This window comes from Pseudomonas sp. PDM24 (assembly GCF_019218905.1).
Lineage (GTDB): Bacteria > Pseudomonadota > Gammaproteobacteria > Pseudomonadales > Pseudomonadaceae > Aquipseudomonas.
The window spans coordinates 398,592-456,262 of sequence record NZ_JAHUWR010000006.1; the positions used below are offsets into that span (position 1 = coordinate 398,592).

At 59.7% G+C, this 57,671-nt stretch carries 53 protein-coding genes (2 of these 53 cut by a window edge); 16 read left to right on the top strand and 37 right to left on the bottom strand.

The window, feature by feature from the left end:
• On the bottom strand, positions 1-357 hold the beginning of the coding sequence (locus KW837_RS21400; RefSeq protein ID WP_218398473.1) for an efflux RND transporter periplasmic adaptor subunit. The gene continues 744 nt to the left of window position 1, outside the view; 357 of the gene's 1,101 nt are visible here — the first part of the coding sequence; its start codon is at positions 355-357; its stop codon lies beyond the left edge, outside the window.
• A gap of 93 nt (positions 358-450) precedes the next feature.
• Between KW837_RS21400 and KW837_RS21405 the strand changes: the two genes are divergently transcribed.
• On the top strand, positions 451-1,095 hold the full coding sequence (locus KW837_RS21405) for a TetR/AcrR family transcriptional regulator (RefSeq protein WP_123498127.1): 645 nt from the start codon (positions 451-453) through the stop codon (positions 1,093-1,095).
• Between the two features lie 118 nt (positions 1,096-1,213).
• On the opposite strand, the gene KW837_RS21410 is transcribed toward KW837_RS21405, so the two are convergent.
• Positions 1,214-1,996 (bottom strand): class I SAM-dependent methyltransferase, encoded by a 783-nt coding sequence (locus tag KW837_RS21410; protein WP_256348898.1) that lies wholly within the window; start codon positions 1,994-1,996, stop codon positions 1,214-1,216.
• Positions 1,997-2,089: 93 nt separating this feature from the next.
• Between KW837_RS21410 and KW837_RS21415 the strand changes: the two genes are divergently transcribed.
• Positions 2,090-2,710, top strand: coding sequence for an energy transducer TonB (locus KW837_RS21415; RefSeq protein ID WP_218398476.1), 621 nt, complete (start codon positions 2,090-2,092; stop codon positions 2,708-2,710).
• 3 nt (positions 2,711-2,713) lie between these two features.
• On the opposite strand, the gene KW837_RS21420 is transcribed toward KW837_RS21415, so the two are convergent.
• The 7 genes from KW837_RS21420 to ppc form a co-directional block, all read right to left on the bottom strand.
• The gene (locus KW837_RS21420; RefSeq protein ID WP_218398479.1) at positions 2,714-3,409 is read right to left on the bottom strand and encodes an extensin family protein; all 696 of its coding nucleotides are present in this window, start codon (positions 3,407-3,409) and stop codon (positions 2,714-2,716) included.
• A 2-nt stretch (positions 3,410-3,411) separates the two neighbouring features.
• A complete protein-coding gene (locus KW837_RS21425; RefSeq protein ID WP_218398481.1) occupies positions 3,412-4,233 on the bottom strand; it encodes an oxaloacetate decarboxylase in 822 nt (273 codons plus the stop codon).
• A 125-nt stretch (positions 4,234-4,358) separates the two neighbouring features.
• Positions 4,359-5,219 (bottom strand): DUF72 domain-containing protein, encoded by an 861-nt coding sequence (locus KW837_RS21430; protein WP_218398584.1) that lies wholly within the window; start codon positions 5,217-5,219, stop codon positions 4,359-4,361.
• Positions 5,216-5,521, bottom strand: a complete 306-nt coding sequence (locus KW837_RS21435; protein WP_007940187.1) for a hypothetical protein — start codon at positions 5,519-5,521, stop codon at positions 5,216-5,218. The genes KW837_RS21430 and KW837_RS21435 overlap by 4 nt, the downstream gene beginning before the upstream one ends.
• Before the next feature lie 253 nt (positions 5,522-5,774).
• A complete protein-coding gene (gene tsaB, locus KW837_RS21440) occupies positions 5,775-6,449 on the bottom strand; it encodes a tRNA (adenosine(37)-N6)-threonylcarbamoyltransferase complex dimerization subunit type 1 TsaB (protein WP_218398483.1) in 675 nt (224 codons plus the stop codon).
• 93 nt (positions 6,450-6,542) lie between these two features.
• Positions 6,543-7,190: an adenylate kinase gene (gene adk, locus KW837_RS21445; protein ID WP_027924949.1), complete on the bottom strand. Its 648-nt coding sequence runs from the start codon at positions 7,188-7,190 to the stop codon at positions 6,543-6,545.
• 290 nt (positions 7,191-7,480) lie between these two features.
• Entirely contained in the window at positions 7,481-10,111 is a 2,631-nt protein-coding gene (gene ppc / locus KW837_RS21450; protein ID WP_218398486.1) for a phosphoenolpyruvate carboxylase, read from the bottom strand.
• Between the two features lie 318 nt (positions 10,112-10,429).
• Here ppc and KW837_RS21455 point away from each other — a divergent pair, with 318 nt between their 5' ends.
• From KW837_RS21455 to KW837_RS21465, 3 genes are all read left to right on the top strand, one after another.
• Positions 10,430-10,774 (top strand): pilin assembly protein, encoded by a 345-nt coding sequence (locus tag KW837_RS21455; protein WP_218398489.1) that lies wholly within the window; start codon positions 10,430-10,432, stop codon positions 10,772-10,774.
• A 372-nt stretch (positions 10,775-11,146) separates the two neighbouring features.
• A complete protein-coding gene (locus KW837_RS21460; protein ID WP_063342619.1) occupies positions 11,147-11,560 on the top strand; it encodes a DUF4398 domain-containing protein in 414 nt (137 codons plus the stop codon).
• 56 nt (positions 11,561-11,616) lie between these two features.
• Positions 11,617-12,405: an OmpA family protein gene (locus KW837_RS21465; RefSeq protein WP_218398492.1), complete on the top strand. Its 789-nt coding sequence runs from the start codon at positions 11,617-11,619 to the stop codon at positions 12,403-12,405.
• Between the two features lie 182 nt (positions 12,406-12,587).
• On the opposite strand, the gene KW837_RS21470 is transcribed toward KW837_RS21465, so the two are convergent.
• The 14 genes from KW837_RS21470 to KW837_RS21535 form a co-directional block, all read right to left on the bottom strand.
• A complete protein-coding gene (locus KW837_RS21470; protein WP_192344191.1) occupies positions 12,588-12,917 on the bottom strand; it encodes a hypothetical protein in 330 nt (109 codons plus the stop codon).
• Positions 12,914-13,828, bottom strand: a complete 915-nt coding sequence (locus KW837_RS21475) for an alpha/beta hydrolase (RefSeq protein WP_218398494.1) — start codon at positions 13,826-13,828, stop codon at positions 12,914-12,916. The genes KW837_RS21470 and KW837_RS21475 overlap by 4 nt, the downstream gene beginning before the upstream one ends.
• A gap of 141 nt (positions 13,829-13,969) precedes the next feature.
• Positions 13,970-15,247: a flavohemoglobin expression-modulating QEGLA motif protein gene (locus tag KW837_RS21480; protein WP_123498105.1), complete on the bottom strand. Its 1,278-nt coding sequence runs from the start codon at positions 15,245-15,247 to the stop codon at positions 13,970-13,972.
• 36 nt (positions 15,248-15,283) lie between these two features.
• Entirely contained in the window at positions 15,284-15,838 is a 555-nt protein-coding gene (locus KW837_RS21485; RefSeq protein ID WP_008070395.1) for a hypothetical protein, read from the bottom strand.
• A gap of 158 nt (positions 15,839-15,996) precedes the next feature.
• A complete protein-coding gene (locus KW837_RS21490; RefSeq protein WP_008070397.1) occupies positions 15,997-16,713 on the bottom strand; it encodes a TetR/AcrR family transcriptional regulator in 717 nt (238 codons plus the stop codon).
• 103 nt (positions 16,714-16,816) lie between these two features.
• The gene (lysS, locus tag KW837_RS21495) at positions 16,817-18,319 is read right to left on the bottom strand and encodes a lysine--tRNA ligase (protein WP_192344188.1); all 1,503 of its coding nucleotides are present in this window, start codon (positions 18,317-18,319) and stop codon (positions 16,817-16,819) included.
• Between the two features lie 102 nt (positions 18,320-18,421).
• Positions 18,422-19,517 (bottom strand): peptide chain release factor 2 gene (gene prfB / locus KW837_RS21500; RefSeq protein WP_095920368.1). Its coding sequence is split into 2 segments (ribosomal slippage): positions 18,422-19,444 and positions 19,446-19,517, totalling 1,095 coding nucleotides; the frame shifts between segments, so codons are not numbered across the junction.
• 305 nt (positions 19,518-19,822) lie between these two features.
• A complete protein-coding gene (locus KW837_RS21505) occupies positions 19,823-20,824 on the bottom strand; it encodes a PleD family two-component system response regulator (protein WP_192344187.1) in 1,002 nt (333 codons plus the stop codon).
• Between the two features lie 48 nt (positions 20,825-20,872).
• Positions 20,873-21,883, bottom strand: a complete 1,011-nt coding sequence (locus KW837_RS21510; protein WP_218398497.1) for a chemotaxis response regulator protein-glutamate methylesterase — start codon at positions 21,881-21,883, stop codon at positions 20,873-20,875.
• Positions 21,880-24,168: a hybrid sensor histidine kinase/response regulator gene (locus KW837_RS21515; RefSeq protein WP_218398499.1), complete on the bottom strand. Its 2,289-nt coding sequence runs from the start codon at positions 24,166-24,168 to the stop codon at positions 21,880-21,882. The genes KW837_RS21510 and KW837_RS21515 overlap by 4 nt, the downstream gene beginning before the upstream one ends.
• Positions 24,165-24,848, bottom strand: coding sequence for a chemotaxis protein CheW (locus KW837_RS21520; protein ID WP_218398501.1), 684 nt, complete (start codon positions 24,846-24,848; stop codon positions 24,165-24,167). Before KW837_RS21520 ends, KW837_RS21515 begins: the two co-directional genes overlap by 4 nt.
• The gene (locus KW837_RS21525) at positions 24,845-26,122 is read right to left on the bottom strand and encodes a protein-glutamate O-methyltransferase CheR (protein WP_218398504.1); all 1,278 of its coding nucleotides are present in this window, start codon (positions 26,120-26,122) and stop codon (positions 24,845-24,847) included. Before KW837_RS21525 ends, KW837_RS21520 begins: the two co-directional genes overlap by 4 nt.
• The gene (locus KW837_RS21530) at positions 26,119-26,655 is read right to left on the bottom strand and encodes a chemotaxis protein CheW (RefSeq protein ID WP_123498087.1); all 537 of its coding nucleotides are present in this window, start codon (positions 26,653-26,655) and stop codon (positions 26,119-26,121) included. Before KW837_RS21530 ends, KW837_RS21525 begins: the two co-directional genes overlap by 4 nt.
• Positions 26,655-28,277 (bottom strand): methyl-accepting chemotaxis protein, encoded by a 1,623-nt coding sequence (locus tag KW837_RS21535; RefSeq protein WP_218398510.1) that lies wholly within the window; start codon positions 28,275-28,277, stop codon positions 26,655-26,657. Before KW837_RS21535 ends, KW837_RS21530 begins: the two co-directional genes overlap by 1 nt.
• Positions 28,278-28,583: 306 nt before the next feature.
• Here KW837_RS21535 and KW837_RS21540 point away from each other — a divergent pair, with 306 nt between their 5' ends.
• On the top strand, positions 28,584-29,003 hold the full coding sequence (locus tag KW837_RS21540; RefSeq protein ID WP_218398512.1) for a hypothetical protein: 420 nt from the start codon (positions 28,584-28,586) through the stop codon (positions 29,001-29,003).
• 82 nt (positions 29,004-29,085) lie between these two features.
• On the opposite strand, the gene KW837_RS21545 is transcribed toward KW837_RS21540, so the two are convergent.
• Positions 29,086-29,802: a tellurite resistance TerB family protein gene (locus tag KW837_RS21545; protein ID WP_218398514.1), complete on the bottom strand. Its 717-nt coding sequence runs from the start codon at positions 29,800-29,802 to the stop codon at positions 29,086-29,088.
• Between the two features lie 344 nt (positions 29,803-30,146).
• Positions 30,147-32,198 carry an Ig-like domain-containing protein gene (locus tag KW837_RS21550; protein ID WP_218398516.1) on the bottom strand — a complete coding sequence of 684 codons (2,052 nt, stop codon included), beginning with the start codon at positions 32,196-32,198 and terminating at the stop codon, positions 30,147-30,149.
• Positions 32,199-32,403: 205 nt separating this feature from the next.
• Here KW837_RS21550 and KW837_RS21555 point away from each other — a divergent pair, with 205 nt between their 5' ends.
• The 7 genes from KW837_RS21555 (at position 32,404) to KW837_RS21585 (ending at position 40,758) form a co-directional block, all read left to right on the top strand.
• Entirely contained in the window at positions 32,404-33,318 is a 915-nt protein-coding gene (locus tag KW837_RS21555; RefSeq protein ID WP_008072897.1) for a LysR family transcriptional regulator, read from the top strand.
• A gap of 129 nt (positions 33,319-33,447) precedes the next feature.
• Positions 33,448-34,905, top strand: a complete 1,458-nt coding sequence (locus tag KW837_RS21560) for a gamma-aminobutyraldehyde dehydrogenase (RefSeq protein ID WP_218398518.1) — start codon at positions 33,448-33,450, stop codon at positions 34,903-34,905.
• 90 nt (positions 34,906-34,995) lie between these two features.
• Positions 34,996-36,147, top strand: a complete 1,152-nt coding sequence (gene ydcS / locus KW837_RS21565; protein ID WP_218398520.1) for a putative ABC transporter substrate-binding protein YdcS — start codon at positions 34,996-34,998, stop codon at positions 36,145-36,147.
• 211 nt (positions 36,148-36,358) lie between these two features.
• A complete protein-coding gene (locus KW837_RS21570) occupies positions 36,359-37,396 on the top strand; it encodes an ABC transporter ATP-binding protein (RefSeq protein WP_218398522.1) in 1,038 nt (345 codons plus the stop codon).
• 1 nt (position 37,397) lies between these two features.
• Positions 37,398-38,345: an ABC transporter permease gene (locus KW837_RS21575; protein ID WP_218398524.1), complete on the top strand. Its 948-nt coding sequence runs from the start codon at positions 37,398-37,400 to the stop codon at positions 38,343-38,345.
• Positions 38,335-39,159 (top strand): ABC transporter permease, encoded by an 825-nt coding sequence (locus tag KW837_RS21580; RefSeq protein ID WP_123498071.1) that lies wholly within the window; start codon positions 38,335-38,337, stop codon positions 39,157-39,159. Before KW837_RS21575 ends, KW837_RS21580 begins: the two co-directional genes overlap by 11 nt.
• 174 nt (positions 39,160-39,333) lie before the next feature.
• Positions 39,334-40,758: a gamma-aminobutyraldehyde dehydrogenase gene (locus KW837_RS21585; protein ID WP_218398526.1), complete on the top strand. Its 1,425-nt coding sequence runs from the start codon at positions 39,334-39,336 to the stop codon at positions 40,756-40,758.
• A 108-nt stretch (positions 40,759-40,866) separates the two neighbouring features.
• Here KW837_RS21585 and KW837_RS21590 read toward each other — a convergent pair whose 3' ends face one another.
• A complete protein-coding gene (locus tag KW837_RS21590; protein ID WP_123498061.1) occupies positions 40,867-41,052 on the bottom strand; it encodes a hypothetical protein in 186 nt (61 codons plus the stop codon).
• Positions 41,053-41,464: 412 nt separating this feature from the next.
• On the opposite strand from KW837_RS21590, the gene KW837_RS21595 reads away from it, so the two are divergent.
• On the top strand, positions 41,465-43,090 hold the full coding sequence (locus tag KW837_RS21595; RefSeq protein WP_218398528.1) for a glucan biosynthesis protein D: 1,626 nt from the start codon (positions 41,465-41,467) through the stop codon (positions 43,088-43,090).
• 193 nt (positions 43,091-43,283) lie between these two features.
• On the opposite strand, the gene KW837_RS21600 is transcribed toward KW837_RS21595, so the two are convergent.
• The 3 genes from KW837_RS21600 to KW837_RS21610 form a co-directional block, all read right to left on the bottom strand.
• The gene (locus KW837_RS21600) at positions 43,284-44,390 is read right to left on the bottom strand and encodes an NADH:flavin oxidoreductase/NADH oxidase (protein ID WP_192344170.1); all 1,107 of its coding nucleotides are present in this window, start codon (positions 44,388-44,390) and stop codon (positions 43,284-43,286) included.
• Positions 44,391-44,658: 268 nt separating this feature from the next.
• Positions 44,659-46,368, bottom strand: coding sequence for a single-stranded-DNA-specific exonuclease RecJ (gene recJ, locus KW837_RS21605; RefSeq protein ID WP_218398530.1), 1,710 nt, complete (start codon positions 46,366-46,368; stop codon positions 44,659-44,661).
• Between the two features lie 66 nt (positions 46,369-46,434).
• Positions 46,435-46,977, bottom strand: a complete 543-nt coding sequence (locus KW837_RS21610) for a YaeQ family protein (RefSeq protein ID WP_007897614.1) — start codon at positions 46,975-46,977, stop codon at positions 46,435-46,437.
• A gap of 146 nt (positions 46,978-47,123) precedes the next feature.
• Here KW837_RS21610 and KW837_RS21615 point away from each other — a divergent pair, with 146 nt between their 5' ends.
• Together KW837_RS21615 and KW837_RS21620 are read left to right on the top strand one after the other, a co-directional pair.
• Positions 47,124-48,323, top strand: a complete 1,200-nt coding sequence (locus KW837_RS21615) for a CaiB/BaiF CoA-transferase family protein (RefSeq protein WP_192344168.1) — start codon at positions 47,124-47,126, stop codon at positions 48,321-48,323.
• Positions 48,304-49,230 (top strand): TIGR02285 family protein, encoded by a 927-nt coding sequence (locus tag KW837_RS21620; RefSeq protein WP_218398532.1) that lies wholly within the window; start codon positions 48,304-48,306, stop codon positions 49,228-49,230. The genes KW837_RS21615 and KW837_RS21620 overlap by 20 nt, the downstream gene beginning before the upstream one ends.
• Before the next feature lie 170 nt (positions 49,231-49,400).
• Here the strand turns inward: KW837_RS21620 and KW837_RS21625 are convergent, their stop codons facing one another.
• The 8 genes from KW837_RS21625 to secF all read right to left on the bottom strand — a co-directional run.
• Entirely contained in the window at positions 49,401-49,688 is a 288-nt protein-coding gene (locus KW837_RS21625; protein WP_218398534.1) for a DUF3509 domain-containing protein, read from the bottom strand.
• A 309-nt stretch (positions 49,689-49,997) separates the two neighbouring features.
• A complete protein-coding gene (locus KW837_RS21630; protein WP_218398536.1) occupies positions 49,998-51,353 on the bottom strand; it encodes a transporter substrate-binding domain-containing protein in 1,356 nt (451 codons plus the stop codon).
• Positions 51,354-51,486: 133 nt separating this feature from the next.
• Positions 51,487-52,896, bottom strand: coding sequence for a threonine synthase (gene thrC, locus KW837_RS21635; RefSeq protein ID WP_038979090.1), 1,410 nt, complete (start codon positions 52,894-52,896; stop codon positions 51,487-51,489).
• 66 nt (positions 52,897-52,962) lie between these two features.
• The gene (locus KW837_RS21640) at positions 52,963-54,267 is read right to left on the bottom strand and encodes a homoserine dehydrogenase (protein ID WP_134101880.1); all 1,305 of its coding nucleotides are present in this window, start codon (positions 54,265-54,267) and stop codon (positions 52,963-52,965) included.
• Between the two features lie 132 nt (positions 54,268-54,399).
• Positions 54,400-55,131 (bottom strand): bifunctional protein-disulfide isomerase/oxidoreductase DsbC, encoded by a 732-nt coding sequence (dsbC, locus tag KW837_RS21645; RefSeq protein WP_218398537.1) that lies wholly within the window; start codon positions 55,129-55,131, stop codon positions 54,400-54,402.
• A 266-nt stretch (positions 55,132-55,397) separates the two neighbouring features.
• A complete protein-coding gene (xerD, locus tag KW837_RS21650) occupies positions 55,398-56,294 on the bottom strand; it encodes a site-specific tyrosine recombinase XerD (RefSeq protein ID WP_123498045.1) in 897 nt (298 codons plus the stop codon).
• Positions 56,295-56,427: 133 nt separating this feature from the next.
• Complete coding sequence (locus KW837_RS21655; RefSeq protein ID WP_123498043.1) at positions 56,428-56,979, bottom strand: glycine zipper 2TM domain-containing protein; 552 nt, start codon at positions 56,977-56,979, stop codon at positions 56,428-56,430.
• A 121-nt stretch (positions 56,980-57,100) separates the two neighbouring features.
• Positions 57,101-57,671: the 3' portion of a protein translocase subunit SecF gene (gene secF / locus KW837_RS21660; RefSeq protein WP_192344166.1), read on the bottom strand. It continues 344 nt past the right edge of the window; only the last 571 of its 915 coding nucleotides appear in the window; the start codon falls outside the window, past its right edge; the stop codon is at positions 57,101-57,103.

Below are 57,671 nucleotides of genomic sequence, written 5' to 3' on the forward strand. Positions count from 1 at the left end.
ACGCTCGGCGCGCACCAGGTTCAGATTGGCTTCGGCGGCAGCGACCTGGGCGCGGGTGGCTTCCAGTTGCAGGCGCACGTCCTGAGGATCGAGTTCCGCCAGAGGCTGGTCGGCCTTGACCCGCTGGCCTTCCTCGACCAGTCGTCGGCTGACTTTGCCACCAATGCGGAAGGCCAGATCAGGCTCATAGCGCGCACGGACTTCACCGGGATAACTCTCCATGGCCTGAGCCGAGGGCTCTGGCTGAACGACCATGGCCGGGCGGACGGTGACTTGAGGCGCCTCTTCATGGCCGCACGCAGACAATAAAAAAGCCAGGCTGACCGGCAATGCGAGGGGCAAGGCATAGCGGAACATGGGAAAGGACCTTTCGCTAATGGTGCTTTGAATAATTATACTGACCAGTATGTTATTAATAGCAAACTCACCAGTCCAGTATTAAAGCGAAGAATGTCTGACAATCTTTCCATACCCAGCGGTCCGGGCCGTCCCAAGGATCTGGCCAAGCGCCAGGCCATCCTCGATGCGGCAAAAATCCTGTTTCTGAGCAAGGGATACGCCAACACCAGCATGGATGCCGTGGCGGCCGAAGCCGGCGTGTCGAAGCTGACGGTCTACAGTCATTTCAACGACAAGGAGACGCTGTTTTCCGCCGCCGTCATCGCCAAGTGCGAAGAGCAATTGCCGCCCCTTTTCTTTGAATTGCCGGAGGGCATCGCGGTGGAAACCGTGCTGCTGAACATCGCACACGGCTTTCATCAGCTGATCAACAGTGATGAATCGGTGAACCTGCATCGGCTGATGATGACGCTGGGTAGCCAAGACCCGAAACTCTCGCTGATTTTCTTCCAGGCCGGGCCAGAACGCGTACTTCACGGAATGGAGGGGTTGCTGAACAAGGTCAATCAGAGCGGCGCATTGAGTATCGACAAACCGCGCAATGCCGCCGAGCATTTCTTTTGCCTGCTCAAGGGGGCGGGAAATTTCCGGTTGCTGTATGGCTGCGGCGAGCCGGTGACCGGGGATGCGGCCGAAGCCCATGTGCGGGAAGTGGTGGGGTTGTTTATGCGGGCTTATCGGCCGGAGTCGGTCTGATAGTTTATTCAGTGACCGGACTGACGCCTTCGCGGGCAAGCCTCGCTCCTACAGATTATTGCGCAACAACTCAAATCCTGTAGGAGCGAGGCTTGCCCGCGAATGGGGCGACGCGGTCTTAAGTCTTGAGCGCTTTCTTCGGATAAATGTCGTATCGGCTGGACTTGCCATCCAGCGCATGACTCGGCTTCGGCCCATCGATGCACGGCGCCTTGCGCGGGCGTTTGACTACCACCCGGTGACTGGCCAGGGCCAATGCCGCTTCAAGCAATGCCGGTGCATCCGGGTCATCGCCGACCAGCGGCCGGAACAGGCGCATTTCCTTCTTCACCAACGCGGTTTTCTCGCGATGGGGAAACATCGGGTCGAGGTAGATCACCTGCGGCGGCTCGCCTTCCCAGTTGCGCATCACTTCGATCGAATTGCCCTTGAGCAAACGCATCCGCGCCACGATCGGCGCCACGTCGAAATCTTCCGCGCCGCGGGCCAGGCCATCTTCAAGCAACGCGCCGATCAGCGGCTGGCGCTCGATCAGGCTCATCTCGCAGCCCAGGCTCGCCAGCACGAACGCATCCTTGCCCAGCCCGGCCGTGGCGTCCAGCACGCGCGGACGCACGCCTTGGGCGACGCCGACCGCTTTGGCAATCATCTGACCGCTGCCACCGCCGTACAACCGACGATGGGCCGCGCCACCTTCAACGAAATCCACCCGCACCGGTCCCGGTGCATCCGGCCCCAGTTGTTGCAGCTGCAACCCCTGCTCGCCCACCTGCAAGGCAAACTCGCCGTCATCCACCTGCAACGGCAACCCCAGGCGCTCGGCCCATTGCTCGGCCTGTGGCTGAAAGGTCGTGCCCAAGGCCTCGACATGGATGCGGCAGGCCGCAGGTTGCTCAATCATGGGAAAACACGCTCAAAAAATTAATGATCGGCAAAAACGGCCGATAACCAAACTATCGAGCATTTTGCCAGAGCTGAGCGTCGACCGAGAGAAATGTCAGACATTCAACGCACATCGATAGGTTACATCTCGCCCCACGGCGATTTTGGCCTGCGAAATTCCCAAGCACTGAGCGGCGTCAGTCACCTGTGGCAGGATTTTTTTGCCCAGGCCCTGGCCGATCAGTCGGGCGATGTCGTGCCGGAGTCTCTCAACTTTCCACCGGTCGATCTCGATAGCCCGGTCGAACCGACCGTTGGCAGTGAGCTGCTGGCGCACATCGTTTCCCAGCGCGAATGTGATGTGATCGAAACACCCGTCCGCCCGCCAGAGCCACTGTTCCTGCCGATTGCCGAGTTCGAAATGGACCTGGCCGACAAACCTTCCCCGCCGTTCCCGCCGGAAGAAATCGTCGCGCAACAGAAACAACAGGACTTCGACAGCGGCTGGGTACGCCCGATCGTGCTCACCGCCGGTCAACCGCTGCCAGAGCCTGGCATCGCACCGCAACCGCGTCCGCTACGCTTGCCGATCGCCGAGTTCGAACTTGAGCTGCTGGACAAACCGTTCCCGCCTTTCTCGCCCGAAGAGCTGGTGGAACAACAGAAACAATTGGATTTCGATAACGGTTGGGCACGCCCGATCGTTTTGCAGAATCTGCGCATCGCCGCATAACCCTCAGCGGCACCGCCACCACGGCCCGACATCCATATGAAAGTGGTTGCGATGGGCGGCGTTGTAGTCCGGGCTCAACACCACACTGAACATATCGCAGGCGCCGTCGCGGACCTGACGCAGAAATCGCGCGTCCTGGTTATCTTTCGGCCAATCCCTGAGCACGCTGATCGATCTGCCGTCCGCCAGCCGGAATCCGCTGATATCCAGCGCATCGGCCGTGGCATGCTGGCTGCGTCTGCCGTTTTCGCGGTTGTAGACGTTGCGACAGGCGAAGCTGCCGAGATGGTCGACCCGTTTCACCGCCTGGCCGTAGACCGCCTGAGCCGCCGGTTGCAGGGCGTGGCGCTCGAACAAGGCGAACGCTACCGCCAGGCTGCAACTGGCGAGGAAACTGCTGCTCTGCGCCGCCTCGCCACCTTGCACACGCAAGGTGTTGGTCAACGGGCAAGTCGCGTCCGGGCTGTCGGCCTGACGAGCCACCCGCAAACCTGAGCTGCTCAGGACCTGGTCGCATAACTGCGGGTCATTGCGCAGGCGCATCAGTTTGTAGCGGGTCAGCAGGTTCGGTTCGGCCGTTACGTCCAGCGGCGCCAAAGGGTTCCATTGCGCAGGAATGGAAACCCAGCCGCGCCCGACGCTCAACCCGGCAGCGCCGATGATCAACAGCACCAGCAACAGCCCCCACCGAAACCGCATCGTCAGCCTTTGAACAATTTATTGGCCTTCTGGAACGGCATCGACCGAGAGGTAAAACCGAAGGTCCCGTGTTGCTGGATTTCCTCGGCGGCGCGGAAGAACTCGCCATAGGCGGCCAGGGCCAGGGCCGAACCGACGCTGATGCGCTTGACGCCCATTTCACTCAACTGCTCGACCGTCAGCTTGAGCCCGCCGGACATCAACACATTGACCGGTTTCGGCGCCACGGCGCGAACCACCGCCAAGACTTCTTCAGCGTTGCGCAAGCCCGGTGCGTAAAGCACGTCGGCCCCCGCCTCGGCGAATGCCTGCAAGCGGCGAATGGTGTCGTCGAGGTCAGGATTGCCGTGCAGAAAGTTCTCGGCACGCGCCGTCAGCATGAAGGGGAAAGGCAAACTGCGAGCCGCCGCGACAGCCGCTTCGATACGCGCCACGGCATGCTCGAAGCAGTAGATCGGACCGTCCTCACGCCCCGTGGCATCTTCGATCGAACCGCCGACCGCTCCGGCCTTTGCCGCACGCACAATACTTTGGGCGCAGTCAGCGGGGGCGTCGGCAAAACCGTTTTCGAGATCCACCGCTACCGGTAGATCAGTGGCTGCGACAATCGCTTCAACGTTCGCCAGGGTTTCATCGAGCGTCAGCCCACCATCGGGACGCCCCCGGGAAAAGGCGTAACCGGCACTGGTGGTCGCCAGCGCCTCGAAGCCAAGGCTGGCGAGCATTTTCGCCGAGCCGGCGTCCCAAGGGTTGGGAATGACAAAAGCGCCCTCGCGTTCGTGCAGTGCTTTGAACGCCTGGGCTCGAAGGGTTTGCGCATCCATTGGCAGGCTCCTGAAAAAGGGGAAAGATAAACCGCTTTTCGTAGGAGCCAGGCTTGCCGGCGAAGGCGCACTCAAGGACGCCTTCGCCGGCAAGCCTGGCTCCTACAGCTGGGAAAGAAGCCGCTTCAGAGCAAGCCAAGTTGCTCGGCGGCGGGCTCTCTGTATAGCTCAGGCAGCGGCGCCAAGCCAGGCAAACGCAGCATCAGTTGTGCGTGAAAACGTTGGGCAAGTTTTGCCGCCAGCAGGTTATCGGCGGTGTGCAGGAAGATATAGGGCGTGCGGCCCTCTTCGATCCAGAGAGCGATTTTCTCGACCCACGGCACCAGGAATGGATCGTTGGCTTCAAGCACAGGATGGCCGATGAAACGCACCTGTGGGAACTGAGTAAACGCCGCAGGACGAGGCGGCACCCTGGGCTTTTTCGATTGGGCGTGGAGCACCGAAGGATCGGTCGAGGTGCAGCTGAACAGCGCTCGCGGATCAAGGCAGATACGCTCGACACCACGATCCAGCAACAGGCGATTGAGCATCCGCTCGGCATCGCCCTTGACGAAGAACTCATCGTGTCGCACTTCGACCGCCAAGGGCCGATCCACCGCGTCAATAAAACCGGCCAACTCGGACAAACGTTGCGGGGTGAAGCTTTTGGACAATTGCAGCCAGAGGGGAGAAACCCGTTCACCCAGGGGGCTGAGCAATTGCACGAAGGTTTCGGTGGCGGTCAATTGCTCGCGCAGGTCACCGCTATGGCTGATGTCGCCGGGGAACTTGGCGGTGAAGCGAAAGTGTTCGGGCATGGTTTCGGCCCAGCGCTGCACAGTGGCGGCAGACGGGCTCGCGTAGAAGGTCGTATTGCCTTCCACGGCGTTGAACACTTGAGCATAAAGATTGAGAAACTCGGCGGGCCTGGCGTCTTGTGGATACAAGTAATCGCGCCAGGCGTTTTCACTCCAGGACGGGCAGCCGAGGTAGTAAGGCAGCATCAGATGTACAGGTCGAGACCCAGTACATCCGCATCCCAATCGACAAAAGTGGCGGTGCTCAGGTAACTGGCCAGTGCCATCGCCACACTTTTGCTCATGGCGCGGTGATAAATCATGTCTTGTTGGCGGGCGGGCAGATTGCTCAGGCGTTGTGCGGAAGCTTTGGCGGCGCGGGCGGCCAATTGCTCTTCGGTAGGGAATTCCAGCTCGCCGTCGATATCGACGGAGTCATCCTCGGACACATGGCCTTTGCGAGGCTTGCGCTTGATGGGGTAGGACTGAGAGGAAACGCCGTCTATACGCATAAGTGCATGCTCGGTATCGATGATGGCAGCTTAGTGGCACATAGCCCACTTCGCAAACTGCCGAGTGATAACTAGAACACAGAAAAGTGAAAAGGTTTAAAAGCGGCGGGTAGAAAGTGACGATTGGCTATAACCGGGGAGATTGCCTTCGCGGGCAAGCCTCGCTCCTACAGGATATCGCCGATATTTCGACTGGCTACAAAACCTGTAGGAGCGAGGCTTGCCCGCGAAGGGATCAACCCGACAACAAGGATTAACGCGCTTTGGGCGTCGCGACTTTATCGCGCAGATACACCGGCTGCGCCTGATCGGCCACGATCGCTTCACCGCGTTCCCAGGCAAAGCGCGCCAGGGTCAGCAGGTCTTCGGCGTGGGGCAGCATGCCCGCGTCCTGCCCGCTCAGGTTGACGGCAATGCGCTCGGCATACCCCCAACCAGTGCCTGCGCCGAACCACTCGCCGCTGGCATCGGCCGGCAATACAGCGGCTTCCGGTGGCAGTACTGCTTCGTTGCCCACCAACCGCATCTCCCCCGCCGTTTCGCGGTAGCAACCCCAATACACCTCATCCATGCGCGCATCGATGGCCGCTGCGACCTGGCTGACGCCATGTTCGCGATAAGCCCGCTGGGCGAGTACGGCGAGATTGGAGACCGGCAACACCGGGCGATCCAGCGCAAACGCCAGCCCCTGTACCACACCGATGGCGATCCGCACACCAGTGAACGCGCCCGGACCACGACCGAACGCAATGGCATCGACCGCTTGCAGCGTGATCCCGGCATCGGCCAGCAGTTGCTGGATCATCGGCAGCAGCTTTTGCGCATGCAGGCGCGGGATCACCTCGTAATGACTCGTGACGTTGCCGTCATGCAGCAAGGCAACGGAGCAAGCTTCAGTCGCGGTGTCCAGGGCCAGCAAGGTGCTCATCGATGTTTCCGTAAGAGAAGTCAAAAAAAGTGCGCCAGTATAAACAACTACGGCCCGCAAGCGGGCCGTAGAAGATGAAGCCGATCAGACTTTTCAGCTCAGTGCTTCAAGCACCTTGCCGGTGATCGCTTCAACCGAGCCGACGCCTTCGACGTGGCTGTACTTCGGTTTGCCTTGAGCGGCGGACAGCTCCTGGTAAAACTTCACCAGAGGCTCGGTCTGGGCGTGGTAGACCGACAGGCGATGACGCACGGTTTCTTCAGTGTCGTCTTTGCGCTGCACCAGCTCGTCGCCGGTGATGTCGTCTTTACCGGCAATTTTTGGCGGGTTGTAGACGATGTGGTACACGCGGCCGCTGGCCTCGTGAACACGACGGCCAGCGATACGCTGAACGATGTCTTCGTCTTTAACGTCGATTTCCAACACGTGGTCCAGCTCAACGCCGGCCTTCACCAGGGCTTCAGCCTGAGGAATGGTGCGCGGGAAACCGTCGAACAGGAAACCGTTGGCGCAATCGGCCTGGCTGATGCGTTCCTTAACCAGATTGATGATCAGGTCATCGGAAACCAGACCACCGCTATCCATGACGCTCTTGGCGATCAGGCCCAGCTCGGTACCGGCTTTTACCGCAGCACGCAGCATGTCGCCGGTGGAAATTTGCGGAATGCCGAATTTCTCGGTGATGAACTTAGCCTGAGTACCTTTACCGGCCCCGGGAGCTCCCAGCAGAATGACGCGCATTAGATGTGCTCCTCAATTTTTTATATAGATAACGTCAGATTCGCCTCTTGGGGCCAATCTCAAAAATAGGATCGCGACCGCCCAAACGGCCAAAGGCTGATCAAGATACACAGCGGGCCCTGCCCACACAAGCCGCCGAAAGTCGGAGAAACCCACCCCTTACGAGACCCTGCGAAGGGGTAACCCAAGTCGCAACCCCATCATTAACTGTCGCGTGGCAGACCTTTTCGAGCGCTCGCCAACAGGCACTCGACGCTCGCGCCGGGTGCCTGTTCCCCACGACGAAAACCTTAGCCGGTATTTCGCAAACCCGCGGCAATCCCCGCCACAGACACCAGTAACGCCTGTTCTACCGGGCTGCCTTGGGCCACATCCTGTTGCCGCGAACGTGCCAACAGTTCGGCTTGCAATAGATGCAGTGGGTCGAGGTAAGTGTTGCGCAGGCGGATGAATTCAAGGGTGGCTGGGCTATGTGCCAGTAGCTGCGACTGACCGGTCAACCCCAGGACCACTGCACAGGCCTGCGACAATAGGTCGCGTAAATGCGCCCCCAAAGGGAGCAGATCCGGCTCGACCAGACGCTCATCGTAAGACTGGGCGATGTCGGCGTCGGCCTTGGCCAGCACCATTTCCAGCATATCGATGCGGGTACGGAAGAATGGCCACTGCTCGCGCATCTGCCCCAACAGCTCACCCTCGCCACGCTCCAGCGCCTTTGTCAGCGCTGCTTCCCAGCCCAACCAGGCCGGTAACATCAAGCGCGTCTGGGTCCAACCGAAGATCCACGGAATGGCGCGCAGGCTTTCGATGCCGCCAGCGCGGCGCTTGGCCGGACGGCTGCCCAACGGCAAACGCCCCAACTCCTGCTCCGGGGTGGACTGGCGGAAATACTCGACGAACTGCGGATTTTCCCGCACCACGGCGCGGTATGCCTTGACGCCATCGGCGGCCAATTCGTCCATCAAATGGCGCCAGGCAGGCTCAGGGGGTGGCGGTGGCAACAAAGTCGCCTCCAGCACTGCCGCCAGGTACAGATTGAGGTTTTGCTCGGCGATGTCCGGCAGGCCGAATTTGAAACGAATCATTTCCCCCTGCTCGGTGGTGCGGAAACGCCCCGCCACCGACCCCGGCGGCTGCGACAGAATCGCCGCGTGCGCCGGGCCACCACCACGGCCCACGGTGCCCCCGCGACCGTGGAACAACAGCAGCTCCACTTGCTGTTCGCGACAGATGTCGACCAAACGCTCCTGCGCCCGATACTGCGCCCAGGCCGCTGCGGTGGTGCCAGCGTCCTTGGCCGAGTCGGAATAACCGATCATCACTTCCTGCGGCCCTTGCAGGCGCGAGCGATAGCCCGGCAACAACAAGAGTTTTTCGATCACCGGGCCGGCGTTATCGAGGTCGGCGAGGGTTTCGAACAGCGGCACCACGCGCATCGGCCGCAATACGCCGGATTCTTTGAGCAGCAATTGCACGGCCAGCACGTCGGAAGCGGCACCGGCCATGGAAATCACATACGAGCCGAGGGAAGCCCCCGGTGCCGCGGCGATTTCCCGGCATGTCGCCAGCACTTCGGCGGTGTCGGCAGACGGCTTGAAGTACGCCGGCAGCAATGGCCGACGATTGTTCAGTTCGCGCATCAGGAAGGCGATGCGCTCCTCTTCGCTCCAGTCCTCATAACGGCCCAGGCCGAGGTAATCGGTGATTTCGGTCATGGCCGCCGTGTGGCGCGACGAGTCCTGTCGCACATCAAGGCGCACCAGAAACAGCCCGAACGTCACCGCACGACGCAGGCAATCGAGCAACGGGCCATCGGCGATGACGCCCATGCCGCATTCATGCAGCGAGTGGTAGCACAGCTCCAGCGGGTCCAGCAGGTCGCGGTTGTTTTGCAACACATCGGCCGACGCTGGCGTGTTTGCCGTCAGGGATGCGTGGGCCCAGTTACGGGTCGCGCGCAAGCGTTCACGCAGTTGTTTGAGCACTGCGCGGTAAGGCTCGGCGCTGTCGCCGGCCTTGGCTTTCAACTCGTCACTGGCCTGCTGCATCGACAACTCGGCGGCGAGGTGATCAACATCGCGCAGGTACAAATCGGCGGCCATCCAGCGCGCCAGCAGCAACACTTCGCGGGTTACGGCGGCGGTGACGTTGGGGTTGCCGTCGCGGTCGCCGCCCATCCATGAGGCAAAGCGAATCGGTGCGGCTTCCAGTGGCAGGTGCAGGCCGGTGGCGGCATGCAGGGCCTGATCGGCCTTGCGCAAATAGTTGGGAATCGCCTGCCACAGCGAATGCTCGATCACCGCGAAGCCCCACTTGGCTTCGTCCACCGGTGTCGGGCGGGTACGGCGGATTTCTTCGGTGTGCCAGGCTTCGGCGATCAGGCGCTGCAACTTCGTTTTGATCTGCTCGCGCTCGGCGGTAGTCAGGTCGCGATGGTCTTGTGCGGCCAGTTGCGCGGCGATCGCGTCGTACTTCTGGATCAGCGTGCGACGCGCCACTTCGGTGGGGTGCGCCGTCAATACCAGTTCGATTTCCAGCCGGCCCAATTGCCGGGCCAGGGACTCGGCGTCATGGCCCGCAGTCAGCAGGCGAGCGAGCAATTCCGGCAACACCCGGGCCTCGAACGGCGCAGGCTGCGATTCTTCACGTCGATGAATCAGCTGATATTGCTCGGCGATATTGGCCAGGTTGAGGAACTGATTGAACGCTCGCGCCACCGGCAGCAACTCGTCTTCGCTCAACTGGTTGAGGCTGGCGCTGAGTTCGGCGTCCATCGAACCGCGACGGTCAGCCTTGGCGCCTTTGCGGATCTGCTCGATCTTGTCGAGAAAGTCGTCCCCGTACTGTTCACGAATGGTGTTGCCCAACAGCTCACCCAACAGGTGAACGTCCTCGCGCAAGCGTGCATCAATATCGGTCATCAGCAGTTCTCCAGCGAAAATCCGGGTGGCTATGCTCAATGTCAGTGTAGGAGCCAGGCTTGCCGGCGAAGGCGCTCTCAAGGACGCCTTCGCCGGCAAGCCTGGCTCCTACACTGGCATTGGCGGCTATGCTTTGTTGTTAGAAGCTCTGTTAAAGAGAGTGCCGTCGTAAAGCGCTTCTTACAAGCAGACGACGCCAAGGACTTCAAACACCGGGCATTGCAGCTAATCTCAACCATAAGCCGTACAACGGCGTATCACCGGCCACCGCCGGACACTCACCCGGCCTGCCACGAGCAGGTGCGCAATGAGGTCATCATGAAAATCCGCGAGCTCGCCAAGCATTGGGAAGATAACGCCAAGGGTCGTCTGACCGACTCTGGCTACGCGATTCATCTGGACGTGGAAGCCGCCGCGCGGCTGGCGGCGATTATCGACATGTACCCCAAGCGGCGCCCCGAAGAACTGCTCGGCGAGCTGATCGGCGCCGCCTTGGAAGAGCTCGAAGCGAGCTTTCCATATGTGAAGGGGTCAACGGTGGTGGCCACCGATGAAGAAGGCGATCCGCTGTACGAAGACGTCGGCCCGACCCCGCGTTTTCTCGCCTTGTCCCGGCGTCATTTGCATGATTTGTCGGGCGATAACGACAAGCAGAAACACTGAATTTGACGCCGAATCTGTGGGAGCGGGCTTGCTCGCGAAAGCGGCGTGTCAGCCAACATTTATTTCAACTGATACGGCCTCTTCGCGAGCAAGCCCGCTCCCACACTGGCTTGCTATTCCTTCGATAATTGCATGTTCCCGGGCCATGAAACGGTCGGGAATACCGCCGCATATCGCTAAAATTACCGGTTTAGAGCCTTGTCCTCTCGATCAGGTTTTTTCGGGCGATAGGCCATCTTCTCTGAACTTTTGAAAAACACTTTGGGTCAACCCAATAACCACGCCTGGGACGGCCGATTCAAAATGCTCTGGAAATTGAAGGTTGCGGCTCCTTGCCCAGGATGGATTCAGATGTTTTTCAGGAGTTATCCAATGGAGTTGAAGACCATGAAGACCAGCATCGCATCATCCTCGTTCCCCCATCTGCGCGGTCTCAAACTGGCGGCCCTGGCCATCGGCGGCAGCTTCGTTCTGGCCGGTTGCGCCGGTAACCCGCCGAGCGAGCAATACGCCGTGACCCAATCCGCCGTGAACAGCGCTGTCAGCGCCGGCGGTACCGAATTCGCCGCCGTGGAAATGAAGGCCGCTCAGGACAAGCTCAAACAGGCCGAAATCGCCATGCACGACAAGAAGTATGACGAAGCCAGAATGCTGGCCGAGCAAGCCGAGTGGGACGCCCGCGTCGCCGAGCGCAAGGCCCAGGCGATGAAAGCCGAACAAGCTGTGAAGGACTCCCAGAAAGGTGTTCAGGAACTGCGTCAGGAAAGTCAGCGCACCGTGCAGTAAGCGCCCATCCCGATTTTCAGACCTGAAACACTTATCGATAGAAAGGACGAACTATTATGCGCAAACAATTGATGATCCCCGCCCTCCTGGCCGCAAGTGTTGCACTGGCTGCCTGCTCCACACCGCCCAACGCGAACCTGGAGCAAGCCCGCACCAACTACACCGGCCTGCAAGCCAACCCGCAAGCCAGCAAAGTCGCAGCGCTGGAAACCAAAGACGCCAGCGAATACCTGGACAAGGCCGACAAGGCTTACCTGGATAGGGAAGACCAGGCCAAGGTCGATCAACTGGCTTACCTGACCAATCAGCGCGTTGAAGTGGCCAAGCAGACCATCGCCCTGCGCACCGCTGAAAACAACCTGAAAAATGCCGCAGCACAACGGGCCCAGGCTCGCCTGGATGCCCGCGACCAGCAGATCAAACAGCTGCAGGACAGTCTGAACGCCAAACAGACCGATCGCGGCACGCTGGTGACGTTTGGTGATGTGTTGTTCGCCACCAACAAGGCGGACCTGAAGTCCAACGGTTTGGTGAATATCAACAAACTGGCGCAGTTCCTTCAGGAAAACCCGGACCGCAAAGTGATTGTCGAAGGCTACACCGACAGCACCGGCTCGGAGTCGTACAACCAGTCGCTGTCCGAGCGTCGCGCGACCTCGGTGCAAGTGGCCCTGATCAAGATGGGTGTCGACCCGGCGCGGATCGTGGCCCAGGGTTATGGAAAGGAATACCCGGTTGCGGAGAACTCCAGCGTCTCGGGCCGTGCAATGAACCGTCGGGTGGAAGTGACCATTTCCAACGACAACCAGCCGGTCGTACCGCGTTCGGCGATCAGCGCCAAGTAAGCTGACCACGCTGAAACTTAAAAGCCCCGCCTGAATTGATCAGGCGGGGCTTTTTTCTGAACAAGGTTTACACCTGTTTCAGGGCTGTAGGAGCGAGGCTTGCCCGCGAAGAACGATGATGCGGTCTAACAGATACACCGAGTCATCGTTCTTCGCGGGCAAGCCTCGCTCCTACGGGATGTTTATTGTTCGAGTTTTTGCGGCGTTTCCTCGCCCATGCAGCGCACGGCCTTTTTCTTGTTGTTGATCAGCACGCCGGTCAGGCCTTTCTGTTCGGTGTCGAACAGCACCAGCACGCCATCGATGCACTGGGCCACTTGCGGGGCCGGTTCCAGGGAGACCTTGTAGTCTTCGCCCGGCACGGTCTTGAGCATGGTGAAGTCGCTGAGCAGCAGCGCATCTTCGGGTTTGGCGAAGTGCAGGTAGCCGTACCACCACAGGGCGCCAACGGTGCCGAGGATGCTGCAAATACCGGTGATGATCAGCGGGATAGCGTTACGTTCTTCACTCATTGCGGACTCTCTGGTGGTTCATCTTCAGAATTCGGGGGTGCCGGGTAATTGGGGACTTCACCCAAGCGGCGCAGGCCGTCGAAATGCTGCGGGTCTTCGAGGTAGCGCAGCATGACCTTTCGCCAGACCGGGTCGGCGAAGGTTTGCACATGACCGCCACGGGTCAGTTGCAGCACTCGCGGCGGCGGCGCAGCTTGATACAGTCGGATGCCGTTGGAAAGGGGCACCAGCTGATCATCGATGCTGTGATAGATCAGTTTCGGTACGCCGTTGAGCTGCGTCATGGAATGGATCGCGCTGTCGCCGTCCGGCACCAACCAGGACAACGGCACCTGGAACGGCCAGGTCATCCACGACGTACTCAAGGCGAAACGCCCGACATCACGGTAACTGGCAGGCACGCCATCGAGTACGAAAGCCTTGAGTTGCCGCTGGCGCTCGGGATGTTGGGCCAGGAAATGCACGGCCATCGAACCGCCAAGGCTCTGACCGAGAAGGATCAGCGGTTTACCCTTGACCTCCGGGGCCTGGTCGAGCCATTTGAACGCGGCATCGATGTCCTGATAAATCGCCGGCAACGCCGGTTTACCTTCGGACCAACCGTACCCACGATAGTCCACCAGCAACACCTGATAGCCCTGCTCCGGCAACCACCAGCTCCCACCCAAATGCCACGCCAGGTTGCCGCCGTTGCCGTGCAGATGCAGCACCGTGCCTTTGACCTCGACACCTTTTTTCGCCGGCAGCCACCAGCCATGCAGCTTGAGGCCGTCAGCGGTGACCAGGGTGACGTCGCGGAATTCGAGTTTGGCTTTTTCCGGGGTGAACGGCTGGCCGGGCTCGGGGTAGAACAGCAGAGAGTCGCAACCGCCGAGGGCCAGGAGCAGGCAAAAGATGCCGAGGATTCTCATCCGGTGAAGCCCTCGCACTAACGATTGATAGCAGGTCCGTAGGAGCGAGGCTTGCCCGCGAAGAACGATGACGCGGTAGATCTGATAGAGCGCGTTATCGTTCTTCGCGGGCAAGCCTCGCTCCTACAGGGTGTGTTGTGATCACAGGATATTGGAATAATCCGCTTCGATCCGGTCCAGGCTCAGGTGGTTGAGGAAGTTGGAGAAGCACATCCAGGCCGACAGCGCGTTCATGTCGCGGAATTGGTCGGGCAGGTACTTGGGCGGCACCACCAGGCCTTCGTCCACCAATTGGCGCAAGGTCCGCATGTCTTCCAGCGTGGTCTTGCCGCAAAACAATAGCGGTATCTGCTCCAGCTTGCCTTTACGCACGGCCAACTGAATGTAGTTGTAAACCATGATAAAGCCCTTGAGGTAGGACAAGTCTTTGGTAAACGGCAGACCGGTCGGCACCGAGCCGCGGAAAACCCGACTGGCGTTGCCGTAGCTTTCGGCCATTTCGAAGCCTTGCTCACAGAAGAAATCGTAGATCTGCAAGAAGTCCGCGCCCTCCTCCACCATATGAATGGCACGGGTACGGTTGGTCAGTTTGCGCAGGCGGCTCGGGTAGGAGGCGAAGGTGATGATTTCCATCAGGATCGCCAGGCCTTCCTGGGTCACGGTGGACGACGGCGGGCCTTTGGACAGGAAGGTGCAGATCGGCTGATTCAGGCCGTTGAGCGTGGTGCCCACATGCACCAGCCCTTCGTGGACTTCCAGCGCACGCACGTCGCGGTCGTTGAACATCGCGTCGGCGCGGATCTTGATGTAGTCGGCGCCCGCCGCCGCATCGGCGACGATCCCGTCAGACTCGAACACCCGAATGGTTTCTTCGTTCTCGCCAAACACCCGGTTCAGCCGGTGTTGCAGCAGGTCGACGGCTTCCTTGGCGGTGAGCAGTTTCGGTTCGTCCTTGAGGTCGCCACGGCCGTCGATGTTGTTCAGGTAATCGGAGAGCATAAGGCCCAGATCGGCCAGGGTCGGGTCGCCGGCGTGAAACGCATCGGACGCCGCGCCATACAATTCCTGGGAAATCAGCCCGAAATCTTCGGTGCCGCGCGCTTCAAGCATGCGCACCACCATCCGGTATTCCTTGCACATGCGGCGCATGATCTGGCCGACCGGGTTGAACTGGCCGAGCTGGCGAGTGATGTCGCGCTCGATGTTCTGGAATTCCAGCTTCACTTTGCTGGAATCAAATGCCAGCGGTCGATTGAGGTAGTAGTCGCGGTCCACGGCCGGCATTTCCTTGCCCTTGCCTTTGAAGAACCCCTTGCGAATGCTGTCGTCCCACTTGACCGCATCCAGAACGCGAATCGGCGTCTGCGCCAGCACTATGCGATCGGACAAAATGCGTATCGTCTGCTGGTATTCGTCCACCCGAAACTCCTGTAGTAAAACCGTTACGTGCTGGATTTATTTGGTTTTGGCCAGGCGCTGATAACGCACCGCTTCGACGAAAACATCGGAATTGGCCGGGTCATCGAGGTAGGCGAACACCTGATCCAGGCTGTTGTTGATCAACACCCCGTCGCCGTCGTCGGTCCGGAAGCCTTGGCCACTGAGGGCTTCTTGGCCCATGGCCTGTTTGATCTGCTCGAGGTCGAGGTTGTAGACCACCAGTTCGTGCTTATCGTTGAGCTCGAAACCGGTGATGGTGAAATTCCCGCCGAACTGCGCCGGCACCTTCGCCGACAGGTACCAGCGATTGCCATGGCGCGACACAGTGAAGGGATAGGCTTCACGCTCATGGGGCTTGGCCTTGAAGTAGCTGACCGCCTGATAGCGATTGTCGCCGATGCGTGTCAGCTCCAGGTTCATCGGCTCGCCCCAGGCATTGGTGCTGGTCCACTTGCCGAGCAATCCTTTGGGCGCGGGCTCGCTGGCGGGCAGCGGCTCCTTGAAGGTCACCAGACAGCCACTGAGCAGCAGGATCGACAAGGCGATCACAATGACGCGCCAGGCTTTCATTCAACACTCCCTATGAACGCACCGCCCCGAAAGGTCACCGAACCTGTAGGAGCGAGGCTTGCCCGCGAAGGCGTTGTGTCAGTCAACACATATGTTGAATGTTATACCGCCTTCGCGGGTAAGCCTCGCTCCTACAGGGTCGAGTTGTCCTGCGGGATTTACACCGACGCCAGCACCAAATGCATGTAGCGGTTGAGGATGCCGAGCATTTCCTCTTCGGCCACAGGCTCGGCGTCGTTGAGCAGGCCCTGATATTCCATCCGTCCGATAATCGCCGTCAACACTTTGGCATCCTGTTGTGGCTCACGGGAACCCAATACTTCGAAAAGCTGGCAGGTGCCCTGCAGGAGAATTTGCTGATGGGAGCGCACCAACAAGGCCAGGCGCGGGTTGAGCAAGGCTTCCTGGCGGAAGGCTTGCTCGGCCATCAAGTGCTCGCGGCGATTGATCAATTGCCGATGAACATAGTCAGCCATCAGCCGGGCGATATCGTCCGCCAGCTGTGAGCGGGACTCGGGGGTGCCATCGCCGCTGACAACCATCTCGCGCAGCAGGCCTTCGTTGCTGGCCCATAACCGGGCCATGAACGCCGCGCTGCGTTCCACGTATTGGGCGAAGGTATCGGTGAGCAGGTCATCGATGTCTTTGAAATAGTAGGTCGTGGCCGACAGCGGCACACCCGCTTCAGCGGCCACAGCACGGTGCCGTACGGCCCGCACGCCATCGCGCACAACAATGCGCATCGCTGCGTCGAGAATGTCCTGTCGACGCTGTTCGCTGCCCTGTCGGCTGGCCTTGCGGCCCTGGTACTGAACACTTTCAGCGACCGCAGTGGCGATACCCGCTGCACCTTCTTGAGCCATTGCACGATTCACGACAGGTATTCCTCTCTAAACGTCAAAAGTAACCAATTGATACGTTTGTACCAGACAGGCAATAAAAAGCCGCCTGTTATAGGCGGCTTTTTAATTGAAACACTTACGCTTGTGGCCGCATGTGCGGGAACAGAATCACGTCGCGGATGGACGGTGAGTTGGTCAGCAACATCACCAGACGGTCGATGCCGATCCCCTCACCCGCCGTTGGCGGCATGCCGTACTCCAGCGCGCGAACGAAGTCGGCGTCGTAGTGCATGGCTTCGTCGTCGCCGGCGTCCTTGTCGGCCACCTGTGCCATGAAACGCTCGGCCTGGTCTTCCGCGTCGTTCAACTCGGAGTAGGCGTTGGCGATTTCACGGCCGCCGATAAACAGTTCGAAACGGTCGGTGACGTTCGGGTTCTCGTCGTTACGACGGGCCAGCGGCGACACTTCGAACGGGTACTGGGTGATGAAGTGTGGCTGTTCCAGCTTGTGCTCGACCAGCTCTTCGAAAATCATTACCTGCAGCTTGCCCAGACCTTCGAAGCCCAGCACCTTGGCGCCGGCCTTCTTGGCGATGGCGCGAGCCTTGTCGAGGTCAGTCAGGTCGTCAGCGGTCAGCTCAGGGTTGTACTTGAGGATCGAGTCGAACACCGACAGACGCACGAACGGCTCGCCGAAGTGGAACACCTTGTCGCCGTACGGCACGTCGGTGCTGCCCAGAACCAGCTGAGCCAGTTCGCGGAACAGCTCTTCGGTCAGGTCCATGTTGTCTTCGTAGTCGGCGTAAGCCTGGTAGAACTCCAGCATGGTGAATTCAGGGTTGTGACGCGTCGAAACGCCTTCGTTACGGAAGTTGCGGTTGATCTCGAAGACTTTCTCGAAACCACCGACGACCAAGCGCTTGAGGTACAGCTCAGGCGCGATACGCAGGAACATTTCCATGTCCAGCGCGTTGTGGTGAGTCTCGAACGGCTTGGCCGCCGCGCCGCCTGGAATGGTTTGCAGCATCGGCGTTTCCACTTCCAGGAAGTCACGCTTCATCAGGAAGCTGCGAATGTGCGCAATCACTTGCGAACGAACGCGGAAGGTCTGGCGCACCTCTTCGTTGACGATCAGGTCGACGTAACGCTGGCGGTAGCGCTGTTCGGTGTCGGTCAGGCCGTGATGCTTGTCCGGCAGCGGTCGCAGGGATTTGGTCAGCAGGCGCACGCTGGTCATTTCGACGTACAGGTCGCCCTTGCCGGAACGCGCCAGGGTGCCTTCGGCGGCAATGATGTCACCCATGTCCCAGGTTTTCACCGCGGCCAGGGTGTCTTCGGACAGGGTTTTACGGTTGACGTAAACCTGAATGCGACCGGTCATGTCCTGAATCACCATGAACGAGCCACGGTTGAGCATGATGCGACCCGCCACCTTGACCGGGATTGCAGCCTCTGCCAGCTCTTCCTTGGTCTTGTCCGCGTACTGTTTCTGCAAGTCTTCGCAGTAATTGTCGCGGCGGAAGTCATTGGGGAAGGCATTGCCCTTGGCGCGCTCGGCAGCAAGCTTTTCCTTGCGCAGGGCGATCAGGGAGTTTTCTTCCTGTTGCAGGGCTTGCGGGTCGAGTTGTAGGTCGCTCATGTCTTTAAAAATTCCATCTCAGGTTCGTTGCCCCCGGCATTCGCCGGGGTTCGCGGGCAAGCCTCGCTCCTACAGGGTGGTGACAACCCTGTAGCGCGGGCCTTAGAGCCCTTGTTTCAGGCTGGCCACCAGGTATTCGTCGATGTCGCCGTCGAGCACCTTGTCGCAGTCGCTGCGTTCGATGTTGGTACGCAGATCCTTGATCCGCGAGGCATCGAGCACATACGAACGGATCTGGTGACCCCAGCCGATATCCGACTTGGTGTCTTCCAGGGCCTGGGAAGCGGCGTTGCGCTTCTGCACTTCCTGCTCATACAAACGCGCCCGCAACATTTTCATGGCGGTGTCTTTGTTCGCATGCTGGGAACGTTCGTTCTGGCAGCTGACCACGGTGTTGGTCGGTACGTGGGTAATCCGTACGGCCGAGTCGGTGGTGTTAACGTGCTGACCACCGGCACCGGAGGAGCGGTAGGTGTCGATGCGCAGGTCCGACGGGTTGATGTCGATTTCGATGTTGTCATCGATTTCCGGCGACACGAACACGGCCGAGAACGAGGTGTGACGACGGTTGCCGGAGTCGAACGGGCTCTTGCGCACCAGACGGTGCACGCCGATTTCGGTACGCAGCCAGCCAAAGGCGTATTCGCCCTTGATGTGCACGGTAGCGCCTTTGATACCGGCGACTTCACCGGCCGACAGCTCCATGATGGTGGCGTCGAAACCGCGTTTATCCGCCCAGCGCAGGTACATGCGCAGCAGGATGTTGGCCCAGTCCTGAGCCTCGGTACCGCCGGAGCCGGCCTGGATGTCCAGATAGGCGTTGTTGGCGTCCATCTCACCGCTGAACATGCGACGGAATTCAAGTTTTTCCAGGGATTCGCGCAGGCGCTCGACTTCGGCAGCGACGTCATCGACGGCGGCCTGGTCTTCTTCTTCGGCGGACATCAGCAGCAGGTCTTTGGCATCGGCCAGACCGCTGTGCATTTCGTCGAGGGTTTCGACGATCTGAGCCAGCAGCGACCGCTCGCGGCCCAGCTCCTGAGCGTACGACGGGTTGTTCCAGACACTCGGATCTTCAAGCTCGCGATTGACTTCAGTCAGACGCTCATGCTTTTGATCGTAGTCAAAGATACCCCCGAATAGTTTCGGAGCGCTCGGACAGGTCCTTGATACTGTTAAGGATCGGGTTGATTTCCATGGCGGGCAGCACTCGTTGGCGAACTTTTGAAAGCCGGCGAGTATAACGTAATCAAGCTGTCACGGCAGCCCGCCTGGCGGCTTTAGCGGCGAATGGTTTTGCCTGAAACCACGGGGCACTCCTGTAGCAGCGGTCGAGCACCGCGAGGCCGCGTTCGAGGACGAAGTCCTCGCCAGTCCTGCGCACGCGGTTTGTCTGGAAGACCGCGCTGTATGGTTTTACGACGGCTGCGCCGCCGAACGCTGCCTCGCGGGGCTCGACAGCTGCTACGGTGCTGCGGTGCTACAGAGTGAGGTATTTGTGGGTTATTCGATCCCCACCTGATTACGCCCATTGTTCTTCGCCAGGTACAGCCCCTTGTCTGCCGCCGAGATCAATTGCCGGCAATCGCTGCCCGGCTGCGGAATCATGGTCGACAGGCCGATGCTGATGGTCAGGCTCGAACCTTCGCTCGGGAAAATGTGCGGGATCTTCAACCCGGCCACGGTCTGGCGCAGTTTTTCCGCCACCATTCGCGCACCGCCCGGTGAAGTGTTGGGCAAGACCAGGACGAACTCTTCGCCGCCGTAACGGGCCGGCAAGTCCGAAGGTCTGGAGCTGGCGTCGCGAATCGCCGTGGCGACTTTGCGCAGGGCTTCATCGCCTTCAAGGTGGCCAAAGCTGTCGTTGAAGGACTTGAAGTAGTCGACATCGATCATCAGTAGCGACAATTGAGTCTGGTCTCGCAGCGAACGCCGCCACTCCAGTTCCAGGTATTCGTCGAAATGCCGGCGGTTCGACAGCCCGGTCAGGCCGTCGGAGTTCATCAGGCGTTGCAGCACCAGGTTTGTGTCGAGCAATTGCTGCTGGCTGACCCGCAGCGCGCGGTACGCCGCGTCACGTTGCAGCAGGGTCATGTAGGAGCGCGAGTGATAGCGGATACGCGCTACCAGTTCGATGTTGTCCGGCAGTTTGACCAGGTAATCGTTGGCACCGGCGGCAAACGCCGCGCTCTTGATCAGCGGGTCTTCCTTGGTCGACAGGACAATGATCGGAATGTCCTTGGTCGCCGGGTGATTACGGTACTCGCGCACCAGGCTCAGGCCGTCGAGGCCAGGCATGACCAGATCCTGAAGGATTACGGTCGGCTTGATGCGAATCGCCTGGGCGATGGCCTGGTGCGGGTCGGCACAGAAATGGAAGTCGATGTTTTCTTCGTTCGACAAACCACGCCGCACTGCCTCGCCGATCATCGCCTGATCGTCCACCAACAACACCATGGCGGCGTTTTCATCGGTTTTGAAGTCGTCGAGCTGTAATTCATTCATGTGCGGTCACCTGAGTACTGCCTTGGCCACGATTGCTGCTAATAATAGTCATTTTGAGAAGATCTCCAGCAATCGTGGCGCTATCTTGTCCAGTGGGCAAACTTCCACAGCCGCGTTAATGGCCGCGGCCGCCTTCGGCATGCCATACACCGCACTGCTTTGTTGGTCCTGAGCGATGGTCAGATAGCCCTGTTGGCGCATGAGTTTAAGCCCCTGCGCGCCGTCACGCCCCATACCGGTCAGCAGAACACCCACAGCGTCACCGCTCCAGTAACTGGCCACACTTTCGAAAAACACATCGATCGACGGCCGATAGATCTCGTTGACCGGTTCGGCGGTGTAGGCGAGTGTGCCGTTTTTCAGCAATCGAATGTGATGGTTGGTGCCGGCCAGCAGGACCACGCCGCTTTGCGGCCGTTCGCCTTCCAGGGCCAGGCGCACATCCAGGCCACTGGCGCTGGCAAGCCATTCGGCCATGCCGGCGGCGAATACCTGATCCACATGCTGGACCAACACGATGGCCGCCGAAAAATCTCGTGGCAGGCCCTTGAGCAGCACTTCCAGCGCCGCCGGCCCGCCAGCGGATGAACCGATGGCCACCAAATGCTGGCGCGAAGACGAGTGGCGGTGCTGGCTCGGTGCCGATCGCACCCGATTGCTGTGGTCACCAATCAGCCAGCCAATGTTCATGATCTTGCGCAGCAGCGGTGCGGCGGCTTCCTGAGGATTGCCGCCGCCGATAGCCGGGGTATCGACCACATCCAGCGCACCGTAGCCCATGGCTTCGAATACCCGGTGTACGTTCTGCTCGCGGTCGACGGTGACAATGACTATCGCGCATGGGGTCTCGGCCATGATTCGCCGGGTCGCTTCCACACCGTCCATCAACGGCATGATCAAATCCATCAGGATCAGATCCGGGGTGTATTCAGTGCACCGTTGCACTGCCTCGGCCCCATTGCCGGCGACCCAGACCACCTCGTGCGCCGGTTCGAACGCCAAAGCGCGGCGCAAGGCCTCTACCGCCATGGGCATGTCGTTGACGATAGCGATTTTCATGCCCGCGCGCCTCCAATGAGCTCAACCACTGCATCCAGCAAAGCGTCATCATGAAAACTCGCTTTGGCTAGATAATAGTCGGCTCCGGCGTCCAGTCCACGGCGACGGTCTTCTTCACGGTCCTTGTAGGACACCACCATCACCGGCAGGGATTGCAGGCGGTTGTCGCGGCGCACCAAAGACACCAGCTCGATGCCATCCATGCGCGGCATGTCGATGTCGGTGATCAACAGATCGAAGTCCTCTGAACGCAGGGCGTTCCAGCCATCCATGCCGTCCACCGCCACCGCGACGTCATAGCCGCGATTGAGCAGCAGCTTGCGCTGCAACTCACGAACGGTCAGCGAGTCGTCCACCACCAGAATCCGTTTACGCGCCGCTTCGACGGCCTGATTGGCATGCCGGGCAATGCGCTCCAGACGCCCGGTATTGAGCAGTTTGTCCACCGAACGCAGCATGTCTTCGACGTCGACGATCAGCACCACCGAGCCGTCGTCGAGCAAGGCCCCGGCGGAAATGTCCTGGACCTTGCCCAGGCGCTCATCCAGCGGCAGCACCACCAACGTTCGCTCGCCGATAAAGCGCTCGACTGCCACCCCGTAGATCGCCTCGCGCTCGCGGATGACCACGACTTTGAGGGTTTGCGCGTTGTTCTGGCTCGCCGGGCGATGCAACAGTTGACTGGCGGCAACCAGCCCGACATGCCGGCCTTCGTACCAGAAGTGCTGCCGGCCTTCGACCTGCACGATATCTTCCGGCGCCAGGTCGCACATGCGCTCGATATGCGCCAGCGGGAAGGCATACGCCTCATCACCGACTTCCACCACCAGGCTGCGCACCACCGACAGCGTCAGCGGCACTTCCAGATGAAAGCGACTGCCCTCGCCTGCCGTCTGCTCCAACACCACGGCGCCGCGCAATTGGCGAACCATATGCTGAACCGCATCCAGCCCGACACCGCGCCCGGAAACTTCGGTAACCGCGTCGCGCAGGCTGAAACCCGGCAGAAACAGGAACGTCAGCAGCTCTTCTTCGCTCAACTGGGCGGCGGTTTCGGCTGGGGATAACTGCCGCTCGACGATGTTGCGCCGAAGCTTTTCCAGGTCGACGCCGTTGCCGTCATCGCTGAGTTCCAACACCAGCAGACCGGCCTGATGGGACGCTCGCAAACGGATCACGCCTTCTTCCGGTTTGCCGGCCAATAGTCGTTGTTCCCGGGTTTCGATGCCGTGATCCACCGCATTGCGCAGCAGGTGCGTCAGCGGCGCTTCGAGCTTTTCCAGAACGTCGCGATCGACTTGAGTCTTGTCGCCCTCAATCTCCAGCCGCACCTGTTTTCCAAGGTCGCGGCCGAGATCACGGACCATGCGCACTTGCCCGCTCAGCACGTCGGCGAATGGCCGCATGCGACAGGCCAGCGCCGTGTCGTACAACACCTGCGCACGCTGGCTGGCGTGCCAGGCGAACTCGTCCAGCTCGGCGTTTTTTTCCACCAGCAATTGCTGAGACTCGGCCAACAATCGGCGGGCATCGCCCAAGGCTTCCTGGGCTTCGAGACTCAAGGCATGGTCCTTGAGATGGACGTTGAGGTTTTCCAGCGCCCGCAGGCCGTTGCTCTGCATGCGTTTGAGGCGCTGCATGGTGGCCAGGTGCGGCTTGAGCCGCTGGGTTTCCACCAGGGATTTACTCGACAGGTCGAGCAGGCTGTTCAAGCGCTCGGCCGTGACGCGCAATACGCGTTCGCCACTTTCGGTGGTGCGTTTAGTCGTGGACACTGGCTCGGCGGGCGCTGCCGGGGAGGCTTCGGCGGTGGCCGGCATGGGCGGCTCAACCTTGGGCGTCGGCGGTTGCATCTGAAGCTCTGCCATCGGCGGCGCGATGGGCGCAGTGGCCGCCATGTGATCAAGCAACCGTCCCATCAAGACGACGTAAGCGTCGATATCCGCTGGCGCCGGAGCGTTGCCCGGCGTCGCAATCCGCATCAGCAGATCGGTGCCTTGCAACAGTGCATCAATGTGTTCGGGCCGCAGGTACAGGCGGCCTTCCTGGGCACTGACCAGGTAATCTTCCATCACATGGGCAACGCTGACCCCGGCATCGACACCGACAATCCGCGCCGCGCCCTTGAGCGAATGGGCCGCGCGCATGCACGACTCGAGGTAATCGGCCTGGGTCGGATCGCGCTCAAGCGCCAAAAGACCTGCGCTCAGCACCAGGGTCTGGGCCTCGGCTTCCAGGCTGAACAGTTCCAGCAAAGAGGCGTCACGCATTTGCTCGGGGGTCATGTGAGGCTCCGGGTCACGGCGGATAGCAGCTGTTCTTCATCCAGCCAACGCAGGCTGCGACCTTTGAATTGCAAGACGCCACGGGTGTATCTGGCGCTGACCTGGGTGCCGGACTGGGACGCCGCATCAAGAATGCGCTCGTCGATGGCGTGAATCCCGTCCACCTCATCCACCGGCACCACCACCGGCCCGCCGTGGGCGGCGATGATCAGCATCCGCGGCATCACCCGCGCGCCGGACGCCACACCACTGGTGGCATCGAGCCCCAGCAACTCCACCAGCGACAGGCATGCCACCAAGGCACCGCGCACATTCGCCACGCCGAGCAACGCCCCGGAGCGCTGGTGCGGCAAGGAGTGAATCGCTTGCAGCGGCGCCACTTCGACCAGGCTGCGAGTGGCCAGGCCCAACCATTCTTCGCCGAGGCGAAACATCAGCAGCGAGCGGGTTTTCACATCGCTTCCGGCCACCGTGGTGACTTGCTCGCGGTCGTCCTGCTGCAAGGCATAGCGATCGAGCAAGCGCGTGGCGGCAGCCGAATACACCGCGCAGTTGCGACAATGAATGTGCTCGCTCAGCAATGGGCAGGACTTGTCGCCGTGGATACCGATGCGGTTCCAGCAGTCGTCGATGGCCTGGGCATTTTCATGGATGACGCTCAAGGTATCGGCGGCGTTCATCGTTTACGCTCACTGTCTGCGGCGCGCTCGCTGCGGGCGGCGCGGGCCTGTAATCGTCGGGCTCCCGCCGTGTCGCCCTGGGACTGGAGCAAGGCGGCCAGGTGCATCAGCGCGTCGGGGTGTTGCGGCTCGAGGTACAACGCCTTGCGATAAAAGCCCTGGGCCTCGAGAGCGCTGCCGGCGACATCGCTGATCAGCCCCAGCCAATAGAACACCTGCGCCACCGGCTCGTGACTGCGCAAAAAACTGTCGCACGCGGCGCGGGCCTCGGCACTTTTCCCTTCGTTGGCCAGCGCGGCGATGTTCGCCAGCAGCGTAGCGGCGTCTGAAGGGGGAGTGGCCGAAGGGGTGGCGGCGACCTGAGGCATCGGCACCACCGTTGCGAAAGGCCGACTTCGCACCGGCGGCGGTGTCACGCTGCGCACCGGTTGTTGAGCCGGCAGCGGCGTCGGCACGAAGGTCGCGAGCGGCTCTTGCGCACTTTGACGACTGAAGGCAAACGACTGCGGGATGCCGATCGAGCGCATGCCGAAACGCCCCAACAGACTGCCTTCCGCCGGGCCGATAAACAGCACGCCGTCGACATGGGTCAGGCGCTTGAGCACTTCGAACACCTGCTGCTGGGTCGGCTTATCGAAATAGATCAGCAAATTGCGGCAGAACACGAAGTCATAAGGTGGCTCGTTGGCCAGCAAGGCCGGATCCAGCAGATTGCCGACCTGCAAACGCACCTGCTCAATCACGCGCCCACTGAGGCGATAGTTGTCGTTTTCAGCCGTGAAATGCCGCTCGCGGAAGTCGATGTCCTGGCCACGAAACGAATTCTTGCCGTACAGCGCGAGCCTGGCCTTTTCCACCGACAGCGGGCTGACATCCATGCCGTCGACTTTGAACTGGTGTGGCGCCAGCCCGGCATCGAGCAATGCCATGGCGATGGAATACGGTTCTTCGCCGGTGGAACACGGCAGACTGAGAATCCGCAGGGCGCGCATGTTATTGATCGCCGCCAGCCGTTTGGCCGCCAGTTTCGCCAGCGTGGCGAAGGATTCCGGGTAACGGAAAAACCAGGTCTCGGGGACGATCACCGCTTCGATCAGCGCCTGTTGTTCGTCGCGCGAGCCCAGCAGAGTGTGCCAATACTCATCGGCCGTCAGCGCCCGAGCCGCCGTGCAGCGCTGGCGCACCGCGCGTTCGATGATCGCCGGGCCGACCGAGCCCACATCGAGGCCGATACGTTCTTTGAGGAAATCGAAAAACCGTTGATCGCTGCTCATCCCTGCTCCTCAAACTGCGCCAGGTCCAGCGGCGGCGAGGGAAACAACAAGGCGCGGACCTGTTCGTCCAGCAAATCGGCAACCCGCACCCATTGCAGTAAACCCTGGGCATCTTCGCGCACCGGCCCCAGGTACGGCGCCTGGCGATTGTCCAGGCCATAAGGCTGAAAGTCCGCCGGGTTGCAGCGCAACGTGTCGGTGGCCTGTTCCAGAATCAGCCCGAGCAATTGCGCAGGCGTCGCCTCATCCGGCCGATAGTGCACCAGCACCAGCCGCGTACTGTTGCGAGCCTGGGCCGGTTGGCCGAACGTCAGGGCGCTGAGGTCGATCACCGGCACCACCGCGCCGCGACAGGCAAACACCCCCGCCACCCAGTCCGGTGCCTGGGGAATCGGTTTCAACGGCAGCTGCGGCAGCACTTCGGCCACCTCGATGGCCTGCAACGCGTAACGCTCGTTGCCGATGCGGAACACCAGAAACAACGACTGTTTCACCGGCATCACCGCGCCGCGCTTGACCGCGAGCTCGCTCATCAGACTTTGAATCGCGAGACGCCGCCACGTAGCCCCACGGCCACCTGGCTCAATTCATCAATGGCGAAACTGGCCTGACGCAAAGACTCGACAGTCTGGCTGCTGGCATCGCCCAACTGCACCAACGCGTGGTTGATCTGCTCGGCGCCGGTGGCCTGGGCCTGCATGCCTTCGTTGACCATCAACACCCGTGGTGCCAGTGCCTGAACCTGATGGATGATCTGCGACAACTGCTCGCCCACCGACTGCACCTCGGACATGCCACGGCGCACCTCTTCGGAAAACTTGTCCATGCCCATGACCCCGGCCGACACCGCCGACTGAATCTCGCGCACCATCTGCTCGATGTCGTAAGTGGCCACCGCAGTCTGGTCTGCCAGGCGCCGTACTTCGGTAGCGACCACGGAAAACCCGCGACCATATTCACCGGCCTTCTCGGCTTCGATCGCGGCATTCAGGGACAACAGGTTGGTCTGGTCGGCGACTTTGACGATGGTCACCACCACCTGATTGATGTTGCCGGCCTTCTCGTTAAGGATCGCCAGTTTGGCGTTGACCAGATCGGCCGCGCCCATCACCGAGTGCATGGTGTCTTCCATGCGCGCCAGGCCTTGCTGACCGGAACCGGCCAGCACCGACGCCTGATCAGCGGCGGTGGAGACTTCGGTCATGGTGCGTACCAGATCCCGCGAAGTGGCGGCAATTTCCCGCGATGTCGCGCCGATTTCGGTGGTGGTGGCAGCGGTTTCGGTGGCCGTGGCCTGCTGCTGCTTGGATGTCGCGGCGATTTCCGTGACCGAGGTGGTGACCTGGACCGAGGAGCGCTGGGCCTGGGACACCAGCGAGGTGAGCTCGGTCATCATGTCGTTGAAGCCGGTTTCCACCGCACCAAATTCGTCCTTGCGATCAAGATCCAGGCGACTGCTGAGATCGCCGGTGCGCATGACTTCGAGGATATCCACGATGCGATTCATTGGTGCCATGATCGCGCGCATCAGCAGCAGGCCACAGAGGCCGGCGACGATGATCGCCACCAGCAAAGAGACGCCCATACTGATTTTGGCGGAGGTCACCGCTTCGCCGATGGCCAGCGTGGCTTTTTCAGCCAGTGCGTGATTATCTTCGAGAAGGCTGTTCAACTGCTTGCGCCCATTGATCCAGGCTGGCGCGAGCTTCTGCTCCAGGGCCAGGCGCGCTTGCTCGTACTCTTTGCGTTGATAGAGGTCGAGTACGTTGGTCATTTCTTGATTGAAGAGCTGATGACGCGCTTCGAATTCGTCGAAGAGGACCTGGTCTTCCACGGTGAAAATGGTTTTGCGGTAATTGGCCATCTGCTCGCTCAAGCGCTCTTCGAAGCTCTTGTACATGGCCTGGTCGGCGGCGGTCATTTCGCGTCGTCCGGAAAGGCCGACAAGCTGCTGGGTGAGGTTAAAACTGTCGACCCAGGCACCGCGGATCATCGAACTGAAATACACCCCGGGAACCGCATCGAGGCGGACCCTTTCTGCGCTGGCGTCGATCTTCATCAGCCGAGAAAAGGACACCACAACCATCAACAGCATGATCGCGATAATCACCGCAAAGCTCGCCAAAATGCGTTGGCGCAACGTCCAGTTCTTCACAGTCAGTCCTCGGTGCGGTTCGAATTGCGGGGGAGTATAGCCGAGGGTGGTGCTTCGGTTATCAGATGGGCGCGCAAGGCCGGGATTGGATCTGGATGGGGCTTTGCGCGATAGAGGGGGGTGCCAGGGGTAATTCGGAGGAAACGACCTATGGAAGGGTCATTGAGGGATGTGGTGCAGTTCAGAATAAAAATTAACAAACCAATACCAAAACACGCTAACCAACTATCAACTCTGACAGTAGCCCCCCCCTGATTGATTATTACTCTACGACCTGTATAAACACCAACTAGCGAGCACACCATCATGTCAGCACCCGAAGACTACAATAGCCTGAAAGCGAAAGGCGAAAAGGTCATAGGAACAATGTCTGCATTCCTCAACGACACACAAATACTTGATACCAAAACGATAACTTACGTACGAGGCAATGAAGTTTATATGTTCTTTGGCGAAAGCGACGACCAAAGCCGTGTAATTCTCAGCTTTCCAGAAGCACTGGACCCCAGCGAAATACATACTGTACGTTACCCAGAAGATTTGGAGGGTTTAAACAGTTCATGGCAAGCCGCTGACAAAGATTTACCTCTACCCGTAAAAAAAGGCTCAATGCAACTAAAATTCTTCGATTCGGGAAAGCGTTCTTTCGAAGGTACATTTGACATCGATTTAGAAGGCGATCTTGGCAAATTAACCGGAAAGTTTCATATCCCAAAACAAAAGTAACATCACTAAAACAATAAACCCCATCAACACAATCAGTTGATGGGGTTTTCTTCTTTATAGCCTAACGTCGCCCCAAGCCCGATCAAGCGATTATAACTTGCTTCTCCAACTCGGCCTTCAACCCCGGCTCCAGCTTCAACTGCCGCGCCAGTTCATCGAGGTAGGACTTTTCCATGAAGTTCTCTTCGTCCACCAGCATCACACTGGCGATGTACATTTCAGCCGCCATTTCCGGCGTACTTGCAGCACGGGCGACGTCGGTCGGGTCCAGCGGTTTGTTGAGTTCAGCGTGCAGCCACTGCTGCAGTTCCTGATCGTTGTCGAGCTTGGTGAACTCGCCTTCGATCAACGCACGCTCGCGTTCATCCACATGACCATCGGCTTTGGCCGCCGCCACCAGCGCCTTGAGAATAGCCTGGCTGTGTTGCTCGACTTGCGCCGCTGGCACACGGTCGAGGGTTTGTGGTTCGGTCTTCGGCGCGCTGCCTTGCTGGGCCTGCCAATTTCCGTAAGCCTTGTAGGCAATGACCCCCAGCGCGGCGAGGCCACCGTAAGTCAGGGCCTTGCCGCCCACGCTGCGAGCCTTCTTGCTGCCCAGCAACAGGCCCATGGCCCCGGCCGCCAAAGCACCACCGCCGGCGCCCGAAAGCACGCTGCCGAGCCCGCCAGCCCCGCCACTACCGCCGAGCAAGCCGCCCAGCCCACCGGCAGCCGATTTGTTCTGCGTCCCGCCAGCCTTGTTCTGCAACAGATCCTGACCGGATTTGAGTAACTGATCGAGCAATCCACGGGTGTTCATTTGCTGCCTCCACGAATTCGGATTAACCGGATCATTAAGGCCATCAGCCTGAACCGAAAGTGCCTGGTGTTGGCGGTGAGAGTGCTTCAGGATGTTACTCGATACTCGTGGCTGCGAATTTCCAATAAAAAACGGGGTGGATTTATTAACTAAATAAATCCACCCCGAGCATTTCGTCCCAAATGTTTTTATTGGAAGGGGAAATTGACGTCGGCTTTTAAATAGATCTGTCCGCTCATATCAAAAAAAACAAACACCCTATGCAGTGCATCGGGTGTTTGATTGAAATAGATACAAGCCTATTTCTGGACTAGACATTCCTTACTTGCCAATCCAACAACTTGCTAATCTGAGATGTCTGCTCCGGGCTCCGCGTCTCCTAATTCCTCAGTCGTTGGGGCCGGGGTAGTATCAATACGACACGCTACTGCAGAAGGCCCTTGGGTAGCATGGGCAAAAGAGTACTGCCCATTGGACATTACAACTGTCCAGCTGTGATTGATCTGAGTATGAGCTTCGTTCGTCCACGTCGCATTGCCTAACCAGCCTGCAGCCTGAACAATACCTCCCGTCTGTCCTGCGTAAGTGTCATACACCGCTTTGAGCTGTGCGCGATTGTTTGGCAGTCCTCCTCCTTGGGCTATACACTGCTGTTCAGCGTCTCGCTTAATCATCAGATTGCCGATTCGCATAAACATTATCACCCCGGTCACTGTAATTTTATGAGTCGCCGAAGCGCCCTTACTGTCTGTGACCTTCAACGTAGTGGTCCCTCTCCCCGCCACTCGTACCTTCCCCGTAGCATCAATCGTCGCCACGTTATTACTGGCAGAGCTGTATGTATAGGGAGGAACGCCTCCTGTCCCAACTCGAGTGTAGGTAGCATTGCCAGGCGGATTTATTGGCGGAATACCGCGTACAACGCTGTAACTTGGTAGGTCCAATATCACATTAATACCGAATGACAAAGGCACAACCACAGTAAAAGTCCAGGCTGTTGAAACCTGACCGCTGCCATACAGCGCTTTAGCCGTCAGGCTACGCACACCGACTGCGACGGACATGGTTGCGGTCCAAATCCCATCCACTGCGGTGAGTTCGCCTCCTATTGGGGCATCTCCATCATAGAGCTGCACTTTTTGGCCAGCACTGGCACTACCCGTGATCGTGATCGAGGTCTCGGTCGTGGTGCCACCATTGTCGATTTCACCCTTTGAATCTGTCACGCGGGTGATTACTGGCGGCACAGTCACGGCCTCACCGATCACCTGCGCCGTAGCGGACCTGGAGTAGGCGATTACCGTATCGGCTCTAACCTGGTCGTAGATCACCCGAACGTCACTGCCGGCGATCACTTTGGCGTTGGGAATCATCAGTTTATAGGTGAAGGGCAATCGGGAGACCGTGGTCTCGACAGGCGCCTCCTGACCTCCGGGCGGCGTCACCGTGTAGTTCATACGAATGATGTCGCCCGTTTGCCAGGTTGGTGCAGCGGCATACACCTGTATCGTCAGGTCTTTTCCCCCGAGCTTGTCCAGGTCGATGGTACTTGGATCATCGTTGGGATCATCCGGATCTTCGGTGATGTCCGGAGCTGTCAGCCGCCTGCCCGCCAGATCTTCGTCCACGGTTTGGGTTGCAGACCAGATAGCATCGGTGTCCGGGACGTTTCCGAGCTGGTCGGTGACGGTGTAGGAAAAGTTGAGCTCATGGTTGGGTCTTTGCGCGACTTCCAGGTGAGCGCGGGTCACGGTAAAACACACCCTGGTCGCGATCGGTGAGCCCGGATCGGGTGGTTCAGGCGCTTCGTCCCTGCCAACGATGAAATGCGTGGACTCACCGTTACACTTCAGGGTAATCGTGTCGTAGGCTCGGCAGTAGGGATAAGACACACACACTTGGGCACTGACGAAGTCGGGGCCGACGCCGTTCTTGATGGCGTCGGGCAACAATAACTCCAGCTCGGAATGGCCCTCTTCATTCGGAAATCTGTCTTTTAAACCGGGCCGGATTTTGTTGTACAGCATCGTCAGCATCGGTGAGGTGCCGATATTATCGCTGCCGCGCTTGATGATGTAGAAGAGTTCATTGATCCGATCCGCATGCAACCGGCCTTTGGGGATACGCAGGGTCGTGATCGCGTTCTCATCCTCAATGATTTTGCTGTACAGAAACGTGGTCTCCCCGACCAGCCACAGCTCCATGACATCCCCGGGATTCATCGTGCCCGACAACGGCGGATCGATCTCGACGGTGGCGCCCTCACCGTCAGTGACGAGATCGTAAATCACCAGTGACACGCCGATATCGGCCCCTATGACTGGCCGGGTCGCGCCAAGCACTCGGGGTCTATCCAGCACTAGTACGGTGTTATCGGGCGATTCCGGTAGGGTCATGATAAAGGCTCCTGCACGATGGGCTTTGGGTTGGGTTATCCAATACCGATACGCGGGAACTGGCTACTGTCAGAACTAACAGGTAGACGACTTTTCCAGACAAACGGTAAAGCGTATCCCCAGATACCGCTGCGCAGGCTACCCATCGATTTAAAAGATATACACTCGAGCAAATCGATAAAAACCGCCCACCCGGTAATTCCCCATGATGACCCTGCGTCAGATCCGCCACTTCATCGCCGTGGCCGAGACCGGTTCGATCTCCGCCGCGGCGCAAACCGCGTTTATTTCCCAGTCCACCCTGACCCTGGCCATCCAGCAACTGGAGCAGGAAATCGGTGTCGGCCTATTCAATCGCCACGCCAAGGGCATGACCCTGACCCACCAGGGTCATCAATTCCTACGCCAGGCACACCTGATTCTGGCCACGGTGGACAATGCCAAACGCAGCCTGCAACAGAGCACCGATCAGGTTGCCGGGCAGTTGATCATCGGCGTGACCAGCCTGGTTGCCGGTTATTACCTGGCGGATTTGCTCACCCGGTTCCAGCGCGCTTACCCCAACGTTGAAATACGCGTGATGGAAGACGAGCGGCCGTACATCGAGCATTTGCTGGTCAGCGGTGAAATTGATGTGGGCGTGCTGATCCTCTCCAATCTGGAAGACCGCCATGCCTTGCAGACCGAAGTCCTGACCCACTCGCCCCATCGGCTGTGGCTGCCGGCCCAGCATCCGCTGCTGGAACACGACAGCATCAACCTCGCCGATGTCGCTCGCGAGCCGCTGATTCAGCTGAACGTCGATGAAATGGACCGCAACGCCCAGCGCATGTGGTCGGCGGCCTCGCTGCAACCGCGCATCACCTTGCGAACAGCCTCGACGGAAGCGGTACGAAGCCTGGTCGCCGCGGGCTTGGGCGTTTCCATTCAACCGGACATGACTTACCGCCCGTGGTCCCTGGAGGGCGACATCATCGAAGCGCGGCCGATCGCCGACCTGAGCCAGACCCTCGATGTCGGTCTGGCGTGGCGTCGCGGCACTGCCCGGCCCGCGCTGGTGGACCCGTTCCTGACCGTCGCTCGCGAACAACCCCACGGCGGGCGCAAGCCATCTATTTAATCGAACGCCACCTTCAGTATTTAGTATTTGTCGACCACAAGCCCGGCCACTAGTCTTGAGGCATCTATAAGACGGCCGGGCCCAGTCACAGGGAATCCCATGGCCACACAAGAAAAGAGAACCCGAAAAATGGCTGGCGCGCAGACTCCGTTGTTCACCGCGTTGTTGATCGATGGCGAGTTGGTCCCGGGCCAGGGTTTCGTCGAACCCATCCTCAACCCGGCCACCGGAGAAGTGCTGACGCACATTGCCGAAGCCAGCACCGAGCAGGTCGAAACCGCGATCCTCGCCGCCCTCCGCGCCTTTGCCAGTTGGTCGCGGACCACGCCGCAGCAGCGCTCGAACCTGCTGCTGGACATCGCCAACGCCATTGAAAAAAACGCCGACCTGCTCGCCCGCCTCGAATCGCTGAACTGCGGCAAGCCATTGCACTTGGCGCGTCAGGACGATTTGAGCGCCACGGTCGATGTGTTCCGTTTCTTCGCGGGTGCCGTGCGTTGCCAGACCGGCCAGCTCAGCGGCGAATACTTGCCGGGTTACACCAGCATGGTCCGCCGCGATCCGATTGGCGTGGTCGCCTCGATTGCGCCGTGGAACTACCCGATCATGATGGCCGCCTGGAAAATCGCCCCTGCCCTCGCCGCTGGCAACACGCTGGTATTCAAACCGTCGGAACACACACCGCTGTCGATTCTGGCGTTGGCACCGGCGCTCGCCGAGATCCTGCCGCGCGGGGTGATCAACATCATTTGCGGTGGCGGTGAAGGCGTCGGCAGCCATTTGGTCAGCCACCCGAAAGTGCGCATGGTGTCGCTGACTGGCGATATCGTCACCGGACAAAAAATCCTCCAGGCCGCGGCGAAAACCCTGAAACGCACCCACCTCGAACTCGGCGGCAAGGCCCCGGTGATTGTCTGCAACGACGCGGATATTCAAGCGGTGGTCGAGGGCGTGCGCACCTACGGCTATTACAACGCCGGCCAGGACTGCACCGCCGCGTGCCGGATTTATGCCCAAGCCGGGATTCATGACCGCTTGGTGGCGGAACTCGGCGCGGCGGTCAGCAGCCTGCGTTTTGCCGGTAAACGTGATGCCGACAACGAGATCGGCCCGCTGATCAGCACTCGCCAGCGCGACCGCGTGGCCAGTTTCGTCGAGCGTGCCCTCGGCCAGCCACATATCGAACGCGTGACCGGCGCGGCGGTGCATTCCGGTGCCGGCTTCTATTACCAGCCGACCTTGCTGGCCGGTTGCAAACAGAGCGATGAAATCGTTCAGCGCGAAGTGTTCGGGCCGGTGGTCACCGTGACCCGCTTCAATGAGCTCGAACAAGCGGTGGACTGGGCCAACGACTCGGAATACGGCCTCGCCTCCTCGGTCTGGACCCAGAATCTCGACAAAGCCATGCAGGTTGCGGCGCGTTTGCAGTACGGCTGCACCTGGATCAACAGCCATTTCATGCTGGTCAGCGAAATGCCCCATGGCGGCCTGAAGCGCTCGGGCTATGGCAAAGACTTATCCAGTGATTCGCTGCAGGACTACAGCGTGGTGCGCCACATCATGGCCCGTCACGGACAGCATTTATAAAAGCGCACTACGCTAACAATTAGCCATAACGGCATTGGCTTCACCCCGTTCAGAACTGCCCCGACCATAATTTAAAGAAGAGGGTTCACCATGCTTGTGCACAAGACCGCACTGCTCAGTGCAATCACCACGGCACTGCTGGCCAGCGCCAGCCTGCAGGCCGCCGAGCCGCTGAAAGCCGTCGGTGCCGGCGAAGGTCAGCTGGATATCGTCGCCTGGCCCGGCTATATCGAACGGGGCGAAACCGACAAGACCTACGACTGGGTGACCGGCTTCGAGAAGGAAACCGGCTGCAAAGTCAACGTCAAGACGGCCGGCACGTCTGATGAAATGGTCAGCCTGATGGCCAAGGGCGGTTACGACCTGGTGACGGCATCGGGTGATGCCTCCCTGCGGTTGATCGCCGGCAAACGTGTGCAACCGATCAACACCGCACTGATTCCCAACTGGAAAAATCTCGATCCGCGCCTCAAGGATGCACCGTGGTATGTGGTCAACAACCAGACCTACGGCACCCCTTATCAATGGGGCCCGAACGTGTTGATGTACAACACCAAGGTGTTCACGCAGCCACCTACCAGTTGGGGCGTGCTGTTCGAAGAGCAGAAGCTGTCCGACGGCAAATCCAACAAGGGCCGCGTGCAAGCGTATGACGGCCCGATCTACATCGCCGACGCGGCGCTGTACCTGAAAACCGCCAAGCCGGAACTGGGCATCACGGATCCTTACCTGCTCGACGAAAAACAGTACAAGGCCGTTCTCGACCTGCTGCGCGCCCAGCAAAAGTTGATCCATCGCTACTGGCACGACACCACCGTGCAGATGAGTGACTTCAAGAACGAAGGCGTGGTGGCTGCCAGCGCCTGGCCCTATCAGGTCAACGGCCTGATGAACGAGAAACAGCCGATCGCCTCGACCATCCCCAAGGAAGGCGCCACCGGATGGGCCGATACCACCATGCTGCACGCCGAGGCCAAGCATCCGAACTGTGCCTACAAGTGGATGGATTGGTCGCTCACGCCGAAGGTCCAGGGCGATGTGTCCGCCTGGTTCGGCTCTCTGCCGGCGGTCCCGGCGGGGTGTAAGGCAAGCGAACTGCTGGGCGCCGAGGGTTGCAAGACCAACGGTTTCGACCAGTTCGACAAGATCGCCTTCTGGAAAACCCCGCAGGCTGAAGGCGGCAAGTTTGTGCCTTATAGCCGCTGGACCCAGGATTACATCGCGATCATGGGTGGTCGTTAAGCCTCGGTAACACATTTAGCGAGGAACCCTTGTGGCGAGGGAGCTTGCTCCCGCTGGGTGGCGAAGCCGCCCCAAAACCAGTTTGGGAGTGCCATGCACTCCAGCGGGAGCAAGCTCCCTCGCCACAAAAGCCCATCGATCACGATTCAGATTTTTCAGAAGTCCAGACAAGGCCACTGTGATGATCCTCGCCTTTTCGGAGCAACGCACCATGACGCTTGCAGTCCAGTTCACCAACGTTTCCCGGCAGTTCGGCGAGGTGAAGGCCGTTGACCGGGTTTCTATCGATATCCAGGACGGCGAGTTCTTTTCCATGCTGGGCCCCTCCGGCTCGGGCAAAACCACCTGCCTGCGCCTGATCGCCGGGTTCGAACAACCGAGCGCGGGTTCCATCTGTATTCACGGCGCCGAAGCTGCGGGGTTACCGCCGTATCAGCGTGACGTGAATACTGTGTTCCAGGACTACGCGCTGTTCCCGCACATGAACGTACTCGACAACGTCGCCTACGGTTTGAAAGTCAAAGGTGTCGGCAAGTCCGAACGCCAAAAACGCGCCGAAGAAGCCCTTGATATGGTCGCCCTCGGCGGCTACGGCGAGCGCAAACCGGTGCAACTCTCTGGCGGCCAGCGCCAGCGTGTGGCCCTGGCCCGCGCGTTGGTCAATCGCCCGCGTGTGTTGTTGCTCGACGAACCCTTGGGTGCCCTCGATCTGAAGCTGCGCGAGCAAATGCAAGGCGAGCTGAAGAAGCTGCAACGCCAGCTCGGCATCACCTTCATCTTCGTTACCCACGACCAGACCGAAGCGCTGTCGATGTCCGACCGCGTGGCGGTGTTCAACAAGGGCCGCATCGAACAGGTCGACACACCGCGCAACCTGTACATGAAACCGGCAACCACGTTCGTCGCCGAATTCGTCGGCACGTCCAACGTGATTCGCGGCGATCTGGCCCGGCAGTTGAGCGGCAATCCACAGCCGTTTTCGATCCGCCCGGAACACGTGCGTTTCGCCGAAGGCCCGCTGGCCAGCCATGAAATCGAAGTCAGTGGCCTGCTGCACGACATCCAGTACCAAGGCAGCGCCACCCGCTATGAACTGAAACTGGAAAACGGCCAGACGTTGAACATCAGCCAGGCCAACGTTCAGTGGCTGGATGTCAGCACGCAACACCAGACCGGGCAACGCATCAGCGCTCGTTGGGCGCGCGAGGCGATGATCCCGCTGCACGACAATATTGTGGGCGGGGTGTGAGATGAACAGCGTGGCCGCTCCTCAAACCCCTGCCAGCGGCTCGCCGTTGCGCCGGTTTTCGAACGTGCTGTACCGGCGGCCGAACCTGTATCTGTCGCTGCTGCTGGTGCCGCCGCTGCTGTGGTTCGGTGCGATCTACCTCGGTTCGCTGTTGACGTTGTTGTGGCAAGGCTTCTACACCTTCGATGACTTCACCATGACGGTCACCCCCGACCTGACCCTGGCGAATTTCACCGCACTGTTCCAGCCGTCGAACTTCGACATCATCCTGCGCACCCTGAGCATGGCCGTCGTCGTGTCGATCGCCAGTGCGGTCGTGGCGTTCCCGATCGCCTACTACATGGCGCGCTACACCACCGGCAAGACCAAGGCGTTTTTCTACATCGCGGTGATGATGCCAATGTGGGCCAGTTACATCGTCAAGGCCTATGCCTGGACTTTGCTGCTGGCCAAGGGCGGCGTGGCCCAGTGGTTCGTTCAGCACCTGGGGCTGGAACCGGTGTTGCAGTTCGTGCTCGGGATTCCGGGTGTCGGCGGCAGCACCTTGTCGACCTCGCATCTGGGGCGATTCATGGTGTTCGTCTACATCTGGCTGCCGTTCATGATCCTGCCGATCCAGGCCTCACTGGAACGCCTGCCGCCGTCGCTTTTACAAGCTTCGGCCGACCTCGGTGCCAAACCGCGTCAGACCTTCATGCAAGTGATTCTGCCGCTGTCGATTCCGGGCATCGCCGCCGGTTCGATCTTCACCTTTTCGCTGACCCTGGGCGATTTCATCGTGCCGCAACTGGTGGGCCCGCCGGGCTACTTCATCGGCAGCATGGTCTACGCCCAGCAAGGAGCGATCGGCAATATGCCGATGGCGGCGGCCTTCACGCTGGTGCCGATCGTGCTGATCGCCATTTACCTGTCCATCGTCAAACGTCTGGGGGCTTTCGATGCGCTCTGATACTTCATCTCAAGATCGGGCATCCCTGGGCCTGCGCATCGCTGCCTGGGGCGGGTTGGTGTTCTTGCACTTCCCGATCCTGATCATCTTCCTCTACGCCTTCAACACCGAAGACGCTGCGTTCAGCTTTCCGCCCAAGGGCTTCACCCTGAAGTGGATCGGCGTGGCGTTCTCCCGGCCCGACGTGCTGGAAGCGATCAAGCTGTCGTTACAAATCGCGGCCGTCGCCACATTGATTGCGCTGGTCCTGGGCACCCTCGCGTCGGCGGCGTTGTACCGGCGGGACTTCTTCGGCAAGCAAGGCATCTCGCTGATGCTGATCCTGCCGATTGCCCTGCCCGGGATCATCACCGGGATCGCGCTGCTGGCGACGTTCAAAACGCTAGGGATCGAACCGGGGATGTTCACCATCATCGTCGGCCACGCGACCTTCTGCGTGGTGATCGTCTACAACAACGTCATCGCCCGCTTGCGCCGCACTTCATACAGTTTGATTGAGGCCTCGATGGACCTCGGCGCCGACGGCTGGCAGACCTTCCGCTACATCGTCCTGCCGAACCTCGGCTCGGCGATGCTGGCCGGTGGCATGCTGGCGTTTGCGCTGTCGTTCGACGAAATCATCGTCACCACCTTCACCGCCGGCCATGAACGCACCTTGCCACTGTGGCTGCTCAACCAGCTCAGCCGCCCACGGGACGTGCCGGTCACCAACGTCGTCGCGATGCTGGTGATGATGGTGACCATGCTGCCGATCCTCGGCGCCTATTACCTGACCCGTGGCGGCGAAAGCGTTGCGGGCAGTGGCGGGAAATAACGGACAACGCATTTCCGGTGTGGGAACCAGATCCTGTAGGAGCGAGGCTTGCCCGCGAAGGCGGTGTGTCAGTCGACATTAATGTTGAATGTAAAATCGCCTTCGCGGGCAAGCCTCGCTCCTACGGGAGTTCGGTTCCGACAGAAATACAACAGCTTCGATGAGGACATAGCCATGCAAACCAAACTCTTGATCAACGGCCAACTCGTCAATGGCGACGGCCCCGCCCAAGCCGTGTTCAACCCGGCTCTGGGCCGTGTGCTGGTAGAAATCAACGAAGCCAGCGAAGCCCAGGTCGACGCCGCCGTGCGGGCCGCCGACAACGCCTTCCAAGCCTGGTCGCAAACCACGCCGAAAGAACGCTCGTTGCTGCTGCTCAAACTCGCCGACATCATCGAAGCCCATGGCGAAGAGCTGGCCAAACTGGAGTCGGACAATTGCGGCAAACCCTACAGCGCCGCGCTGAACGACGAGATTCCGGCGATTGCCGACGTGTTCCGTTTTTTCGCCGGCGCCAACCGTTGCATGAGCGGCGCGCTGGGAGGGGAATACCTGCCGGGCCACACCTCAATGATCCGCCGCGACCCGGTGGGCGTGATTGCCTCCATCGCGCCGTGGAACTACCCGCTAATGATGCTCGCCTGGAAAATCGCCCCGGCCCTGGCCGCCGGTAATACCGTGGTGCTCAAACCGTCGGAGCAAACCCCGCTGACCGCCCTGCGCCTGGCAGAACTGGCGTCGGACATCTTCCCGGCGGGCGTGCTTAACCTGGTGTTCGGTCGTGGTCCTACGGTCGGTACCGCACTGGTCAATCATCCGAAAGTGCGCATGGTGTCGCTGACCGGCTCCATCGCCACTGGCTCGAACATCATTTCCAGCACCGCCGGCAACGTCAAACGCCTGCATATGGAACTGGGCGGCAAGGCGCCGGTGATCATCTTCGACGATGCGGACATCGACGCCGCCGTGGAAGGCATTCGCACCTTCGGTTTCTACAACGCTGGCCAGGATTGCACCGCAGCCTGCCGCATTTACGCGCAAGCAGGCATCTACGACCAGTTCGTCGAGAAACTCGGTGCGGCCGTCAGCAGTATCAAGTACGGCTTGCAGGACGATCCCTCGACGGAGCTTGGCCCGTTGATCAGCGCCCAACATCGCGACCGCGTGACCGCGTTGGTCGAACGTGCGATGGCGCAACCACACATCCGTTTGATCACGGGTGGCAAAGCGGTGGAAGGCAATGGCTTCTTCTTTGAGCCAACGGTGCTGGCCGACGTGCAACAGGACGACGAGATCGTGCGCCGCGAAGTGTTCGGGCCGGTAGTGTCGGTCACCAGGTTCACCGATGAAGCGCAGGCGCTGGCCTGGGCCAACGATTCAGACTACGGCCTGGCGTCATCGGTCTGGACCACGGACGTCGGCCGCGCCCATCGCCTGTCTGCACGCCTGCAGTACGGCTGCACCTGGGTGAACACCCACTTCATGCTGGTCAGCGAAATGCCGCATGGAGGTCAGAAACTGTCCGGTTACGGGAAGGACATGTCGATGTATGGGCTGGAGGATTACACCGTTGTGCGGCATGTGATGTTCAAGCATTAAAAGCTTCGCGGGCAAGCCTCGCTCCTACAGGAGCGCGTCGTTTGATCGACACAAAACCTGTAGGAGCGAGGCTTGCCCGCGAATGTCATGGCCGAAGCCATCACCTCCTCAAAACCGCGAAACACTGCGCATCGCATCCACCAGATACCGCATCGCAATCCGGTCATTCTCCGACAGCTCGCGATACCGCTCCACCAACTTCAACTCCTCCGAACTGAGCCGACGCCTTCGCCGACCGGTGGTCAGCCAGGGAAAGATTCCTAATATTTCAGTGATGCCTTGTACTTTCGACATGGACGATGTCCTTCTATACGTCAGAGAAAACTGCAAAACCGCATCGCCCTATCACTTTCAGCGGCCGTCTTGTACGCGCTGAACCCACCGGCCTGAAGGGCCGAAACCGGTCATGCCCATAGAATAGAAATTAAATCGGCGCTGAAAAGCGGTTTTTAGAGTAATTAGTCGAAAAAAGCAGATATGCCCTATAAATCAGAAAGTGCTGTGAGAAACGTTACCTGACATGTCTTGTTTCATTGCCGCGCTGTCGCGGTGCCATCAAACATTTTTGCTCTGCAACTGAACGGTTTAAGCTTATTGGCATCTGCTCTAAAGTCCGTTGTGTTTGGCCGAAGGCATGTCCGAACCGTTATTTCAGATCCAGCACGTGCCAGGAACGGCGCGGGATTGTTCACGACAGGTTGTACTTATGCACCGCAGGAATTTGCTCAAAGCCTCCATGGCCATCGCGGCTTACACTGGTCTCTCAGCCACCGGCCTATTGGCCGCACACGCCTGGGCTGGCAGCAGCACGGCTGATGGCGACGCTGTGGCGTTCGACTTCGAAGCGCTGAAGAGCCAGGCCAAACAGCTCGCCGGCAAGCCTTATCAGGACACCAAACAGGTGCTGCCGCCGACGCTGGCGACCATGACACCGCAGAACTTCAACGCGATCCGCTACGACGGCAATCACTCGCTGTGGAAGGACTTGAAAGGTCAACTGGACGTGCAGTTTTTCCACGTCGGCATGGGTTTCAAGCAACCGGTGCGCATGTACAGCGTCGATCCCAAGACTCGACTGGCGCGCGAGGTGCATTTCCGCCCGTCGCTGTTCAACTATGAAAAAACCACCGTTGACACTAAACAGCTCAAGGCCGATCTGGGTTTCTCCGGGTTCAAGCTGTTCAAGGCTCCGGAGCTGGATAAGCACGACGTGTTGTCGTTCCTCGGCGCCAGCTATTTCCGCGCGGTGGATGCCACCGGCCAGTACGGTTTGTCGGCCCGCGGCCTGGCGATCGATACGTACGCCAAGAAGCGTGAAGAGTTTCCGGACTTCACCAAGTTCTGGTTCGAGACACCAGACAAGGACAGCACCCGTTTCGTGGTTTACGCCCTGCTCGATTCGCCGAGCGCCACTGGCGCCTACCGTTTTGACATCGATTGCCAGGCCGAGCGTGTGGTGATGGAAGTCGACGCCCACGTCAATGCCCGCACCGCCATCGAGCAACTGGGCATCGCACCGATGACCAGCATGTTCAGCTGCGGCACTCACGAACGGCGCATGTGCGACACCATTCACCCGCAAATCCACGACTCTGATCGCCTGGCGATGTGGCGCGGTAACGGCGAATGGATCTGCCGCCCGCTGAACAACCCGGCCACCCTGCAATTCAATGCCTTTGCCGACACCGACCCTAAAGGTTTCGGCCTGGTGCAGACCGATCACGAGTTCGCCAATTATCAAGACACCGTCGACTGGTACAGCAAGCGCCCGAGTCTGTGGGTAGAACCTACAACCGCTTGGGGCGAAGGCTCTATCGATTTGCTGGAAATTCCTACAACCGGCGAAACCCTGGATAACATCGTTGCATTCTGGACGCCGAAAAAACCGGTCGCGGCCGGGGACTCCCTCAACTATGGCTACAAGCTCTATTGGAGCGCTCTGCCACCGGTGAGCACACCGCTGGCACGGGTCCACGCGACCCGTTCGGGCATGGGCGGTTTCATTGAAGGCTGGGCGCCGGGCGAGCATTACCCAGAGGTCTGGGCACGACGCTTTGCCGTGGACTTCACCGGCGGCGGTCTGGACCGCTTGCCTGAAGGCGCGGGGATCGAGCCGGTGGTGACCTGCTCGAATGGCCAAGTGAAGGACTTCAACGTGTTGGTGCTCGATGACATCAAGGGCTACCGCATTACCTTCGACTGGTACCCGACCAATGACAGCGTGGCCCCGGTGGAGCTGCGGTTGTTCATTCGCACCAATGACCGGACGTTGAGTGAAACCTGGTTGTACCAGTATTTCCCGCCTGCACCTGATAAGCGTAAGTACATCTGAGAGTTAGTCGGGGTCTGAAATGGCCCCTTCGCGGGCAAGCCTCGCTCCTACGGGATCGGTGATTAATGCTACGCCCCCTTGTAGGAGCGAGGCTTGCTCGCGAAGACGGCCGAACTGCCGACCAACATCCCGAACCAGAAATCAAAAAGCCCCGGTCAACACGACCGGGGCTTTTTGGTTTTACAGCGGCCTTCTAGTCACGCAAATCCGATTCATGAATCGGCTGGTCGCGATGGGTGGCCCGCTGGTATTGCGCCGGCCAGACAGCTTTGTGCCCGCCCAGATCGTCATCGGCATGCAGCGGCCAATACGGATCACGCAACAACTCCCGGGCGAGGAAGATGATGTCGGCCTGACAGGTACGCAGAATGTGCTCGGCCTGGGCCGGTTCGGTGATCATTCCTACAGTGCCAGTGGCAATGCCTGACTCCTTGCGTACGCGCTCGGCGAAACGGGTCTGATAACCCGGGCCTGTAGGAATCTCGGCGTTCACCGCCGTACCGCCCGATGAGACGTCGATCAGGTCCACGCCCAGATCTTTGAGGCGTCGCGCCAGCTCCACGGTTTCATCGGGGTTCCAGCCGTCCTCCACCCAGTCGGTGGCCGACACCCGCACAAACACCGGTAACTCTTCAGGCCACACGGCTCGCACCGCTTCGGTGACTTGCAGCACCAGCCGAATCCGATTCTCGAACGAACCGCCGTACTGATCGCGCCGCTGATTGCTCAGGGGCGAAAGAAATTGGTGCAACAGGTAACCGTGGGCGGCGTGTACTTCGACCACTTTGAAACCGGCGGTCAGCGCCCGTTTGGCCGAATCGACGAAGGCCTGAATGACGTCAGCGATCTCGCCCTCATCGAGCTGCTTGGGTGGTGTGTGCTGGGGGTCGAAAGCGATCGGCGAAGGGCCGACCGGGGTCCAGCCGCCGTCTTCCGGCTTGACGCTGCCATGCTTGCCGAGCCACGGCCGATGCGTACTGGCCTTGCGCCCGGCGTGCGCCAACTGGATGCCGGCAACGGCACCCTGGGCAGCGATGAAGCGCGTAATACGCTGCAAGGATTCGATCTGTTGATCATTCCAGAGACCGAGGTCCTGGGCGGTAATCCGCCCATCAGCGGTGACCGCCGTGGCTTCGGTGAATACCAGACCAGCGCCGCCGATAGCACGGCTGCCGAGGTGGACCAGATGCCAGTCATTGGCCAGCCCATCGACGCTGGAGTATTGGCACATCGGTGACACCGCGATGCGGTTAAGCAGGGTCAATTGACGAAGGGTATAGGGTTCAAGCAGCAGACTCATGGGGCACCTCTCGAATCAGTGGGCAGGCTCCAGGGTTCTGTTTGAATAGTCGACGAGTGACAGGAAAAAGGGTGCAGCACCCGCCCCCGCGGGCAAAAAATTCGACAAGACGTCACAAGGATAATCAAGCAGTGCTTAGAGACTAGTCGACATCGGGGGATGAGGGAGGGTTTAGAGAGATTCGGTGTGAGGGAAATTGCTATCGCGGGCAAGCCTCGCTCCTACAGATTTCGGTGATCTGTAGGAGCGAGGCTTGCCCGCGAAGGCCTTAACGCGGTTCGATGTGGGCAATCATCAGCTGCACGGTCTCGTTACCGCGAAACTCGTTGAGGTCGAGTTTGTAGGCCAATTCCACCCATTTGATGGTCGGATTTGGCCAGATATCACGGTCGATACCGAAGGCAATGCCGTCAAGCTTCACCGAACCGCATTCACTTTTCAGCACCACTTTGAGGTGCCGCTCACCCACGACGCGTTGCTCGACCAACTGGAACACCCCATGAAACAGTGGCTCCGGGAAGTGTTGCCCCCAAGGCCCGGCGTGGCGCAGGGCGCGGGCCAGTTCCAGGTGAAACTCTTCGACCGCCAAGGTGCCATCCGACAGCAGGCGCCCGGTCAGGTCTTCTTCACGCAATTGCCTACGCACTTCAGCGTCAAAGGCCTCGGCAAACAATGGAAAATTCGCTTCCGGCAACGTCAGACCTGCCGCCATGGCGTGGCCGCCGTATTTGCTGATCAGGTTCGGATGCTGCGCCGCCACCACGCTCAAAGCGTCGCGAATATGAAAGCCCTGAACCGAACGCCCCGAGCCCTTGAGCAGGCCATCGCCGGCATCGGCAAAGGCAATGGTCGGACGGAAATAGCGCTCTTTCATACGCGAGGCGAGGATTCCGATGACGCCCTGGTGCCACTCGGGATCGAACAGGCACAGGCCGAACGGCATCGATTCCACCGGCAGATCCTTGAGCTGTGCCAGCGCCTCACGCTGCATGCCCTGCTCGATGGATTTGCGGTCCTGGTTCATGCCGTCCAGTTGAGCGGCCATTTCACGGGCAGCACCCGTGTCTTCGGTGAGCAGGCATTCGATGCCCAAGCTCATGTCATCCAGACGCCCTGCCGCGTTCAGACGCGGGCCGAGGATGAAGCCCAGGTCGGTGGAGGTGATGCGCGAATGGTCACGCTTGGCCACTTCAAGGATCGCCTTGATTCCCGGCCGCGCACGCCCGGCGCGAATCCGCTCCAGCCCCTGATGCACCAGAATCCGGTTGTTGGCATCCAGCGGCACCACGTCGGCAACGCTGCCCAGTGCCACCAGGTCCAGCAGTTCGCCAATGTTCGGCTGCGGCGTGCTCTCGTACCAACCCAGGCTGCGCAAGCGCGCGCGCAGGGCCATCAGTACATAGAAGATCACCCCGACGCCGGCCAGGGCTTTGCTCGGAAACTCGCAACCCGGCTGGTTCGGATTGACGATGGCATCGGCCAACGGCAGTTCATCGCCGGGCAAGTGGTGATCGGTGACCAGCACCTTGAGCCCGGCCTTTTTCGCCGCTGCCACGCCTTCGACGCTGGAGATACCGTTGTCCACGGTGATCAGCAGGTGCGGCTCGCGGGTCAGCGCCACCTCGACGATTTCCGGCGTCAGGCCGTAGCCATACTCGAACCGGTTCGGCACCAGATAGTCGACATGCGCCGCGCCCAGCAGGCGCAAACCCAGCATGCCCACGGTACTGGCCGTCGCACCATCGGCGTCGAAGTCGCCGACGATCAGTATCCGCTGACGTTGCTCCAGGGCCGTCACCAGCAAATCCACCGCCGCATCGATACCTTTGAGCTGCTGATACGGAATCAGCCGCGCCAGGCTCTTGTCCAGTTCAGCCTCGGACTGCACGCCACGCGCCGCGTAAAGGCGGGTCAGCAGCGGTGGAATATCACCGAGGAATGGCAGGGTGTCGGGCAACAGGCGAGGTTCGATGCGCATGGGGTGACAGGTGCTTCTCTTGAATACGTAGGATAAAACCGGGTAACGCGGTTCAGCGGCGAATAATCAGCCGCGTTCACCGCTCAGCCATTGCAACTGGACTTCGTGCTGACCACGGTCGTCGGTGACGAAAATCGTTCCTTCGCTGATCATCACATCCCACTTGATAACGCGCGGCATGTCCTTGGCCAGGGTTTCCAGCACTTCCTGAGGCACAGCGGCGATGTGGACGTTTTTCAGGTTTTTGATCGCCGGGATCACTTTGGTTTCCCAGACACGCAGGCTGCCGTAAGCCAGCAGGCTGGTGCGCTCGGTGCGGCGCGAGCACCAGGTCAGGCGATCGGCGTCTGGCTGGCCGACTTCAATCCAGTGCAGGACACGATCATCCAGGCTCTTTTCCCACAGCGCTGGCTCATCCACGTCTGACAGACCGCGACCGAAGGACAACTGCTCGTTGTACCAGAAGGCGTAGGCCAGCAGCCGCACGGTCATGCGCTCTTCGGTTTCCGAAGGGTGACGGGCGATGGTCTGCTTCACGCTCTCGTAGACGCTGCGGTCGAGGTCGGTGAGGTTCAGTTCAAACTTGTAGGTCGTGGACGGCTGGGCCATGAACGGGCTTCTTGATACGAGGAAAGGCGGCAAGTCTAACCGATGCAACCGGCAATCAACGAATTGAAGGCATCAACTTTGGGCGATGGGCGTCGGCCTATGTTAAAACTCTGCATTCGCTCAGCCTTTGTCCTACAGGATTCAGTATGCCGTTCTCCAACAAACCGCTCTGCGGTCTGAAAGTCATCGAATTGGGTACGTTGATTGCCGGGCCGTTTGCCTCGCGTATTTGCGGCGAGTTCGGCGCCGAAGTGATCAAGATCGAGTCTCCGGACGGCGGCGATCCGTTGCGCAAATGGCGCAAGTTGTATGAAGGCACTTCGCTGTGGTGGTTCGTTCAGGCGCGTAACAAGAAGTCTTTGACCCTGAACCTGAAACACCCGGATGGCCTGGCGATTCTGAAACAGCTGCTCAGCGAAGCGGACATTTTGATCGAGAATTTTCGCCCCGGCGTGCTGGAAAAGCTTGGCCTGGGCTGGGACGTCTTGCATGCACTGAACCCGAAACTGGTGATGGTGCGGCTTTCGGGCTTTGGCCAGACCGGGCCGATGAAAGATCAGCCAGGCTTCGGCGCGGTCGGTGAGTCCATGGGCGGCCTGCGCTACATCACCGGGTTCGAGGACCGGCCGCCGGTGCGCACCGGGATTTCCATCGGTGATTCGATAGCCGCGCTCTGGGGCGTGATCGGCGCACTGATGGCCTTGCGGCATCGCGAGGTCAACGGCGGCTTGGGGCAAGTGGTGGACGTGGCGTTGTACGAAGCGATCTTCGCCATGATGGAAAGCATGGTCCCGGAGTTCGACGTGTTCGGCTTCATCCGCGAACGCACCGGCAACATCATGCCGGGCATCACGCCCTCCTCGATCCATACCAGCGCTGATGGCAAACACGTACAGATCGGCGCCAACGGCGATGCGATCTTCAAGCGTTTCATGCTGATCATCGGCCGCGAAGACCTGGCCAACGACCCTGTGCTGGCCAGCAACGACGGACGTGACAGCCGTCGCGACGAGATTTACGGGGTGATCGATCGCTGGGTCAACTCTCTGCCGCTGGACGCGGTGATCGAGCAACTGAACCAGGCCGACGTTCCTGCCAGCCGGATCTTCAGTGCCGAAGACATGTTCAGTGATCCGCAGTACCTGGCCCGGGAAATGTTCCTGCAAGCCAAGCTGCCCGACGGCAAGGACTTCAAGATGCCCGGCATTGTGCCAAAACTCTCTGAGACACCCGGCAGCTCCGAATGGGTCGGGCCGCAGCTGGGTGAGCACAATGCGCAGGTGCTCCACGACCTTGGCTACGACTCGGCACAGATCACACGGTTGCGTGAAGACGGGGCCATCTAAGCTGAAGCGCCTGCTTTCATCCGCAATCGATTACGCCGGCATCGGGCGTGTGCTGGTGCTGCTCGGGCTGTTGGCGGGGCTGATATCCCCGGCCCTGGCGCAACCTAAGGAACATTTGTTCTGGCTGCTGCGCGACCTGCCGCCACTGACGGTCTTCGAAGGCCCGAAAAAAGGCCAAGGCGTTATCGATCAACTGATGCCGCTGTTGATCGCCGGGATGCCACAGTACGAACACACCCTGATGCGGGTCAATCGCGCCCGTGGCATGCAAATGCTCCATGAGAAATCTTTCACCTGCGACCCCTCGCTGATCTGGAGCGAGGAGCGCGAACACTGGATTGCGTTTTCCATACCGGTCTTCCGGGCAGTCAGCAATGGGCTGGTGATCCGACGTGAAGATCGGTCGGCACTGGAGCCTTTTCTCTTTGGCGATGAAGTCGATCTGGCAGCACTGTTGGCCAGCGGACGAGAGAAAGTCGGTGTAGTGGCCGAGCGCCGTTACGGTCAGTTCCTCGACACGTTGCTGCAACAAGCGCCGCCCGGCGTGCTGACGGCTCACTACGGCAACGACGCCCTCGGCAATCTGTTGCAGATGCAGCGCCTGGGTCGCTTGCAAGTGGTCTTGGGTTACTGGCCGGAAATCCGCTATCAGGCTCGTCAGGAACATATTGCCGATGATCAGTTAGAGTTTTATCCGGTCAAAGGCACGGGCAAATACTTGTCCGGGTACATCGGTTGCTCGAATACGCCCCAGGGGCGACAGGCAATCAGTGAAATCAATCAGCTATTGCGCGCCCTGCCCCGCGAGCGCCTGGACCCGCTGTACGCCGACTGGCTCGACCCCCAAAGACGCAAGGACTACCTGGAAGAAACCCGGGCCTTTTTCGAGCGTCAGGCCGCGCAGTGACAAATCGCAGGCAAAAAGAAACCCCGAGAAGTGGGGAGACGACTCGGGGTTAAACGTGGCCTACATAAAGACCAGTAGCAACAAGCTACAAGCACCGGAGCACAATGCTTGATCCTGCTGTTACATGGTCTGACTGACCTTGGCGCAGGAAGGTTCCCACAAAAAACAATTCAATTTCGGCTGGCCAGGATCTTGTCCTGAGCAGCATTGCGCAACGCCGCGATGACACAGGGCTCCAGACGTCCTTCAGCGATCAGCACGTCGCGGTGCAGCCCGTCGACGACATCCGTCAGCAGACGTTTATCGGTTAACTGGGCCTGATTGAACGCCCGTTCGACCACGATAGCGCCGCTCGTACTCTTCAGTGTCACCAGGCATTCGCCATGGGCACCCGATGGGGTCAACTTGACCTGATACGGGCTTAGAGCCTCACCGAGCAATAGACTGATACTTTCCATCTCGATCACCACTCAATAGTCCGAAAACAAAGTGCCTGGGGTTGTCCACAGTAAATGACCACAGGCCCGAGAAGAAAGTTCTGGATTCCAACGGCAGGCGCACCGGCGCCTCTGGTAACTAGAGCATGCACGGTCAAGATGACAGTAAAAAAACAGCTGATTCACGCTTAATGCCAGGTGCAGAACCTGTGGGAGCGGGCTTGCTCGCGAAGGCGGTGTGCCAGGCCATATTAATGTCGACTGACACTCCTTCTTCGCGAGCAAGCCCGCTCCCACAGGGATTGCGCCTGACTGACAGGTATTGCCGATTCATGCCTGCCTTGTACGCTTGCCGATATCGCTCCATCCGCCCAGCAGTCCTCGCAATTGACCGTCCGCACTGTAAAACGGCACCGTCCACTGGTAGATATCCCTGACACCATCCTTGAACATCAACTGACGTTCACTGAAGCGAGTCTTGCGAGTACCGAGCTGAGCCATGAACTCGGTGTGCAGCTGCTCGGCGGTATCTTTGGGCAAGACATCGACTTCGATCAGTTGCCGACCCTGTACCTGGTCGAAACGGGTCGACAAGTTCTCCTCATAACTTTTATTGCACATGATCAAACGCCCCTCCAGATCACGCACGAACATCGGATCGGGCATGGCGTCTATCAACGCATGCTGAAATGCGAGCTGGTCATTAAGGTCTTTCTCGGCATCCCGACGTTGCTCGATCAGTGCGGCGAGCCGACGGTTCCACAGCAATGAAAGCAGGCCGAACAGGCTAACGATGAACAGGCTCCAGCAGCCCCACTGGGTTATCCGCTGCCAGGCCGAGGGCGCATGTACCGGTGCAATTCCATTCAGCCATTTCAGCCGTATGGCGCGTAGCTCTGCAGGCGGGAATGCTTCGAGCGCCTTGTTGAGGATGCTCAATAGGTGCGGCTGTCCTTTGCGGACCGCCAAGTGATCAGCCTCCCACTTGCCCTCCACCGCAGGCCCTACCTTGAGCCGGTCCGAGGGATAAAGCTGCGCACCGATTTCATTTTCTATGGTGGCGTAGGCCTCGCCACTTTCCACCAGCGCCAAGGCTTCAGCGTAGGTTTTGACCAGGCGCAGCTCAATCGCCGGGTAATCACGACGAATCACACCCTCCAAGGCGTGCCGGGCCGGCAATACCAGGACTCTTCTGGAAAGTTGTTCCAGGGACTGTAACGCTGGTGTGTCGGCCAGTCCCACGAGTACCCAACCCGCCCCGCCGAATGCATGGCTGAAATCCAGGAACACCTTGCGCTCGTCATTTATTGCCAACGTCGTGCTCATGTCCGCCGCGCCGTTTTCCAGTTGTTCCAGCAGTTGATCGGTAGAAAACGACTCTTCATGGACGAACCGCAGCCCTGTCATGGCGCTGATTCGGTCGAGCACATCGTTGTTCAAACCGCTCCAGTGACCATAATCATCCTTGAACAGGTACAGCGGGTACTGCGCCGACGCGACAACGACCTCGGGATGATCACGAATCCATTGCAGCTCCTGAGCATCCAGCTCAATGCGTGCGACGGCGGTTGACGCCCTGGAATCATGTGCCACCAATTGCGCTGCCTTTACCCACGGCCCGAAGCCCAGGGTGCCCAGCAAAAACATCCAGCACACGGCTGGTCTAAACCCTCTGAAAAACAGCATTGCCACTTCCTTGGTAATCGTCTCGCCCGTCCTTCATGGGCGGCTCTTCTTTTACGAAACCCGGCAAGTGTGGCATGCAGAAATGAGAAAGCCCGTCAGGAGACGGGCTTCAAAATGTGACAGCTTTTACCGGTTACAGCGGCTTGCCGCGGTTGCCATGCTGACTGACAAAGGCCTGTACGGCTTTCAGGTCGTTCGGCAACACGGTGCAACGCTCATCTCGCTCAAACAAATCAGAAAGATGTGCAGGTAGTTCGAGTGCTTTTCCTACACCGGCTTTTTCCACTGCGTCCGGGAATTTGACCGGATGGGCTGTACCGAGGATCACCATCGGGATATCCAGGCTGCGACGGCATTCGCGCGCGGCCTTCACGCCGATGGCAGTGTGCGGGTCCAGCAGCTCGCCGGTTTGCTCAAAGACTTCGGCAATGGTTTCGCACGTTTGGGCGTCGTCCACGGCCAGCGAATCGAACAGTTTGCGTGCCTCGGTCCAGCGCTCCTCTTCGACGCTGAAACCGCCGCCCTGCTTGAAGGTGTCCATCAAGCCGGCTATTGCCGCGCCGTTGCGACCGTGCAGGTCGAACAGCAGGCGTTCGAAGTTCGACGAGACCATGATGTCCATGGAGGGCGACAGTGTGGCGTGCAGGGTTTCCTTGACGTACTGATTGCCGCTCATGAAGCGGTGCAGGATGTCGTTGCGGTTGGTGGCGACGATCAACTGGTTGATTGGCAGGCCCATGTTGCGCGCCAGGTAACCGGCGAAGATATCGCCGAAGTTGCCGGTTGGCACCGAGAACGACACCGAACGCGCCGGGCCACCCAGCTGCAGGGCTGCGTGGAAGTAGTAAACGATCTGGGCCATGATCCGCGCCCAGTTGATCGAGTTCACCGCCACCAGGCGCGTGCCCTTGAGGAAGCTCTGGTCGGCGAAGCTGGCCTTGACCATTTCCTGGCAGTCATCGAAGTTGCCTTCGATGGCAATGTTATGGATGTTTTCACCGAAGATGGTGGTCATCTGGCGACGCTGCACTTCGGACACACGGTTGTGCGGGTGCAGGATGAAGATGTCGACGTTTTCGCAGTGCTTGCAGCCTTCGATGGCGGCCGAACCGGTGTCACCGGAGGTGGCGCCAACAATCACCACGCGCTCACCGCGCTTTTCCAGCACATAGTCGAGCAGACGACCCAGCAGTTGCAGGGCGAAGTCCTTGAATGCCAGGGTCGGGCCGTGGAACAGCTCCAGTACCCATTCGTTGCCATTGAGCTGACGCAGTGGCGCAACGGCGTTGTGGGAAAACACGCCATACGTTTCTTCAAGAATCTTTTTGAAATCGGCATCGGGAATGCTGCCGGTCACGAACGGGCGCATTACCCGGAAGGCCAGCTCGTGATACGGCAGGCCGGCCCAGGAAGCGATCTCTTCCTGGGTGAAACGTGGCAGGTTTTCCGGCACATACAGGCCGCCGTCCGTGGCCAAACCTGCCAGCAGGACGTCTTCAAAATTCAGGGCCGGTGCCTGGCCGCGGGTACTGATATAACGCATGACTGGCTCCAATAGACAGTGTTCGCAATGCCGGGCTCGCGTGCGGGCCCGGTGAACGATAACGGCTTAGTTCAGGTGCTCGACGCGGATTCGTACGACCGGGCCGACCACGCCTTCCAAGGCCTCCAGGGCGGTGATCGCGTCGTTCATGTGCTGTTCCAGCACACGGTGCGTCAGCAGGATCATTGGCACCAGACCGTCATGCTCTTCGACTTCTTTCTGCATGATCGATTCGATGTTGATGCCGCGCTCCGACAGGATGCTCGCCACCTGAGCCAACACGCCCGGATGGTCCTTGGCCTGAATGCGCAGGTAGTAAGCGCTTTCGCAGGCTTCGATCGGCAGGATCGGATGGGCCGACAGCGAATCCGGCTGGAAAGCCAGGTGCGGCACGCGGTTTTCCGGATCGGAAGTCATGGCGCGAACCACGTCCACCAGGTCGGCGATCACCGACGAAGCCGTCGGCTCCATGCCGGCGCCGGCGCCGTAGAACAGGGTCGAACCGGCAGCATCGCCGTTGACCATCACCGCGTTCATCACGCCGTTGACGTTGGCGAGCAAGCGATCGGCCGGGATCAGCGTCGGGTGCACACGCAACTCGATACCGGCCGCGGTGCTGCGCGCCACGCCCAGGTGCTTGATGCGATAGCCCAGCGCTTCGGCGTAGTTCACGTCAGCGGTGGTCAGCTTGGTGATGCCTTCGGTATAAGCCTTGTCGAATTGCAGCGGGATACCGAATGCAATGGACGCCAGGATCGTCAGCTTGTGGGCTGCATCGATGCCTTCGACGTCGAAGGTCGGATCGGCTTCGGCGTAACCCAGGGCTTGCGCCTCAGCGAGTACGTCTTCGAAGGTGCGACCCTTTTCACGCATTTCGGTGAGAATGAAGTTGCCAGTGCCGTTGATGATCCCGGCCACCCAGTTGATGCGGTTGGCGGACAAACCTTCGCGGATCGCTTTGATCACGGGAATGCCGCCGGCCACGGCCGCTTCGAACGCCACGATCACGCCCTTCTCGCGAGCCTTGGCAAAAATTTCATTACCGTGAACGGCAATCAGTGCCTTGTTCGCGGTGACCACATGCTTGCCATTCTCGATGGCCTTGAGTACCAGCTCGCGGGCAACGGTGTAGCCGCCCATCAGCTCTATAACGATGTCGATCTCAGGGTTCGTGGCCACTTCGAACACATCGTTGGTAATCGCAATACCGGTCGTCTGGAACTGAGGCTTTGGCGTGCGCATGGCAATTTGTGCCACTTCGATTCCACGCCCGGCACGACGAGCAATTTCCTCGGCGTTGCGCTGAAGTACGTTGAAGGTACCGCCACCGACGGTCCCTAACCCACAGATGCCTACTTTGACCGGTTTCACTGTGAACTCCCCATAAAACGGCCGACTCAAGGCCGGCCGTGAAAACAACCGCATACTCGCGGCTCTCTATTAATGGCCCGACAATGTTGCCGCCAGACCATGATCGTCAAGGCTGACCGTGACGATGCGAAACTATTTCGCGCCCAGTGCCAGTTTGGCGACTTGTGGCGCAGGCTGGTAGCCCGGAATGACCTGTCCGTCGGCCAAAACGATGGCCGGTGTACCGTTCACGCCGATCGACTGACCGAGGGCGAACTGCTTGGCTACCGGGTTCTCGCACTTGGCGGCCTTGATTTCCTTGCCATCGACCATTTTGTCCATGGCCGCTTTCTTGTCCTTGGAGCACCACACCGCTTGCAATTGCTCGTCACCCGGCGAGCCCAGGCCCTGGCGCGGGAACGCAACATAACGCACTTCGATACCCAGCTTGTTCAGCTCCGGTACTTCCGCGTGCAGCTTGTGGCAGTACGGGCAGGTGGTGTCGGTGAACACGGTGATGTGTGATTTGGTTTCGCCGATGGCCGGGTAAACCACGGTTTCAGCCACTGGAATGTTATTGATCAGTTTGGAAATGCCCAGGCGCTCGGTCTTCTCGGTCAGGTTGACCGGTTTGCCGTCCTTGAGCTGGAACAGGTAACCCTGAACGACGTATTGGCCATCGGCGCTGGCATAGAGCACACGGCTGCCCTTGAGTTTGACTTCATACAGGCCTGGCAACGGGCTGGCGGTGATGCTTTCGACCGGCACGTCGAGTTCGAGGGTTTGCAGGCTTTTACGAATGGCTTTGTCGGCCGTGTCATCGGCGATGGCAAAGGTGCTGACCAACGCAATGGCTGCGGCGGCGAAAATCTGGGTCAGACGCATGAGAACTCCTGAAGGCGGACAAATGGGACGATCAGAACACCCGTGCCGAAACACCGGGTCATAACCGCCCATCGTGCAAACCGGCAAAGCCTACCACATAAGGCCAGTGTGGCCGACTCCCGGTGATGCAAGGCATCCTGAAGGCTCTGGCTTCTATGTGGGAGCGGGCTTGCTCGCGAATGCGGTGTGTCAGGCAACATCAATGTTGAATATCAGGCCTCCTTCGCGAGCAAGCCCGCTCCCACATAAAACCACTCTCACATCGGTTAGCCACGTGGGTGATGCTTGGCGTGCAGGTCCTGCAAACGTGCGCGGGCGACGTGAGTATAGATCTGGGTGGTCGACAGATCGCTGTGGCCGAGCAACATTTGCACCACGCGCAAATCGGCGCCGTGATTGAGCAAGTGTGTGGCGAAGGCATGGCGCAGGGTATGTGGAGACAACGACTTGCCGATCCCGGCGACCTTGGCCTGGTGTTTGATGCGATGCCAGAAGGTCTGGCGGGTCATCTGCTCGCCGCGCAGGCTGGGGAATAGCACATCGCTGGGACGCCCGCCCAGCAACTCGCCACGGGCATCGCGCATGTACCGCTCGACCCAGACAATCGCCTCCTCGCCCATCGGCACCAGTCGTTCCTTGCTGCCCTTGCCCATCACCCGCAGCACGCCTTGGCGCAGGTTGACCTGTTCCAGCGTCAGGCTGATCAGCTCCGTGACCCGCAAGCCACAGGCGTAAAGCACTTCCAGCATGGCGCGGTCTCGCTGGCCGATGGCTTCGCTCAGGTCTGGCGCGGCCAGCAGCGATTCCACATCGGCTTCCGACAAGGACTTAGGCAACGGCCTGCCTAGCTGGGGCATATCGACACGCAACGTCGGATCGACTGCGATCAGCTTTTCCCGCAATAAATAGCGATAGAAGCCACGCACACCGGAAAGAAACCGCGCCGTGGAACGGGGTTTGTAGTTTTGCTCCAGGCGCCAGGCCAGGTGATCGAGGATCAACTCGCGACCGGCGTTGATCAACTCCAGGCCCTTTTCCTGCAACCAACCGTTGAACAAGGCCAGGTCGCTGCGATAGGCATCGCGGGTATTATCGGAAAGGCCTTTTTCCAGCCACAGGGCGTCAAGGAACTGGTCTATCAGGGGATGATCAATGGCAGGCATGGGGTCTCGGACAGGCAGGCGTAAGGCCGCAAAAAATGAGGAGTCTTTCATAGCACGTTGGCGGCGAACATAAAATTCAGGCACAAAAAAAGCATCCCTCTCGAGATGCTTCTTTTTGCTTGAGGCGCTCAGCTTATTGTTGGGCCGGTTCGTTCTGCCCCAGGATCAACTTGCCTTCCTTGTCGACCGGAATCTGGTTGCCCGGATCGCGATCCATCCGCACTTTGCCTTCCTTGCCATCCAGCGAATAACGAACGTCGTAGCCTACAACCTTGTCGCTGATGTCATTCACGGTGTTACAGCGGGTTTGAGTGGTGGTGTAGGTGTCACGCTCCTGCATGCCTTCCTGCACCTTGTTGCCCGCATAACCGCCGCCGACCGCACCGGCCACTGTGGCGATTTTCTTGCCTGTACCGCCGCCGATCTGGTTGCCCAACAGGCCACCCGCCAGCGCGCCGACCACCGTACCGGCGATCTGGTGTTGATCTTTCACCGGCGCTTGCCGGGTAACCGTAACGTCCTTGCACACTTCACGTGGAGTCTTGATTTGTGTCTTGACCGGTTCAACGGCCAACACTTGCGCATACTCAGGGCCGCTTTTAACCAGGTTGTAGGTGGCAACAGCACCCCCGGCAGTGACACCGACAGCACCCAATACCGCACCAACCAGCAACGACTTGTTCACATGAACCTCCTGACCATCACAAACGGGACAAACCCGCGCTTCTCCCAGCCTTGGAGCATAAAAAAAGGCGCGAGTTCAATACTCGCGCCTTCTCGGGCTACAGCTGGAAAAGCGATAACCGTTATGGGCGGTCGTCGACTTCGGTCTCAGCCACCGCAGCAGGAATCAGGTCCTCGCTGCTCAGGTTCAGCCAGATCAGCACCACGTTCGCGATGTAGATCGACGAGTAAGTACCCGCCAGAACACCGATGAACAGGGCAATGGAGAAGCCGAACAGGTTGTCGCCACCGAAGAACAACAAGGCCGCGATCGCCAGCAAGGTGGAGATCGACGTCGCCATGGTCCGCAGCAGGGTTTGCGTGGTCGAGATGTTGATGTTCTCGATCAGGCTGGCCTTGCGCAGTACCCGGAAGTTCTCACGAACCCGGTCGAATACCACGATGGTGTCGTTGAGCGAGTAGCCGATGATCGCCAGCACCGCCGCCAGTACCGTCAGGTCGAAGGTGATCTGGAAGAACGACAGGATACCGATGGTCACGATCACGTCGTGGATCAGCGAAACGATCGCACCTACCGCAAACTTCCACTGAAAGCGGAAAGCCAGGTAGATCAAAATGCCGCCCAGCGCCATCAGCATGCCGAGGCCGCCCTGATCGCGCAGTTCTTCACCGACCTGAGGGCCGACGAACTCG

Excerpts from the sequence above, each read along its gene's own strand:
- KW837_RS21405 (WP_123498127.1), top strand. The coding sequence starts at position 451 with ATGTCTGACAATCTTTCCATACCCAGCGGTCCGGGCCGTCCCAAGGAT.
- KW837_RS21410 (WP_256348898.1), bottom strand. The coding sequence starts at position 1,996 with ATGATTGAGCAACCTGCGGCCTGCCGCATCCATGTCGAGGCCTTGGGC.
- KW837_RS21415 (WP_218398476.1), top strand. The coding sequence starts at position 2,090 with ATGTCAGACATTCAACGCACATCGATAGGTTACATCTCGCCCCACGGC.
- KW837_RS21420 (WP_218398479.1), bottom strand. The coding sequence starts at position 3,409 with ATGCGGTTTCGGTGGGGGCTGTTGCTGGTGCTGTTGATCATCGGCGCT.
- KW837_RS21425 (WP_218398481.1), bottom strand. The coding sequence starts at position 4,233 with ATGGATGCGCAAACCCTTCGAGCCCAGGCGTTCAAAGCACTGCACGAA.
- KW837_RS21435 (WP_007940187.1), bottom strand. The coding sequence starts at position 5,521 with ATGCGTATAGACGGCGTTTCCTCTCAGTCCTACCCCATCAAGCGCAAG.
- tsaB (WP_218398483.1), bottom strand. The coding sequence starts at position 6,449 with ATGAGCACCTTGCTGGCCCTGGACACCGCGACTGAAGCTTGCTCCGTT.
- adk (WP_027924949.1), bottom strand. The coding sequence starts at position 7,190 with ATGCGCGTCATTCTGCTGGGAGCTCCCGGGGCCGGTAAAGGTACTCAG.
- ppc (WP_218398486.1), bottom strand. The coding sequence starts at position 10,111 with ATGACCGATATTGATGCACGCTTGCGCGAGGACGTTCACCTGTTGGGT.
- KW837_RS21455 (WP_218398489.1), top strand. The coding sequence starts at position 10,430 with ATGAAAATCCGCGAGCTCGCCAAGCATTGGGAAGATAACGCCAAGGGT.
- KW837_RS21460 (WP_063342619.1), top strand. The coding sequence starts at position 11,147 with ATGGAGTTGAAGACCATGAAGACCAGCATCGCATCATCCTCGTTCCCC.
- KW837_RS21465 (WP_218398492.1), top strand. The coding sequence starts at position 11,617 with ATGCGCAAACAATTGATGATCCCCGCCCTCCTGGCCGCAAGTGTTGCA.
- KW837_RS21470 (WP_192344191.1), bottom strand. The coding sequence starts at position 12,917 with ATGAGTGAAGAACGTAACGCTATCCCGCTGATCATCACCGGTATTTGC.
- KW837_RS21475 (WP_218398494.1), bottom strand. The coding sequence starts at position 13,828 with ATGAGAATCCTCGGCATCTTTTGCCTGCTCCTGGCCCTCGGCGGTTGC.
- KW837_RS21485 (WP_008070395.1), bottom strand. The coding sequence starts at position 15,838 with ATGAAAGCCTGGCGCGTCATTGTGATCGCCTTGTCGATCCTGCTGCTC.
- lysS (WP_192344188.1), bottom strand. The coding sequence starts at position 18,319 with ATGAGCGACCTACAACTCGACCCGCAAGCCCTGCAACAGGAAGAAAAC.
- KW837_RS21505 (WP_192344187.1), bottom strand. The coding sequence starts at position 20,824 with ATGAATGAATTACAGCTCGACGACTTCAAAACCGATGAAAACGCCGCC.
- KW837_RS21510 (WP_218398497.1), bottom strand. The coding sequence starts at position 21,883 with ATGAAAATCGCTATCGTCAACGACATGCCCATGGCGGTAGAGGCCTTG.
- KW837_RS21515 (WP_218398499.1), bottom strand. The coding sequence starts at position 24,168 with ATGACCCCCGAGCAAATGCGTGACGCCTCTTTGCTGGAACTGTTCAGC.
- KW837_RS21520 (WP_218398501.1), bottom strand. The coding sequence starts at position 24,848 with ATGAACGCCGCCGATACCTTGAGCGTCATCCATGAAAATGCCCAGGCC.
- KW837_RS21525 (WP_218398504.1), bottom strand. The coding sequence starts at position 26,122 with ATGAGCAGCGATCAACGGTTTTTCGATTTCCTCAAAGAACGTATCGGC.
- KW837_RS21530 (WP_123498087.1), bottom strand. The coding sequence starts at position 26,655 with ATGAGCGAGCTCGCGGTCAAGCGCGGCGCGGTGATGCCGGTGAAACAG.
- KW837_RS21540 (WP_218398512.1), top strand. The coding sequence starts at position 28,584 with ATGTCAGCACCCGAAGACTACAATAGCCTGAAAGCGAAAGGCGAAAAG.
- KW837_RS21545 (WP_218398514.1), bottom strand. The coding sequence starts at position 29,802 with ATGAACACCCGTGGATTGCTCGATCAGTTACTCAAATCCGGTCAGGAT.
- KW837_RS21550 (WP_218398516.1), bottom strand. The coding sequence starts at position 32,198 with ATGACCCTACCGGAATCGCCCGATAACACCGTACTAGTGCTGGATAGA.
- KW837_RS21555 (WP_008072897.1), top strand. The coding sequence starts at position 32,404 with ATGATGACCCTGCGTCAGATCCGCCACTTCATCGCCGTGGCCGAGACC.
- KW837_RS21560 (WP_218398518.1), top strand. The coding sequence starts at position 33,448 with ATGGCTGGCGCGCAGACTCCGTTGTTCACCGCGTTGTTGATCGATGGC.
- ydcS (WP_218398520.1), top strand. The coding sequence starts at position 34,996 with ATGCTTGTGCACAAGACCGCACTGCTCAGTGCAATCACCACGGCACTG.
- KW837_RS21570 (WP_218398522.1), top strand. The coding sequence starts at position 36,359 with ATGACGCTTGCAGTCCAGTTCACCAACGTTTCCCGGCAGTTCGGCGAG.
- KW837_RS21575 (WP_218398524.1), top strand. The coding sequence starts at position 37,398 with ATGAACAGCGTGGCCGCTCCTCAAACCCCTGCCAGCGGCTCGCCGTTG.
- KW837_RS21580 (WP_123498071.1), top strand. The coding sequence starts at position 38,335 with ATGCGCTCTGATACTTCATCTCAAGATCGGGCATCCCTGGGCCTGCGC.
- KW837_RS21585 (WP_218398526.1), top strand. The coding sequence starts at position 39,334 with ATGCAAACCAAACTCTTGATCAACGGCCAACTCGTCAATGGCGACGGC.
- KW837_RS21590 (WP_123498061.1), bottom strand. The coding sequence starts at position 41,052 with ATGTCGAAAGTACAAGGCATCACTGAAATATTAGGAATCTTTCCCTGG.
- KW837_RS21595 (WP_218398528.1), top strand. The coding sequence starts at position 41,465 with ATGCACCGCAGGAATTTGCTCAAAGCCTCCATGGCCATCGCGGCTTAC.
- KW837_RS21600 (WP_192344170.1), bottom strand. The coding sequence starts at position 44,390 with ATGAGTCTGCTGCTTGAACCCTATACCCTTCGTCAATTGACCCTGCTT.
- recJ (WP_218398530.1), bottom strand. The coding sequence starts at position 46,368 with ATGCGCATCGAACCTCGCCTGTTGCCCGACACCCTGCCATTCCTCGGT.
- KW837_RS21610 (WP_007897614.1), bottom strand. The coding sequence starts at position 46,977 with ATGGCCCAGCCGTCCACGACCTACAAGTTTGAACTGAACCTCACCGAC.
- KW837_RS21615 (WP_192344168.1), top strand. The coding sequence starts at position 47,124 with ATGCCGTTCTCCAACAAACCGCTCTGCGGTCTGAAAGTCATCGAATTG.
- KW837_RS21625 (WP_218398534.1), bottom strand. The coding sequence starts at position 49,688 with ATGGAAAGTATCAGTCTATTGCTCGGTGAGGCTCTAAGCCCGTATCAG.
- KW837_RS21630 (WP_218398536.1), bottom strand. The coding sequence starts at position 51,353 with ATGCTGTTTTTCAGAGGGTTTAGACCAGCCGTGTGCTGGATGTTTTTG.
- thrC (WP_038979090.1), bottom strand. The coding sequence starts at position 52,896 with ATGCGTTATATCAGTACCCGCGGCCAGGCACCGGCCCTGAATTTTGAA.
- dsbC (WP_218398537.1), bottom strand. The coding sequence starts at position 55,131 with ATGCGTCTGACCCAGATTTTCGCCGCCGCAGCCATTGCGTTGGTCAGC.
- xerD (WP_123498045.1), bottom strand. The coding sequence starts at position 56,294 with ATGCCTGCCATTGATCATCCCCTGATAGACCAGTTCCTTGACGCCCTG.